Here is a 48,904-nt window from a genome sequence, read left to right as displayed (position 1 = left end):
GAAGGCGGGGACGAGGCCGTGGCCGATATCGGCGGCGATGCGCGACAGCGCCGCGAAGCGGACGCCGTTGTCCGGCCAGTCGACGCCGTCGGCCGTGACGTAAGGGTTGCCCGGCCGCGCGTAGAGATGCGGCACGTCGAGCACGAACAGATCGAGCCCGTCGCGCGAGCCGGCGAGCAGGCGGCCCGGGCCGCCGAAATAGTCTGGCCAGCGCCGGATTTCCTCCGCGCCCGTGAGAATCCGCATCACGTCGGGATAGCCCGGCATCAGCGTGCGCATCTCGACGCCATGCGACTTCAGCGCGAGCGGCAGTGCGCCGGCGACATCCGCGAGGCCGCCGGTCTTGACGATGGGATAGACTTCAGAGGCGACCGCAAGGACGCGAACAGGCGTCATGTATTGAGCCTGTCGATCATCGGCTGGGTGATGAGCGAGATGCCCTGCTCGGTGGTGCGAAAGCGCTTGGCGTCGAACTCCGGATCTTCGCCGACGACGAGACCTTCGGGGATCTCGACGCCGCGGTCGATCACGACGTTCTTCAGCCGCGCGCCGCGGCCGACATTCACGTAGGGCATGATCACGGCGTTCTCGACATTGGCGTAGGAATTGACGCGCACGCCGGTAAACAGCAGCGAGCGGCGCAGCGACGCGCCGGAGATGATGCAGCCGCCGGAGACCAGCGAACTCACGGCCTGGCCGCGCCGGCTCTCCTCGTCGTGCACGAACTTGGCGGGCGGCGTGATCTCCGCATAGGACCAGATCGGCCAGGAGCGATCGAACAGATCGAGCTCCGGCACCACGTCAGTGAGGTCGATATTGGCGGCCCAATAGGCATCGACCGTGCCGGCATCGCGCCAGTAGGAGCGGTGGTCGTTGCCGGAACGGACGCAGGAGCTGGAGAACTGATGCGCGATCGCGCGGCCGTTCTTCACGATGTAGGGGATGATGTCCTTGCCGAAATCGTGGTTCGAGTTCGGATCCTCGGCGTCGCGCTTGAGCTCGTCGAACAGGAACTTGGCGTTGAAGACATAGATGCCCATGCTGGCGAGCGAGACGTCCGGCTTGCCCGGCATCGGTGGCGGATCGGCGGGCTTCTCGAGGAACGACTTGATCCAGCCATCCTCGTCGATGTGCATGATGCCGAACCCGGAGGATTCCGCGCGCGGCATTTCGAGGCAGCCGACCGTGACGTCGGCGCCGCTCTCGACATGCTGGCGCAGCATCACCTCGTAATCCATCTTGTAGATGTGGTCGCCGGCCAGCACCACGATGAAGCGGGCATTGTGCGACTCGATGATGTCGATGTTCTGGTAGACCGCGTCGGCCGTGCCGACATACCACATGTTCTCGGAGACGCGCTGGCTTGCCGGGAGGATGTCAAAGCTCTCGTTGCGCTCGGGACGGAAGAAATTCCAGCCCATCTGCAAGTGCCGGATCAGGCTGTGTGCCTTGTACTGGGTCGCGACCGCGATGCGGCGGATGCCGGAGTTGACGGCGTTCGACAGGGTGAAATCGATGATGCGCGACTTGCCGCCAAAATAGACCGCCGGCTTGGCGCGCCGGTCGGTCAGTTCCAGCAGCCGGCTTCCCCGTCCGCCGGCCAAGACGAATGCCAGCGCCTGACGGGCGAGCGGCTCATTTCCGACGGCATTCATGTCATCCTCCCACTGACGTCTGGCGCGGGCCGAGGCCTTTTGTCGCGAGGAGCCTGTCGGCCCGGCGCCATTGGAACCGATAGTAACGGCACGAATAGTAAATCGAAAAGGTGGTTGTTGGTTGCGACCGTGCGGGAAGCTTAATGCTTTCGGCTTTAGCGACAGACCTTTGCCGTCGCAGCGGTGTCATATCCGCGCGGAAATAGACGTGTCGATCGAGGCTCGGAAAGACGCGGCGTCTGCGGCGAGGCTTGATCACGATTGAGGCAGGAGCAGGTCTCTTGTGCGCTGCACGCGAAATCGAGGCTTTGACTCAGCGCAAAGATACCCGATCATCGCGCGCGATCCTTTTCCAAGCGAAACGTCAAACAGGGAGTTACGACGATGAGTATCTGGAAAACGGCAATTGCCGGCTCGCTGGCGGTCACGGTGATCGCCGGTCAGGTGGAGCAGGCGTCGGCGGCGCCGATGCCGACCAATGTCGGAGCCATGAAGGCCGCGGCAGGCAATGACACCACGCAGGTGCATTGGCGTGGCGGCTGGGGCGGCGGTTGGGGATGGGGCCTGGGCGGCCTCGCGGCCGGCGCCATCATCGGCGGCGCCATCGCCGCCAGCACCGCACCTTACGGCTACTATGGTGGCGGTCCCTATTACGGCGGCTACGGATATCCGGGCCCCTATTACGGCTATGGTCCGGCCTACTATGGCTACGCGCCCACGTATGGCTATTACGGCGGCTACCGCCGCTATTATCGTCCATACTATTATGGCTACCACCGGCCGATGCGGTTCTATCATCGCGCGTATTGGTGATTAAACGCGCCGGCAAAGGCACCCGGATCAAGCGGGGTGCCTGCCGAGCGGAAACGCTCCGATGCCTATACTGGCCGCGGACCGCTGAAAGCAGGTGGTCCGAGCGGCGGGCGCTTGCTCCGACTTATGATCCGGTGCATGGCTGTGGGCACGTAGGCCCAAGAAAATCCCGATGCAGATCGCGACAGTGATCGCGATGTCGATGCACCATTCGAGGGGGCCCGAGCTCATGGTAACGCGACCGCGGTGATGATGTCGGCTTCGGGCAGGCCGGGGCCGCCTGAGGCGAGATACAGCGCGATGAGGAAAATACGGCTGAGGATGGCGACGCTCAGCAGGACCTTGATATCGTATTGGCGAATGACAAGAGCAAAAGGTGCAATCGCCGGGCGTTTTGAAATGCTCATGGCCAACTCCTTGCCAAAATTCGGGCGTCGAGTGCCTGCTGACCGAAATTGACAGCGTGATGAGAGGTTGTCCGACACCTTCCTGAAATGACGATGCGCGATGCTAGTGCCGGCGCCAGGCGCAAGTCTTAAGCGTGTCCTTACATTTGGCTGAGCTTTCCCTTAAGATTGGGGAGCATCCGGAGGTTGGAGCCGTGCGTACTGACGCGCTTGCCTTTGGGGAATTTCGGCTCGATCGGGCCAACGCGCTGTTGTGGCGAGGCCGGGACCGGATCGCGCTGGCGCCGAAGCCGTTCGAGGTTCTCTGCTGTCTGGCCGGCCGCCCCGGTGAGCTCGTCACCAAGGAAGAGCTGCTCGACACGGTCTGGACCGATCTGCATGTCAGCGAATCCAGCCTTGCCGTGGCCATGAACGCGCTGCGTTCGGCGCTCGGCGATGACAGGCAGTCTCCCAACTACATCGAGACGGTCACGCGGCGCGGCTATCGCTTCATTGCGGCGGTCACCACCACCGACCTCGCTCCGATCGAACAGGCGGTCGAGGAAGAGCCATCCGCCGCCGAGCAGATCGTCGATCGGCGGCGGCAATGGCGAGTGGGACGCGCTGCCGCGCTCGAGACGCTGGACAAGGCGCTGCAGCTTGCTCGGACCGGACAGCGTCAGGTCGTCTTCATCACCGGCGAGGCCGGAATCGGCAAGACAACCCTCGTCCAGATGACGCTCGACAGGATCGAGCGGCAGGGGCTGAGCGTCCTGCATTGCAACTGCAACGAGCTGTTCGGCACGCACGAGGCCTTCCTGCCGATCATCGAAGCGCTGAACGAGCGTTGCCGTGGGACCGAAGGCGCTTCGCTTCTTGGCTCCATACGCGCGCACGCGCCGACCTGGCTCGCGCAAATGCCCGGATTCCTGGGCGAAGCAGACCGCACCGCATTCCAGCATGAAGTCTTCGGCGCGACGCGCGAGCGCATGCTGCGTGAATTCGCCGATCTCATGGAAAGTCTTGCCGTCGGCCGACCATGGGTGATCGTGCTCGAAGACATGCATTGGAGCGACTTTGCCACCGTCGACGTCCTCTCGCGGCTCGCGCGGCGGGACCGCAAGGCTGCGATCCTTGTCCTGGCGACCTATCGGCCGATGGAAGTCGCCGTCGGCGGACATCCCGTCCGCGCCGTTCATCAGGATTTGCGGATCCATGGCCATGCCATCGAGCTCGCGCTCGATCGGCTGTCCGGCGTCGACGTCGAGCGCTATCTTGCTCTGCGCTTCGGCTCCGCCGATTTTGCCCGGGGGCTGGTCGAGCGCATTTTTGCCCGAACCGGCGGCCAGCCGTTGTTCGTGACATCTCTCGTCGATCATCTCGTGGCGCAGGGTGCGCTCGTCGAGGACGACGCCGGCTGGCGGCTGGTCCGCGAGGAAGCGGCCTCGCATGACAGCGTGCCGCGCGATCTGGAAGGCATGATCACGCAGCAGATCGATCACCTCTCCGCCGACGAGCGCAGCCTGCTCGAGGTTGCAAGCGCGGCGGGTGCGGAGTTTTCCGCGCTCCAGGTTGCCGGCGTGCTGGACCGTCCGGTGCTGGAAGTCGAGCAGATGTGCGAGGACCTCGCACGGACCGGCCGCATCATCGTTGTCGATGGCCTGACCGAGTGGCCGAACGGAGAGGTCTCCGGACGCTATGCGTTCCAGCACGCGCTTTATCAGGAGGCGTTGTATCAGCGGCTAGCGCCGGCGCGCCGCACCAGGACCCATGCGAGCCTCGGGGCGGGCCTCGAACGGGCTTACGGGCCTCGGGCTCCGGAGATTGCCGCGGTGCTCGCGCGTCACTTCGAGCTGGGGCGAGACTTCCCGAAGGCGATGCTCTATCTGGGCACGGCCGCCGAAGGCTCGGCGCGGCGGTTCAGCACGCGCGAAGCAGCGAACTATTTGTCCCGGGCCTTGGAGCTCGTGCCGAATCTGCCGCCCGAATTTCAGGTGGCAACGCGTCTGAAGCTGCTGCTCCAGCGCGCCTGGGCCTGGCGGGCCGGCGGAGATTTCCTCAATTCGCTCCAGGATCTCGGCGCAGTGGTCGCGCATGCGGCCGAGAACGGGCTGGTGCGTGAAGAGGTGAACGCGCTGGTCGACCTCAGCAGGTTCTGCCTTTACGTCGATCGGCGCCAGAGCCTGCCGTTCGCCGAGCAGGCTCTGGCGAAGAGTCGTGCGATTGATGACGCCGCGTTCGGCGCACTGGTTCAGGGCAACGTCGCCAATCTGAAACTGATGCTGCGCGGCTGGGACCGCGAGAACGCCGAACTCTCCGAGCGGGCATCAAGGCTGATCACGGACTCGCAGGATTTCAGCATGAGGCTGCGGCGCTGCTCGATGGAGATGGTGCTGGAGTATTTGCGCGCAAACTACCCGGCCTGCTGCGCTGCGACGAGCAGAGGAAAACAGCTCGCCCGGCAAGTCGGCGACGTCTATCTGTTCGCGCTCTACGAGTCGGTCGAGGCTTTTGCGCAGATCTATTCCGGCGAGTGGGGGCGAGCGCATAGCAGCGTTGTCGCCGCACTGGCCATCTCGGAGCGGAACGCAAATCCGCAGGCCATCGCACTGTGCCAGCTCACCATCGGTTGGCTGTATTCCGAGGCCGAGGAATACGGCAGCGCGGCGCGACGAGGCGAAGAAGCGCTCGGCCCGATGACCGAGGCAAATCCGTTCACCTTCTTCGTCGGCAGGAACCTGCTTGCGCGCGCCTATGTCAGGATGCGCAACCTGGCCCTGGCGCGACAGCACCTCGACGCTCTGGAGAGGCGAATGGAGGTCGACCGCGTGCCGATGGAGTCGCTGGTCATGCCCCACTATCTCCTGACCTGGTGCGACTACTGGATTGCGGTCGGCGATCTCGATCGCGCCGAGGGTGCAGCCGGTCGTTTTCATAAGGTGACGAGCGCTGCGCCCGACAAGCCGTTTCTCGTGCTGAGTTACGATGTGATGGCAAGAATTGCGCTGCTGAAGCACGATGCGCAGTCGGCAGGCGACCATCTGTCGGCGGCCATTTCGGTCATCCGCCATGCGGGGCTGCCGCAGGCTGCATGGCGCGTCTACCGTACGGCCGCGGCACTTTACGAAAGCCTGGGACACGCGCAGAAGGCGGCCAAGTGGCAAGGTCGATCCCGCCGGGTGATCGCGTCGCTGGCGCAGTCGCTCGATCCCGGTGATCCCTTGCGGTTGGCATCCCTCTTCGACGCAGACCGCAATGCCGAAGGCGAAATTGCCGGCCTGACGTGATCGGGCTCAATCCGGCAGGTCCGCGATCTCTCGCGGCTCTTTGGGCGGTGGGAACTTGTCCTTGTTCTGTTGCTGCCGGAGCGTCCGGGACATGCGGTAGGCATCCCTGCGCACCCGCATGATCGAGCCGAGCGGCCGATGCGCCGCTAGGGATCGCCAGGGATCGAACGACAGCACCTCGTTGGCATAGTCGCGACGTGCGGGACTGTCGGCGGCCTGGCGCGGAAGGGTGATCTTGCCCAAGGCTTGCGGCGGCGAGACGTCCTCGGGCCAGTCGATCGAAGCATCCTCGATCGGCGTGCGCTTCAGGTCGGTGCAGAGCTGGGCCTGCAGTTCATACTCCGCCGAATTGTCCTTGAAGTAGGCAACGACGGATTTGAGCACGACATCGTCGCCATCATGGCAGGGCTGACCGGTGAGCCTGCGGAGCGCCTCCGACATCGGCACCGCGCGAAGCCGTGCGACATAATCACCAAAGCGCAGCGCGCCCTCGGTGTGGAAGGTCTCTCCAAGAATGTTGTTGCCGGGATCGCCGATCGCCCGCAGCAGGATCGGGATGTGAATGCCCGTCGAGTCCGACAGCGCGACAAGATTGCGCGCGACGAACCCTCCGAATCTGAACACGAAATCCGGCATGCCCACGTTGCGCTCGGCATTGCGCTGTGCGCTCCAATAGGCCATGGCATCCGCGAAATAGCTCTTGTGATTGACCAGCAGCAGATCCTGGTTCGTCGAGGCATCGTCGTCGGTCGCCTTCGGGCCCGTCACGCCCAAGACCTTGATGGCGAATCCCCGTGGCGAGCGAACGCGATCGCTCTTGTCGAACGCGGTGGAGAGGCGGACGATGATCGGATAGACGCCGGCCTTTTCGAACAGGCCCTGGCGCAGATGGTCCGGCAGACCGTCGTAGACGGTCAATTCGCCCCGGAGAAAGCCGACGCCCTTGGCGTGCTGCTGGCGCGTTCCGTGCCCCTTGTCTCGGTCGCAGGTGAATTCGCTGGTTCGCTTGATCGAGGCGATGATCTCTGCGACCGCTTTCGTCTCCTCCGGCCGGACTTGTTCGACGGATGGTTCATAACGCAGATATTGAGTGGCTGACATGGCGCTGATCTCCAGCCCTAAGGTCGCCTTCCCCTGCGAGCGTCGGCGGCCGCAGGGCAAGTTCCATTGTAAGCCCGTAACTGCGGCATGGGCAACCAGAGAGCGAACCCGGCTGTCCGGCCGCGCCGCGGGTGAGGCATCGCGTTACCGCCGAAATGACGGGCGCGATGCTAGTGCGGCGGCGCGACAAAAGTCCTTATGGCAACCTTATGTTGTCATGATCATTTTCTTAATGCCGGCGGGCGGATGCGGGCCGTTAGAGCGACAGCCACACGAGCAGACTCATGCAGGCGAGATGCGCGAGCACGATCGCGGCGAGATGAAGCGGGCCGGCCTTGGGACGAAGCCTGCGCATCCCGCCGCGTCCTTCTCTAGTTCGAGCCAGCGACTGCGGCAGTGAAGCTGCGGTCGACGGCTTTACTGACGTCGAGCCGCTTCGGCAGGATGCCGTAGCGCGTCGAGCGGTCGGACGCCTCCTGGATTTCCTTGACCACATTCTCATCGATCACGATCGGGCTGGTGCGCTGTGCGGTGTAGGCGGACAGCAGCACGTCCTCCGGCAGCTTGGTCAGCTCGGCCGTGCTCTTGGCATACTCGCCGAGGTGATCGAGCGACCACAGCCGCGCCTTGTTCAGCCGCTGCACGAGGTCCTGCACGGCGGCACGCTTGGTGGCGATGGCATCGTCGGAAGCCACGATGAAGGTGATGGTCGGCGTCAGGCCATCGCCGTCGGCGATCACGCACGCCTTGTCCTTCAGCGTCGCGAACGACACGTAGGGCTCCCACACCGCCCACGCATCGATCGAGCCGGCCACCAGCGCGATCTTGGCGTCGACCGGGCCGAGCGGTGCGAAGGTCGCATCCTCGAGCTTGATCTGGGCCTTCTCCAGCGTCGCGTCGATCAGGAACTGGCCCCAGCCGCCGCGCGTGCCGGCGAGACGCTTGCCCCGGAGATCGGCGACCGATTTGATCGGCGAATCCCGGCGCACGAGGATGGCCTGCGTCTTCGCATCCGAGCGCGTGCCGCCGATCGCCTTGATTGGCGCGCCAGCCGCATAGACCGAGAGGAAGGAGAGATCGCCGGTGTAGCCGACGTCGAGCGCGCCGGCGTTGAGCGCTTCGAGGATCGGTGCGGCCGCGGGGAATTCCGACCACTCGATCTTGTACGGCAGATCCTTGGCGTAGCCGGAGATGTCGAGCAGTGAGCGGTTGCCGCCCTTCTGGTCGCCGACGCGCAGCACGACGGTCTCGGCGGCGAGTGATGCCGCGGCTGTCGACAGCGTGATGGCAGCCGCGAGCAGCGATGCTGCAAGCCGGCGAATGATGGGATGGTCGTGGGAGGAAGAGTTGATACTCATGTCTTCTGTCTGTTGCCTTGCTCACGACGCGTGAGCGAGCGATGCGTCGAGACGATCAAGTCTATGATCGCGCCACGCGCAGTCAATGAAATGGCCGACCGTATTGCAGGCAACGCAGGCAAGGACGTTTCAACGAACCGACGCTTTCGAGAAGGCGCCATGCGCACAGACGAAGATGCGCAAGAATGATGTAGACCAGGGAGAAACGACGCTGCATTGAGCGACAATGCTCCAGCGAAAATCGTTTCATCGCGCGTGTGCGTGCCGATGGACAGAATGACTTCGCCTCGCACGACATTCGAAATTCCATTTCATTGACGATGTGCCGAACGCGCCGCATGATTTGCGCATCGCATCAACGCGGCGCGTGATCGCCGAGGATAAGATTTTTCTTTCAACGCAGCTCCGCACGGAACATGCGCAACGCCAGACGTTGCGCAAACGGCAGAGCCGTGCCAGCGCAGGAGCCAAAGACCGATGAAGAACGACAACGAACGCGGCGGATCGAGCCTCGACCGGCGCCATCTGCTGCAGGCCGGGCTAGCGGCGGCTTTCGTCGCGCCGCTCGGGGCCCTCGGTGCGCAGGCCTTCGCGCCCCGCGCGGTCGCGCCGGGTGTCGATTTCTCGGAGTTTCCACTGTGCCGGACGGCATCCGATGGAGCCGCGCTCACAGGCGCGCCGCGCAAGCTGAAGCTGTCGTGGAACGCCGGAGCCGTCTGCCTCGCGCCGCTGCCCGTCGCCATCGAGCACGGCTTCTTCCAGAAGCAGAATCTCGACGTCGAGCTCGTCAACTATTCCGGCTCGACCGATCAGCTGCTCGAAGCGATCGCGACCGGCAAGAGTGATGCCGGTCTCGGCATGGCGCTGCGCTGGCTGAAGCCGCTGGAGCAGGGCTTTGACGTCAAGATCGCTGCCGGCACCCATGGCGGTTGCATGCGCGTGCTGACGCGCACCGATTCCGGCGTCGGCAAGCTCGCCGATCTCAAGGGCAAGATCGTCGCGGTCGGCGATCTCGCCGGTCCTGATAAGAACTTCTTCTCGATCCAGCTCGCAAAGCTCGGAATCGATCCGGTCAAGGAGGTCGATTGGCGCGCCTATCCCGGCAACCTTCTCAACGTCGCCGTCGAGAAGGGCGAGGTGCAGGCCTTCTTGTCATCCGATCCGCTCGCCTATCTCTGGCTCAAGGACAGCCAGTACAAGGAGGTCGCCTCCAATCTCGACGGCGAATACCGCGACAAGAGCTGCTGCATCGTGGGCCTGCGCGGCAGCCTGGTTCGCGAGGAGCCGCAAGTTGCGCGCGCCATCACCCAGGCGCTGCTCGATGCCGCGATGTTCACCTCGCAGAATCCGACCGTGGCGGCGAAGTCGTTCCAGCCTTACGCGCCGAAAGCGGCGACGCTCGCCGATATCGAAGGCATGGTGCGCTACCACACCCACCATCATCATCCGGTCGGCGAGGTGCTGAAGCGCGAGCTGAAGGCCTATGCCGACGACCTGAAGAGCGTCCAGGTTTTCAAACAGAGCACCGACACGGCCAAGTTCGCGGAGCGCATCTATGTCGACGTATTCGCTGTCTGACGGCCTCGCTTCTGGCGCGCCACGCCTCACGCGCGCACCGCTGCTCGCCGGCTGGCTGAAGGAATCCGGCGCGGGCGTCGCCGCCAGCGCCATCTGGATCGCCTTCGGCCTGTCCTGCCTGTGGTGGGAGGACGTCGGCGACTGGTCGCGGACGCGTTCGCTCGGCATTGCCGCCTTCATCATTGCCGCGGTCGCCCTGTTCGGAACGGTCGGCGCCGATTACCTCGGCTCGGCCGGTCGAGGCTTGCGCCAGCGCGCGCCCTGGCTCGTCGCGCTCGGCGCCTTCCTGACGCTGTGGGAGGTTGCGACTGCAAAATTCGCCTGGTTGCCGCTGCCGTTCTTCCCGCCGCCGCAGGCGATCATCGAGGTCTACACCGACGATCTGCCAAAGCTGCTCGACAGCGTGTTTGCGTCGGTGAGGCTTCAGCTCGGGGGCTATCTGATCGGCGCCGCCGTCGGCTTCCTGACCGGCGTCTCGATCGGCTGGTCGCGTGCGGTCGGCTATTGGGTGCATCCGGTGCTGCGCTTCATCGGACCGCTGCCGGCGACCGCCTGGCTGCCGATCGCGTTCTTCACGTTCCCATCGAGCTGGAGCGCCTCGACCTTCCTGATCGCGCTCGCGACCGGCTTCCCGGTTACGGTGTTGACCTGGTCAGGTGTCGCGAGCGTCAGCAATGCCTATTACGACGTCGCGCGCACGCTGGGTGCAAAGTCGTCCTTTCTGGTGTTGAAGGTCGCGATCCCCGCGGCGTTGCCGCACGTCTTCGTCGGGCTGTTCATGGGGCTCGGCTCGTCCTTCGCCGTGCTCGTCGTCGCCGAGATGATCGGCGTGAAGGCCGGCCTCGGCTGGTACCTGCAATGGGCGCAGGGCTGGGCTGCCTACGCCAACATGTATGCGGCGCTGATCGTGATGTCGCTGCTCTGCTCCGGCGCCATCACGCTGCTGTTCGCGATCCGCGACCGCCTCTTGGTCTGGCAGAAGGGGACCGTCAAATGGTAGCCGCAGCTCTCGCCGAAGCCATCACCCATCCGGCCGCCGGCGCCGCGCTCGATATCGAGCAGGTCAGCCATGCCTTCGACATCGACGGCGCCGAGCTCCCTGTGCTCAGCGACGTCAGCATCTCGGTCGAGCCGGGCGAGTTCGTCGCGCTGCTCGGCCCATCCGGTTGCGGAAAGTCGACACTGCTCCGCCTCGTCGCGGGCCTCGACAGGCCGAAGGCGGGAACGTTGCGCGAGGACGAAAGACGCATCAGAAGTCCGCATCCCTCGCGCGTCGTCGTGTTCCAGGACCCGACGCTGTTTCCCTGGCGCTCGGTGTGGGACAACGTCGCGCTCGGTCTGGAAGCCCAGGGCATTCTGAAGAGCCAGCGTCACCGCGTCGATGACGCGCTCGATCTCGTCGGCCTTGCGGCGTTCCGCAACGCCTATCCGCACCAGCTCTCGGGCGGCATGGCGCAGCGCGTCGCGCTCGCCCGTGCGCTGGTCAACGATCCCAGAATCCTCATCCTCGACGAGCCGCTCGGCAAGCTCGACTCGCTCACGCGGATCACCATGCAGTCCGAGATCGTTGCGCTGTGGCAGCGCAAGGGCTTTACCACGCTGCTGGTGACGCATGACGCCGAGGAGGCGTTGGTGCTCGCCAATCGCGTCTTCGTCTTCAGCGAACGGCCCGCGCGCGTCAAAGCCGACATCCGCGTCGACCGTCCCTATCCACGCCATCGTGGCGACCCCTATCTTGCGGATCTGCGCCGCCAGATCCTTGGCCTGTTGGGGCTCGACGCCACATGGTGAATTCCGCGGCCAGGGGCCGGACGGCCCAGAGCGAACCCGACTTTGTCGCGCGCGCCGAGGCTCTCGCCGAGGGCTTTGCTGCACGCGCGGCCAAGCACGACCGCGAGGCCAGCTTCCCCTTCGAGAATTTTCGTGAGCTTTCCGAGGCCGGCTTGTTGTCGCTGACGGTGCCGGCGTCCCACGGCGGGGCCGGGGCCGGCGCAAAATACGCCGCGCGCGTCCTCGGCATCATCGGCAAGGCCGACGCGTCGACCGCGCTCGTGCTGTCGATGCACTACATCAATCATCTGGTGATGGCGCGAGGTGCGAATTGGCCGGCGTGGCTGTCGCGCAAGCTCGCGCGCGAAGCCGTCGAGGGGATTTCCCTCATCAATGCGCTGCGGGTCGAGCCGGAGCTCGGCTCGCCAGCGCGCGGCGGCCTGCCGGCCACGATCGCGCGGCGCACCGAAACCGGCTGGCGCCTGACCGGCCACAAGATCTATTCGACCGGTGCGCCGATCCTGGAATGGTATCTGGTCTGGGCGCGGACCGACGAGGCGGAGCCGCGCGTCGGCCAGTTCCTGGTGCCCGCAGGGCTGCCGGGCACGCGCATCGTCGAGACCTGGGATCACCATGGCCTGCGCGCCAGCGGCAGCCACGACGTCGTCTTCGACGATGTCGTGATCCCCCTCGATTCCGAGATTGACGTCCGCAAACCATCGGATTGGCGCGGGCCAGATGTCGCGCAGGCGACTGTTCACACCGTCTTCGTGGCCGCGATCTATGACGGCGTCGCACGTGCCGCGCGCGACTGGCTTGTGACCTTCCTGAAGCATCGTGTCCCCGCCAGCCTCGGCGCGCCGCTCGCAACCTTGCCGCGCGCGCAGGAAATCCTGGGCGCCATCGAGGCACGGCTTGCCGTCAATGCGCGGCTGATCTCCTCCTTCGCCGGCGATTTCGACGATGGCGCCGCGCTCTCCGCCGGCGAGTCCAACGTGATCAAGCTGACCGTGACCAACAACGCCGTCGCGGTGGTCGAGGACGCGCTGTCGCTCACTGGCAATCACGGCCTCAGCCGCGCCAACCCGCTGGAGCGGCACTATCGCGACGTCCTGTGCGGGCGCGTGCACACGCCGCAGGACGATTCCACGCGCCTCGCGCTCGGCCGCGCCGCGCTTGCACTCTAGGACTCAACAAGGAGACGATCATGTCGATCGAGTTCATCGGTTACATCAGCAACAACAATTCGTCGGAGACCATCGTCCGCGAGGGCCCGGTCCTCGATCCGACGCATATCGAGACGGTGGCGAAGGCACATGAGAATGCCGGCTTCGACCGTGCGCTGCTTGCGTTCCATTCGACCACGCCGGACAGTCTCCAGGTCGCCCAGCACGTTCTTAACGTCACCGATCGCCTGAATGTGCTGATCGCGCAGCGCCCCGGCTTCACCGCGCCGACGCTGCTGGCGCGGCAGTTTGCCGTGCTCGACCAGTTCTCCCGCGGCCGTGTCGCGCTGCACGTCATCACCGGCGGCAACGCCACCGAGCTCCGGCAGGACGGCAATACGCTCGACGACAAGGACGCGCGCTATGCTCGCACCTCCGAATTCCTCGATATCGTCCGGCAAGAATGGACCAGCGACAAGCCGTTCACCTACAAGGGCAAGTACTACCAGGTGGAGAACGCCTTCTCGCAGGTGAAGCCGTATCGAGCCGAGGGCATCAGGATCTATTTCGGCGGCGCCTCGGAGGCGGCCATCGACGTTGCCGGCAGGCACGCCGATACCTTCGCGCTGTGGGGCGAATCCTACGCCCAAGTGCGCGATGTCACCTCGCGCGTCCATAACGCAGCGGTCAGGCAGAGGCGGCCGACGCCGCGCTTCAGCCTCTCGGTGCGGCCGATCATTGCGCCGACTGAGAAGCAGGCCTGGGAGAAGGCGGAAGAAATCCTGGCGCGCGCCACCGCGCTTCAGGACAAGACCGGCTATCGCAAGCCGGCCGACGGGCATGCCACCGCCGGTGCGCGGCGCCTGCTCGCGCTTGCCGACCAGGGCAGCCGCATCGACAAGCGGCTCTGGACCGAGATCGCAAAGCTCACCGGCGCCAACAGCAACACCACGGCGCTGGTCGGCACGCCCGAGCAGGTGGCCGAAGTCTTCGGCGACTATTTTGACCTCGGCATCACCCATTTCCTGATCCGCGGCTTCGATCCATTGATCGATGCCATCGAATATGGCCGCGAGCTGATCCCGCTGACGCGCAAGCTGATCGTTGAACGTCAGGTCGCCCGCGGCGAGGCCGCGGAATGATCCGCCTCATGCTGGCCGGCGCGCTGCTGTTCGGTTCGCTTGAACTGGCGGCCGCGCAACCCACCTTGCGCGTCGGCGACCAGAAGGGCAATTCGCAAGCCGTGATGGAAGCAGCCGGCGTCCTCAAGGACGTCCCCTACAAGATCGAATGGAAGGAGTTTCCGGCCGCAGCACCGCTGCTCGAAGCGCTGAGCGCCGGCGCGATCGAGACCGGCCTCGTCGGCGATGCACCCTTCACCTTCGCCGCCGCCTCCGGCGCGCCGGTGAAGGCGATTGCCGCGATCCGTCAGACGCGCGAGGGGCTCGCGATCCTCGTGCCTGAGAATTCGCCGATCAGGACATTCGACGATTTGCGCGGCAAGAAGATCGCAACCGGTCGCGGCTCGATCGGCCATCAGCTCATCCTCGCGGCATTGGAAAAGAACGGCTGGAGCGGAAGCGACGTGCAGATCGCGTTCCTCGCACCGTCCGATGCCAAGATCGCCTACACGCAAGGTTCGGTCGATGCATGGTCGACTTGGGAGCCCTATGTCAGCCAGGAGGAGGTGCTGTTCAGGTCGCGCCGCATCGTCACCTCGGAGGGTCTGACGCCGGGCCTGAGCTTTCAGGTGGCGCGACCCGACGCGATCCGCGACAAGCGCGCGGAGCTGACCGACTTCATCCGGCGTCTGACCGCGGCGCGGGCGTGGTCGCTGAACAATGTGAACGGTTATGCGGAGACCTGGGGCAGGCTGATGAACATCCCGACCGCCGTGCCGCAAAATTGGCTCTCGCGCGCAAGGATCCGGATCGCCCCGATCGACGATGGCGTGGTAGCGGACGAGCAGGCGACCATTGATCTGTACTTCCGCTGGGGTTTGATCAAACAGAAGCTTGATGCGGCGGAGATCGTCGATCGCTCGTTCGCGGATGCGATCGCAAAGGCAGGATTGTAGCCGCTAGGCATACTCTCGTGTCTCCAACGCGGAGCAGCGCTGCATCCGGGGCACGAGACCTCACAAACACTCAAGCATTCGTGAGGCATGAACGAGGTTTCCCTCTCGGCTGCAATTTTTGAAACATTCCTTCTTCAATCTGGAGCTCGGCGAGAGCCCTATTGCTATTTGCACCGCCTCCCTTGCAGCGCGCTATGGCCCGTCAAAGATCAAACAGACGTCCTCATCGGGAGACCGGCCATGGGCCTGCAAGAAACAAAAATCGAATCGCTTCCCTTCGTCAACGCCGAACTCAACTATCTCGCGCCGACAGCGGCCAAGCCGCGCACTTACGCGTTCGATCCGCCGCCGCGCGAGCCGAAGAGCACGGCGTTGCCCGAGCCGCACCAGGTCCCGATCTTCGATGCACGGCTGATCGCGCAAAACATCTCGCTCGACCGCGAGGGGTTTGCCCTGGTGCGCCACCCGACGCGCGTGAGGGACTTCTACAACGATGAAGAGGTGAGGGCGGTCTACTATCCCGCCGTGGAGGCCTTCCTGCGTGCGACGCTGAAGGCAGACCGCGTCGTGATCTTCGATCACACCGTGCGCAAGCGTGTCGATGGCGCTGCCGACATCCGCGGCGCCGGGCCGCGGCAGCCCGCGACCCGCGTCCATGTCGACCAGACCATCCTCTCGGGCGCCAACCGCGTGCGCGAACATCTGCCTGACGAGGCCGACGAGTTGCTCAAGGGCCGAGTGCAGGTGATAAATCTGTGGCGGCCGATCCGCGGTCCCTTGCGCGATTCGCCGCTGGCGATGGCTGACGGCACGACAGTGGAGCCCGGTGATCTCGTCGCTTCCGATCTGATCTATCCCAACCGCCGCGGCGAAACCTATTCGGTGAAATACAATCCGAACCATCGCTGGTTCTATTTCCCGGAGATGACGCCGGACGAGGCGTTGCTGCTGAAGTGCTACGATTCCGCGACCGATGGCCGCCCCCGCTTCGGGCCACACACCGCCTTCGTCGATCCGACCACGCCGCTTGATGCGCCGCCGCGCGAAAGCATCGAGCTGCGCACACTCGTCTTCCACAAACAGTAACAATGTGTGATGGCACTGCCGGACCGAGCCCGGCAGTGTTTTTGGAACTTCAAGGAACAAGTCCACGTTTGCAGCCGCAGGCAGGCCAACCCGGGAGCGGTGCCGTGCGAGCGCTGACGACGCTATTCTTTTGTCTTGTTACGTTTTCTCTGGCTCACGCCGAAAGTGGACTTGCCTCATACTACGGATACGGAAAGGCCGCCAGGAATGGCGAACTGACCTGCGCGCATCGGACGCGTGCCTTCGGCAGTGTGCTCAAGGTGTCTTATGGCGGCCGCTCGATCCAGTGCCGCGTCAATGATCGCGGTCCCTTCATCCGCGGCCGCATCGTCGATCTCTCCGTCCCCGCCGCCCGCGCACTCGGCATGATGAGCGCCGGCGTGGTGCGCGTCTCGGTGGAATAGCGAGCGGCGAGGTCTTCCGCTCCAGGATTCGCGGCTATTTTGGCGTGTCGTAAAGCGGCACGCCCTTGTCGACGATGTGCGTGGATAGATAGACGATCGGCTTGTCGCCGACGACCTTGAATGCGCCGTGAGGAACGTCACGACGGTTGATGCCGGTCGTCCCGGTCGGGAACGGCACCTGCTTGCCGTCCGGAAGCTCGATCGTTCCGCCTGACACGACGTAGAACGACTCCTCACCATGATGAACGTGAAGGGCCGAGGAGTCGCCGGGCTTGATCTCATTGATGCTGGTGATGACCTCCATGTTCGTGCCCGAGAGGTCGGCCCGCTTCAGCTCCTTTCGGAAGGGAGAGTCCTGCGCGCTCGCCGCGCTGATCAGGACCCCCGCAATCAAGACGCCGAGACACCACTTCATGGAAACCTCCCTTTCCCCAATAGCGACAGTCGAACTAGACTAGTGGCGAGGGTCGCAGTCAGGCAAGGCCTGGGGCGAGGGCAAAACAACCGGCAAGCGGAGGAGCTCGCGATGGCGAGGATCAGGGTGGGGCTCGTGGGCTGCGGCTTCGTGTCGGAGCTGCACATGTATGCGTTCCGGCGGGTCTACGGCGTTGACGTCGAGGTCGCGGCGGTGGCGGCACGTGGCGATCATATCGTCGAATTCGCCCGGCGCCACCAGATCCCGCGCTTCTATCGCAGCTTCGTCGAGCTGATTGCGGATCGCGAGCTCGACGTCATCGACATCTGCACGCCGCCGAGCCTCCACGCCGAGATGATCGTCGCGGCCATGCAGGCCGGCAAGCACGTCATCTGTGAGAAGCCGTTCGCTGGCTATTTCGGCCGCGAGGGCGACAAGCAGCCGATCGGCAGACACGTGCCGAAGGGCCTGATGTACGAGCGCGTGCTGGAGGAGATGGACAAGACCCGGGCCGCGATCGAGCGCACCGGAAAGCTGTTCATGTATGCCGAGGACTGGATCTACGCGCCCGCGGTGACCAAGATCGCGGAGATTATCAAAGCAACCAGGGACAAGATCCTGTTCATGAAGGGCGAGGAGAGCCATTCTGGCTCGCATGCCGCCCACGCTGCGGAATGGGCCATGACCGGCGGCGGCTCGCTGATCCGCATGGGCTGCCATCCGCTTTCGGCTGTGCTTTATTTGAAGCAGGTCGAGGCCAAGGCGCGTAGCGAGACCATCCGCGTCGCCAGCGTCTCCGGCGATGTCGGCAACGTCACCGCCGGCCTCAAGCCCGAGGAGCGCACCTACATCAAGGCCAATCCAGTCGACGTCGAGGACTGGGGCACGCTCACCGCCACCTTCTCCGACGGCACCAAGGCCACCGTGTTCTCCGGCGACATGATCATGGGGGGCGTACGCAATTTGATCGAGACCTACACCTCCGGCGGTTCGCTGTTCGCCAACATCACGCCGAACACGCATCTGATGAGCTACCAGACCAGCGAGGAAAAGCTCGCCAGCGTCTACATCACCGAAAAGGTCGACCGCAAAACCGGCTGGCAATACGTCTGCCTCGAGGAGGAATGGACGCGCGGCTATCTCCAGGAGATCCAGGACTTCATGGAATGCGCCGCCACGGGCCGGCAGCCGCTGTCGGACCTGGCGCTGGCGTATGAGACGATCAAGGTGAACTACGCGGGATATTGGGCAGCGGAAGAGGGAAGGCGCGTGGTGCTGTAGTGAGCCGGCTGTGCCAGCCGCGCGCATGGTTGAGCAGTGAGGCGCGCAAACAAAGAAAGCCCCCGAGAGGGGACCCACAATCGGAATCCTTTGGGGGCTATTTTCGGCGAAGATCGTATTGAGAGTGTACGAGGTTTCTATCTGCAGACCTGCCCTGGTTCTTCCTCCCCGGTTGCTTGATCTGTTGTTATCCCGCTCTCAGTCGTCACAGCACCAGCTCAGTCAATTGCCCTGATAATTGCAGGACACGCACATATGACCAGCGTTATCTAAGTTCCTCTTAGCATCGTAGCCAGAGTCGTGCAGATTCTGCCTGTAAAGTGCCGAAGCAGGTCGGTCGTCAATGCCGCCGCCTGCTGGAATGCCAACAGCCATCACAGCCGATCGGTGTTTCTGATGGAGTGATGAACCATGACGCTGATCATTACCAGCATTAGCTGATACAACACCAACAGCTAAGATAGCTGTAATAAGAAGTGCGGTCTTCATGATACACCTCTCAGATGTAAGGCAACGTAGTTGTTGCCAAAGCAAGGCTACTGCTTCTGTCTCCCGGTTCGTTGTGAACCAACTCACATCGTCGCATCGTTAAAATGTCGAGAGGTTTACTCGCGGAGAGAACCCCTCATCCGTCTCGCCGCTGCGTGATAGCCGATGCGTAGTATCGGCGTTTCTAAGGACGCGGCCGAAGGCCGCTTATTGCTTGCTTGGCGGCGCGCCAGCGCCGTGAGCTGCCGTCGCCTACCAAGCTCCGATAGCCATTAAAACAAAAATGGTCGCGCACGAGATGCAGGCGATCGATGCAGTATAGAATTCTGGCGTGTTCAATGTTGCCTCCTGAACTGTTGCCGCTTTTCTTGATGGCTGCTGCGGCGAGGAGAGGCCCCCCCCCCCNNCCCCTGCTTTTTGGCGCGCTTCAACTCAGCGCGCCGTCACGCACTTCGTGCTGCGTGTCTGCCGTGTCAAAGCTGCTCGGATCAGCAGGATCGCAATCCGCTTGCAAGAGTTCAGGTCGTTTGCTCGTGAGCAGAAGCTGTTTCCGCATTTCAGTGAGGCGAGCGCGGCAATATTCGCGATAGAGCAGCTCGAATATGGCGGGCATGGTCACCCCCATCGTTGACTATCACTATTATGAATATTCCCAATACGTGCCCGGCTGGATGGCTCCCCGATGTGAGCCCATTCGTAGGCCGCGCCAGTTGTGCGACAAGGAGCAGGTCCAATGACCTAAAGTGTACTGTAGCAAGCTCCTGTTTCAGCATAACTTCGTCGAACAACTTGAGCGCGCTGCCGCGAGGCCAAAATTCCAACTACAGCGCGAAAAGAATTACTACTAGATGCAAGCATCGCCGGCTGCAACGCCGCACGAGATGAGGGCGGATGGGCTCGACTCGTCACCGTTCCCGGCGGAAGGTTGCAGCGCCAGCGCGGCGGGCGGTGTCGTCACCTGATTGGCTGGCTGCGTGAACGTTGCCAATCCTTCTCCCCCACAAGGGGAGAAGGGCACTGTCACCGTGATGCGTCGCGTCCTACGCGCCGTAGGTCGACCCCTTCGGCAGCGGGAAGACCGGGTCTTGTGTGCGAATGTTCGTCGGCCACACCACCGAGATGTGCTCGCCGGCGTTCTGCATCACCACCGGCGTCGAGCGTTCGTTCTGGCCGGAGAGTGGCGTTCCCGGCGGGAAGAACTTCACGCCGTAGCCCTGGATGGTGCCGCCGGCAGGGATGTCGACGTCGAGTGCCGCCTTCCGAATAGCCTCGGGCTCGAAGCTGCCGTATTTCTCCTTGGCGACAGGCAGCACGTTGTTGAGCAGCACCCAGGTCTGGTTGAAGCCCATCGAGCAGTGCGGCGGCACGTCGGTGGCGCCGGTCTTGGCCTGGTAGCGGCTGACCATAGTCTTGATCAGATCGCCCATGCCCGGCGCGAGCTTCGACGGATCGAGCAGTTGCGCCGGCACTGGATCGATGTTGCAGAAATTGTCGATATCGGCGCCGAAGGTGGCGCGCAGTTTGTCGAGCTGGCTGTAGCCGGCGCCGGCGCCGAACAGCATCTTGAAACGTAGGCCGCTCTCGCGCGCCTGGCGCAGGAACAGCGTGATGTCCGGATTGTATCCGGCATGCGAGATTACGTCGGCCTTGGCACGCTTGATCTTGGTCACGAGCACCGACAGGTCGGGGGCGGAGGCGGAGTAGCCCTCGCGCAGCACCACCTGGATGCCGGCCTGCTTGGCATAGGCCTCGTCGGCCGCGGCGACGCCGACGCCGTAGGGGCCATCCTCGTGGATCAGCGCGACCTTGACGTCCTTCGGGTCCATGCCGAGCTTGCCTCGCGCGTGCTCGGCGAGGAAGCTCGCGAACGCCTGGCCGTACTGATCCGAGTGAATCTGCGCGCGAAAGACGTATTGCAGGTTCTTGTCCTTGAACACGGCGGTCGAAACGGCCGTCGTGATCCAGAGGATCTTCTTCTGCTGCTCGACCTTGGCCGCGAGCGGTACCGCATGCGAGCTCGCATAGACGCCGTTGAGGATGTCGATCTTTTCCTGGCTGATCAGGCGCTCGGCCTCGTTGATCGCAACGTCGGGCTTGCTCTGGGAATCCGCGGCGACCGGAGCAACCTTGTACTTGCCGCCGATGCCGCCCTTCTCGTTGATGAGGTCGATGGCGATCTGTGCGCCGACTGAGGACGCGACCGAGCCGCCTGCGGCGAACGGTCCGGTGAGATCGTAGATCAGGCCGATGCGCAATGTCTCGGCTTGTGCCTGGGCGCGCGTCCAATCGAGGCTGAGTGCGGCGGCGGCAGCCGCCGAGGTCTTCAGCAGCGTCCTGCGTGAAGTCGGCATCCTATCCTCCCTCTGAACCGTCGTATGATCGGTTGTTATTTTTTTGCGAAGTATTCAGAGCGGGAACTGGAAAGTCAACATCGCCCAAGGTCGATACGGGTCGGCCGTGCCGCAGGACGCAATTGCGAAAGACCAAGAAAAAGCCCACCGCTCCGCAAGGAGCGATGGGCGCGACGTCGGCGGGTAGGGGTTACTGCGACAGCTTCACGAAGTTCGGAAACTTGAGTTTGCCTTCCGCGATCTTCTCGGGCCAGACCACGACCTGCTTGCTGTCCTGCCACTGGAACACGAGACCGGTCACCGCGCTGGGGCCGGACTTGATGCCGTGGGTGAACTCGTCGTCCTTGCCGTAGAACTGGATGCGGCCGATCGTGCCCTCATAATCGGTCTTCTCCAACTCGGCGACCATCTTGTCGGGATCAGTCGAGCCCGCGCGCTTGATCGCTTCGGTGATGAAGTAGACCTCGTCATAGGAGGTGTAGCCGGTATAGGCCGGCGGCGTGCCGAACTTGGCCTTGAAGGCTGCCGCAAACGGTTTTGTCTTGGAGGTTACGGCAACATCGGGTGTTGCCACGGCGAGCGACGGCACGCCGTCGGCGGCACCGTTCGTGTCCTTCCAGAAGGTCGGGCTCAGCGCCTGCGCGCTGATGCCGAACATCGGGATCGGCACCTGCTGGTTCTTCCACTGCACCGTGGGCTGCACGCCGACATGGGAGATGCCGGTCACGATCACGTCCGGCTTCTTGCTCTCCATATTATTGAAGATCGGCGTGAAGTCGGTCGTATCGGGCGAGAAGCGCACGTGCTCGACGACCTTCAGTCCGGCCTTGGGCAGGCAGGCCTCGTAGCCGACGTCGAGCGGTTTGGTCCAGGCCGCGTCCTCGCTCATGATCGCGACAGTCTTGAACTTGAGCTTGTCGACCAGAAGATCCTTGGCCGCGTCGCAGACGAGCTGCGCCTGCGCCGCCGACGTCAGATAGCCGTGGAAAGTGTACTTGTTCTTCTCATAGTCGTTGTGAATCGCCTTGGTGATCTCGTTCGAGGCGGCGCCGGGGGTGATCAGTGGCATCTTCAACCGGGCCGCCCAGGGCTCGAGCGCCAGCACGACTTCGCTGATGTAGCTCGCGATCACGGCGGAGACCTTGTCCTCGCTCACTGCGCGCTGGAAGGCGCGCACGGAATCCGCCGACGAGCTCTTGTTGTCGTAAGTGACGATCTCGATCTTGCGGCCGAGCACGCCGCCCTTGGCGTTGATTTCGTCGGCTGCGATCTGCGCGCCGCCTGGGGTAGCCGCACCCGCGATCGACTGCACCTCGGCGATGACGCCGATCTTGATCGGATCGTTCGACTGCGCGTAGGCCGGCGCGGCGAGGCACAGCGCCAGCGCGGAGGCGAGAAGGAGGCTACGGCTCATTGTCGTCGATGATCGCATGGTCGTTTCCCTTTCTATTGTTCTGTCGTCGTTATGAACTGCCTCAGAGATATCCGGCGCCGGCCTCAGCGGCGAAGCGGCCGGGATCGCCTTCCCAGACGATCCGCGCATGCTCGAGCACGTAGACGCGGTCGGCATGCGGAAGCGCGAACGTCACGTTCTGCTCGCCGAGCAGCACCGTGATTGATGTGGTCTGCTGCAGCTTCTCCAGCGCCTTGGACAATTGCTCGAGGATGACGGGGGCGAGGCCGAGCGTCGGCTCGTCCAGGATCAGGATCTGCGGCTGCATCATCAGCGCGCGTCCGATCGCCAGCATCTGCTGCTCGCCCCCGGACAGCGTCTGCGCCAGTTGACCCTGGCGTTCCTTGAGGATCGGGAACAGCTCGAACAGCCAGGCGAGCTGCGCTCTGCGCGCCTCGTCGGTGAGATGCTGGCCGCCGAGATCGAGGTTCTCGCGCACCGTCATTTCGCCGAACAGCTCGCGCGATTCCGGGCATTGCACGAGACCGCCGCGGGCGATCTTCGCGGGGCTCGTGCCACGCAGCTTCTCGCCGCCGCGCAGGATCTCGCCGCTATAGGGCAGGAAGCCTGAGATGGTGTTGAACAGCGTGGTTTTGCCGGCGCCGTTGAGGCCGACGATCGAGACGAACTCGCCCTCGTGGACATGGATCGAGACGTTCTCGAGCGCCTGCGCCTTGCCGTAATGAACACTGACGTTCTCGACCTGGAGCAGCGGCACCTTGTCCTTGAAGCTGGTCTCGGGCCGCGCATGGGTCTCGATCGCGCCGCCGAGATAGACCCGCCGCACGGTCTCGTTCTTCATCACCTCGTCGGCCTTGCCGGTGACGATCTCCTCGCCGAGATACATCGCGAGCACACGGTCGACGAGGGCCGCGACGCTCTTGACATTGTGGTCGACCAGCATCACCGCGCGCCCTTCATCGCGGAAACTGCGGATCAGGTCGGAGAACACGTCGACCTCGGCACGGGTCAGCCCGGCGAAGGGCTCGTCGACCAGGACCACCTTCGGGTCGCGCGCGATTGCCTTGGCCAGCTCGAGCCGACGCAGATCGGCAAAGGGCAGCGTCGGCGGGCGGCGGTTCATCACCGCGCCCAGTCCGACGCGATCGGCGATCCACTTGGCGCGATCGACCAGCGCCTTGTCCGGGAAGAGCATGAACAGGCTGTCCGGCAGGAGCGCGACCATGATGTTCTCCAGCACAGTCTGCCGGTTCAGTGGCCGCGAGTGCTGGAACACCATGCCGAAGCCTTTTCGCGCGATCTTGTGCGCGGGGAGGCCTGCAACGTTCTCGCCTTCGAAGATCACTTCGCCGGCGGTCGGGCGCTCGATGCCCATAACGCTCTTCATCGCGGTCGACTTGCCCGAGCCGTTCGGCCCGATCAGGCCAAAGATCTCGCCGCTATTGACCTCGAAGCCGAGGTTCTTCACTGCGGTCAGGCCGCCGAAGCGCTTTGTGAGGCCGCGGACTTCGAGAACGGGTCTGTTTGCGATCATATCCATCACGAGCGTGCCTCGCGCGAGAGGGCCGCTCCGAGGAAGCCGCCGGGGAAGAACAGCACGACGAGGAGGGCGACCGCCGAGACGATGAAGGTCGCAAGTTCGCCCGTCGGCCGCAAGAATTCGCCGGCGACGATCAGGAAGATCGCGCCCAGCGCCGCGCCGAGTACGGTGCGCCGGCCGCCGAGCACGGCCGAGACGATGACGTTGACGCCGACCGCGACGTCGACGACGGTGCCGACCGAGGCGGTGCCGAAGTAGAACACCAAGAGTGCACCGGACAGGCCGGAGAAGAACGCGCTGACGATGAAGGCGGCGAGCTTGTGCTTGACGATGTTGAAGCCGAGCGCGCCGGCCTGTACCGGATCCTGGCCGCTCGCCTGCAGCACGAGCCCGATCGGCGATTGCGACAGGCCGTAGAGGATTGCCGCCGAGATCGTCATGAAGCCGAGCGCGATCCAGTAGTTGGCGCCGGCGTTGATGGTGATGACGTCGGGGATGGTCAGGCCGATTTCGCCACCGGTGAGATCGGCGAACACCACGATGAAGTTCTGCAGCATCAGGACCGCAACCAGCGTGGTCAGGCCGAAATAGGGCCCGCGGACCCGGAGCGCTGGCAGCGCCAGCACGAGGCCAGCGATGACGGAGGCGAGGGCGCCGAGCAGGATGCAGAGATAGACCGACCAGCCGAACTGGTTGTTCAGGATGCCGGCGGTGTAGGCGCCGACGCCGATCAGGAAGGTCGGCCCGAAATTGACCTCGCCGGCGAAGCCGAACAAGAGGTCCCAGGCCATCGCGAACACGCCGAAATAGAACGCGACCGTGAGAAGTCCGAGCACGTAGCCGGAGACGTAGAGCGGCAGCGTCGCCGCAATCACGACCAGGGCAAGCGAAACGAAGAACAGGCGTGAGGTGAAAAATCCCGACATCTCAGCGCCTCCCCAGAAGGCCCTGGGGCCGGATGTACATCACGACGACGAGCAGCAAGAGCGCCGGAATGGTGCGATAGGCCGGCGAGACCAGATAGGCCGTGATGGTTTCGAGATAGCCGACCACGAAGGCCGCGATCAGCGAGCCGGAGACGCTGCCGAGGCCGCCGAGTACGACGATCGAGAAAGCGCTCGCCGTCAGCGGGCCGACGCTGTAGGAGCTGACGCCCAGGAACATCCCGAGCAGCACGCCGGCGATGCCGGCGAGCACGCCGTAGATCGCCCAGACCACGATGAAGATGTTGGTGAGTTCGAGCCCGAGCAGAGTGACGCCGCGCGGATTCATCGACGCCGCCAGCACCGCCTTGCCGGTGCGGGTGCGGTTCACCAGCAGCCACAGCAGCGCGATGACGAGGCAGCACACGATCGCGGTGAAAATCTCGTTCTTCGGCGTGCGAACGCCGAGGATATCGACGACGCCCTCGACGATCGGCAGCACGGTCTTGGCGTTGTTGGTGAAGAAATAGGCAATCAGCTCCTGGATCATGATGCCCCACAAGAGCGTGCCGGTGAGGACGAAGATCTCTTTCTCCTCATTCGGGATGCGGCGCGAATCCTGGATCGGCTTCACCACCGCGAAGTAGGTGGCAAACGCCGTGATCAGGGCGACCGCGACCCCGATCAGCGCGCCGGCATAGGTGCCGACATTCAGGATGCTGGCGGCGGCCCAGGCCGCCACCGCTGCCGCCACCATGATGGCACCGTGGGAGAGGTTGAGGACGCCGGAGACGCCGAAGATCAGCGTAAAGCCGGTGGCACCGAGAGCGTAGAGGGCGCTGATGGCAAAGCCATCGATCAGAATCTGGAATGCTCGCATCTATGATTGGCCGGGTGGCAGTCTGGCTGCCGCTTTGAGGGAAGGTGCTGCGAGGAGCCGCATGTGGAAGCTCCCGGGAGATGGTCCCGGGAGCTGTTTCCGACTAGTTCGTTGTGAGCTTGACGAAGCTCGGGAACTTAATCTCGGTCTTGGCTACCTCTTTCGGCCAGACCGCGATCTGCTTGCCGTCCTGCCATTGCAGCATCAATCCGGTGATCAGGCCCTTGCCGTATTTGATCGAGTGGGTGAACGGATCGTCCTTGCCGTAGAACTGGACGCGGCCGATCGTGCCTTCCCAGTCGGTCTTCTCGAGCGCCGCGACCAGCTTGTCGGCATCCGTCGAGCCGGCGCGCTTGGCCGCGTCGGCGATGTAATAGACCTCGTCATAGGCGGTGTAGCCGGCATAGGACGGATAGTTGCCGAACTTCTTCTTGAAGTTCTCCGCGAACGGCACCGACTTCGGCGTCACTGCGACGCCCGGTCCGGAGACGCCCTGGTAGAGCACGCCCTCGGCCGCCTGGTTGGTGTCCTTGCCAAAGGTCTCGTTGGTCGCCTGCGACGAGATGCCGAACATCGGGATCGGCACTTGCTGGTTCTTCCACTGCACGGTCGGCTGGACGCCGACATGCGAGATGCCGGTGATGATCACGTCGGGCTTGGAGCCTTCGATCTTGTTGAAGATCGGCGTGAAGTCGGTGGTATCGGGCGAGAAGCGGATGTGGTCGAGCACCTTCAGCCCGACTTTGGGCAGGCACTCCTCGTAGCCGACGTCGAGCGGCTTGGTCCAGGCCGCGTCCTCGCTCATGATCACCGCCGACTTCATGTGCATCTTGTCGACGAGCAATTCCTTGGCGGCGTCGCAGACCGAGAGCGCCAGCGCAGCCGAGGTCAGATAGCCGTGAAAGGTGTACTTGTTCTTCTCGTAATCGGCGTGAACGCTCTTGCTGATCTCGTTGGAGGCGGCACCGGGCGTGACGAAAGGCGTCTTCAACCGCGAGGCCCAGGGCTCCAGCGCCAGCACCACTTCGCTGATGTAGCTTGCGATAACCGCGTTAACCTTGTCCTCGTTCACCGCGCGCTGAAACGCGCGCACCGAATCCGCCGAGGAGGAATGGTTGTCGTAGGAGATGATCTCGATCTTGCGTCCGTCGACGCCGCCGCTCGCGTTGATCTCGTCGGCTGCAAGCTGCGCTGCCTGCGGGATCGATGCGCCGGCGATCGCCTGCGCCTCTGCGATCACGCCGATCCTGATCGGGTCTGCCGCAAGGGCCGCGCCCGATGCGGTCACCAGTACACCGAGCGAGGCCGCGCCGAGGACCATTCGCAATGCACCAGAGAGTATGGTTTTCATGTTGTTCTCTCCCTTTAATAAGCCTCTTATGAGCTATTGGGGCGCGACTATAACGGCGATGGCATTCTCGGCAAGTGAAACTGCATTCAGGATTGTGAGAGCCGGACTAAAGTCTAGAATTGCGCAAACAGCAGGCGTTGCAGTTGCAAGCCCTGTTTCGCGATCAGGCATGCAGATTTCGTCGATCGCCATGCCGTGCGCGCCCGGCCTTGCGATCGTCGGCGTCGAGCCGAGCCGCTCGCGATGCGAGCAGCCATCGGTCATCGCCCGCCGCGGGCGTCGATGCGACCGCGAGCGAGCCGCGTTGACAATGGTAACGCCGCGCCGCGCGGGAAGGTCCTAAGCATGGCCCAGCTGGTTCAATGCCGCCTCGTCAACGAGCCTTTCGCCGATCCCGGCCTGCTCGTCGACTTCAGGTTCGGACGCCGCGCGATGCTGTTCGACATCGGCGATCTCGCTGGCCTGTCCAATCGCGAGCTGCTCCGCATCAGCGACGTCTTCGTCAGCCATCGGCACATGGATCATTTCGCCGGCTTCGACCAGTTGCTCCGGGGCCGGCATCATCAGCCCGGCCGTTTGCGCGTGACGGGGCCGCCGGGTCTCATTGCCGGCGTCGCCGGCAAGCTCGCGGCCTATAGCTGGAATCTGCTCGATGCGACGTCACCCGACTTCATGATCGAAGCGGCCGAGTTCTGCGATGGCCGGCTCGGCGACTGGACCGGCTTCGCGGCGCGAGGGCAGTTCCGCGCCCAGAAGAGCGAGGAGGCATCGCTAGCGCCCGGGCTGATGTTTAGGGATGGTGATCTCTCCATCGAGGCGGTTACGCTCGATCACGGCATGCCCTGCCTCGGGTTTGCACTGCAGGAGAGCCGCGGAGTCAATGTCTGGAGCGTTGGCCTGGCGCAGCTTGGCCTCGAGGTTGGACCATGGCTCAACGCGGCCAAGCGCGCGGTCCGCAGCGACGCGGACGACGACATGCTGATCACCGTTGGCGATGGTCGCACCGTCCGGCTCGGCGAGCTCAGGCGGCACGCACTCAAGGTCGCGCCGGGACAGCGCGTTGCCTACGTGACGGACGTTGCCTTCACCCCTGACAACGCAGAGCGCATTGTCGCGCTTGCGCGCGGCGCCGATCATCTCTTCATCGAGGCAGCCTTTGCCGGCGACGATGTCGAGATCGCCAGGGCCCGCCATCATTTGACGGCGATGCAGGCAGGCGAGCTCGCCCGCGCCGCGGGCGTGAAGCAGATGACGACGTTCCACTATTCGCCGCGCTATCTCGAAACACCCGACCGGCTGCGGACCGAGGCGGAGGCTGCGTTTTCCGGCGCGGCCTAGCGTGCCCTCAGCAGCGACGGATCGAGCGGCCGCATCCGGCTGGGATCGAACGGCGACAGGTCGATGTCACCTGCTGCACCCTCCGCGATCAGCTGCGCCAGCGCTTCCCCGGTCGCGGGCGCATTGAGAATGCCCCAGACATTGTGTCCGGTCGCAACGTAGAGGCCTTCGCTTTGCGGCACCTTGCCGATCAGCGGCAGGCCGTCCTGCGTGACCGGACGGAAGCAGGCCTGCCGCGCGATGATCCTATCGGCGCGAAACGCGGGCGATAGGCGCTCGGAGATCGCCTGCAGGCGGTCGATGGCGTCCTGGTCCGGCGTCACGGCGGCGGGATCCAGCGGCAGCGGCGCGACGTCGGAGAAGGCGGTGATGTGCGTGCTGCCGTCCGCACGCGGGAAAACCTCGATCGAGGCCGCGTCGCCGTTCTCTTCAGACTCCAGGAACAAGGCATCCGCCGGGACATCCGTGCCGGTGTCGTAGACGATGCTGGGACTGCGCTGTCCGTAGACGGCGGGCAGGCTCATCCATTGTGCGGCGAGCAGCGACCACGGCCCCATCGCGATAACCACGGCGTCGGCCTCAAGTGTGCGGCCATCAATCTCGACGCCGCGTGCGGTGCCGCTTGCATCGCGCATGACGCCGGTGACGCGTCCGGTGCGGAGTTCGGCGCCTTGCGCGAGCGCTGCGTTCATCATGGCGGAGGTGAACTTGCGGGGATGTACGATCGCGGTCGTCTCCGTCGTGGCGAGGCGGTGGGCGATGACGATGCCATTGGAGAGCCAGCCGAGCGCGGCCGGCGTATCGCGGCGTGCATCGGCGTCGGACACGACGAAGCCGCTATAGGCGCTCATGCGGCGATAGCTCCAATCGCCCGCGATCTCGTCCGCCAGCCGTGCATGTAGCGCAAAGCTGCGCCGCGCCAGCGCGTCGAGCGACGTGCCGGCGCACCAGTCGAGCGCGAGGAAGCCGCCGGCCTTGCCGGAAGCGGCGGCCGCCACCTCGGTCCGTTCGACGACGGTGACGTCGATGCCGCGGCGGCGCAGGAAATAGGCGGTGCAGCCGCCGATCACGCCACCGCCGCAGATGACAACGCGCATTGTCTTTCCAGTGATGACCTTCTCGCTTCGAGAGGACTATCCAAACAATTCGGCGCCGGCGGGGCACGACGGCGCCGTATCGTGTTCCGCTTCCCGCCGCTTCAGCCCGGCCCCGCGCCCTGCGTCGCGGTGTAGACGGCGTAGAGCGACTGGCTCGCGGCCATGAACAGGCGGTTGCGCTTGGGTCCGCCGAAGCAGAGATTGCCGCACACTTCGGGCAGGCGGATACGGCCGAGCAGCTTGCCCTCCGGCGACCACACCGTCACGCCGTTATAGCCGACCGCGCGGCCGGCATTGCTGGAGGCCCAGACATTGCCGTTGACGTCGCAGCGCACGCCGTCCGGTCCGCACTTCACGCCGTCGATCACGCAATCGGAAAACCGCTTCTGGTTCGACAGCTTGTTGTCGCTGCCGACGTCGAACACGAAGATCTCGCCCTTGCCGCCGGCGCCGGTGTCGCCCGGACCCTTGCCGGTCGAGATGACGTAGAGCTTTTTGAAGTCGGGTGAGAAGCAGAGCCCGTTGGGATCGGGCACCTGGTCCTCGCTGACTACGAGATCGACGCGGCCGGAGGGATCGATGCGATAGCAATTGGTCGGCAGCTCGCGCTTGCCCGGCACGAAGCCGGCCGGCTGACCGATCCGCGGATTGAGCTTGCCGCCAGAATTGCTCGGGCCGCCCGGGCCATCAGGCTCGCCTTCATAGAGCTGGCCGCCATAGGGCGGATCGGTGAACCAGTAGCTGCCGTCGGGATGCGCGACGACGTCGTTCGGCGAGTTCAGCTTCTTGCCGTTGTAGGAATCGGCGAGCACGGTGGCGGTGCCGTCGTGCTCGTAGCGCGTGACGCGGCGCGTGAGATGCTCGCAGGAGAGCTGGCGGCCCTGGAAGTCGAAGGAGTTGCCGTTGGAATTGTTGGATGGGCTGCGGAAGACGCTGACGCGGCCGTCGTCCTCGCTCCAGCGCATCTGCCGGTTGTTGGGAATGTCGCTCCAGAGCAGATAGCGCCCCTGCGCGCTCCATGCCGGGCCTTCGGCCCAGAGCAGGCCGGTAAAGAGCCGCTTGATCGCGGTGTTGGGCTGCGCGAGGTCGTTGAAGGACGGATCGACCGCGATGATGTCGGGGTCCCAGAAATAGGTGGTTGGCGCGCCGCTCGGGCTGAAATCGCGCGGCGGGGTGGTGATCGTGGTCGGCGGCGCAGCCGGGCCGGTCTGGGCCAGTGCGGAGGCTGCTCCGGCCACGCTGGCCGCGGCGCCGAGCGCGAGCCCCTGGACAAGCGTTCGTCGTGAAAGCGCAGCATCTTGGTCACGCTGCTGATGGCATGTCATCGCGTCCTCCCGGTCAGGTTCACTGGCCGGTTGATCCGGCCGTGCAGGTGTGGAGGTTAATGCGCTCCGCAGCCGGTTGCGAGAGGCGGATTCCCATCCTCTGGGTGAAATCGGGTCGCAATCCCGTCACGTTCTTATGCGTCCTGATTTGCCGTTACCGCATGCTTGTGCGTGCGTTGCGTCGTCATCGAGGCTCGAAAATGTTCCGCGCACGCAAGCAAAAATTTCCCCTGTTCCAAAGGCAGGCGCGAGCTCACATGAACCCATGTCAAGCCTTGACCTCGCGCGCGATGCTGGCAGAACTTCGCCTGGGGTCTAGAGCCGGAGCTCATTGTGCAAGGCGTCGTCATACTGATCATATTGCTCGGGCTCGCTTACGCGGCCGGCTATTTCACGCGCGACTTCAAGTCCCGCAAACGGCGTGAGGAAGCGCGCCGCTGGCGCGACTACACGCAGCCGGACTGGCTGCAAGCCGCCGCCCCCGCCAACACCAACGAAGCCGCGCCTCAGCCGGTCGGCGAGCTCGGCCAGATGCTGAATCGCTGGGAGAGCAGGGCCCGCGCCCGCCGCACGGGATAGTGTCTCAGCTCGTCATTCCCCATTGCGCAGGTGCGCAATGGGGCTCGCGCCAAGTGGCGCGCCCCGGAAGCCGGGACGCTACGCACCAGCATTTCGCCAATCTCTGGTCGGGGTACGGTCCTGGCCGTTACAATGACGAGACACCAACCGGCGATCTCATTGTCCCACTAGGTCAGTTCCCCTGACCATCTTTTGGCGTTGCAGTTGCTCCTATTTCTCGTCTAGAAACGACGCATCGAGCCACCCGGCAACGAACCGTCAACGGTTTTGGCTGAGGATTTCTGGGCTCAAAAGGGTCTGGCAATGCTGATTCGCGGCCAAATCGATGGGATTTCGGGGGAGGTGGCTCTGGCCGCCGCCACGATCCCGGCCGCGCTGCTGCCCACCCTCCTTATTGACGGGCTTCTTCTTACCTGCCCCTGAGGGCCGGCTGGGCGCCACGCGCCTGGGCACTCAGGGGTTGTACGAGATCACCGGACACCTCAAGCGCCCAGAACCTGAACGGCCTGAACGGCGCGAAAGCTCAAAAGGAAATTTGATAATGGCCCCCGTAAATAAGTCCGAGAAGGACCGCGTCATCATTTTCGATACCACTCTGCGCGACGGCGAGCAGTGCCCCGGCGCCACCATGACCTTCGAGGAGAAGCTCGAAGTTGCCGAGCTCCTGGATGATATGGGCGTCGACGTCATCGAAGCCGGCTTCCCGATCACGTCCGAAGGCGACTTCCAGGCGGTCAGCGAGATCGCCCGCCGCTCCAAGAATTCGGTGATTGCCGGCTTGTCGCGCGCGCATCCGGCTGACATCGATCGTTGCGCCGAGGCCGTGAAGTTCGCCAAGCGTGGCCGCGTCCACACCGTGATCGCGACCTCGCCGCTGCACATGCGGGTGAAGCTGAACAAGACCCCGGAGCAGGTGATCGAGACCTCGGTTGCGATGGTCGCGCGCGCCCGCAATCAGATCGACGACGTCGAATGGTCGGCCGAGGACGGCACCCGCAGCGAGATGGACTTCCTGTGCCGCATCGTCGAAGCCGTGATCAAGGCCGGCGCCACCACGGTGAACATCCCCGATACCGTCGGCTACACGGTGCCGGAGGAATACACCCACTTCATGAAGACGTTGATCGAGCGCGTACCGAACTCGGACAAGGCGATCTTCTCGGTCCACTGTCATAACGACCTCGGCATGGCCGTGGCGAATTCGCTGGCCGGCATCGTCGGTGGCGCGCGTCAGGTCGAGTGCACCATCAACGGTATCGGCGAGCGCGCCGGCAACGCCGCGCTCGAAGAGATCGTGATGGCGATCAACGTGCGCAACGACAAATTCCCGTACTGGAATAAGATCGACACCACGCAGCTGACCCGCGCCTCCAAGGTCGTGTCGGCGGCGACCTCGTTCCCGGTCCAGTACAACAAGGCCATCGTCGGCCGGAACGCCTTCGCGCATGAGAGCGGCATCCACCAGGACGGCGTGCTGAAGGATGCTTCGACCTACGAGATCATGCGGCCCGAAATGGTCGGCCTGAAGCAATCCTCGCTGGTGCTCGGCAAGCACTCCGGCCGCCACGCCTTCGTGCACAAGCTGGAAGAGATGGGCTACAAGCTCGGCCCCAACCAGCTGGAAGATGCATTCACACGGATGAAGGCGCTCGCCGACCGCAAGAAGGACATCTATGACGAGGACATCGAGGCGCTGGTCGACGAGGAGATGGCGGCCTCGCACGACCGCATCAAGCTGACCTCGCTGACCGTGATCGCCGGCACCCATGGCCCGCAGCGCGCGACCATGAAGCTGGACGTCGACGGCCAGATTAGAATCGAGGAGGCCGAGGGCAACGGTCCGGTGGATGCGGTGTTCAACTGCATCAAGCGTCTGGTGCCGCACGAGGCCAAGCTCGAGCTGTATCAGGTCCACGCCGTCACCGAAGGCACCGACGCGCAGGCCGAGGTCTCGGTGCGCCTGTCTCAAGACGGCCGTTCGATGACCGCGCGCGCGGCGGATCCGGATACGCTGGTGGCTTCGGCCAAGGCCTATCTCGGCGCGCTCAACAAGATCGTCATGAAGCGCCAGCGCGACACGGTGACGACTGCCGCGGCGAGCTGAGGCTTACTCGCCAGACCGATCGGCGGAAACGCGGTGCCTTCGGCGCCGCGTTTTTTGTTGGGAGCGGGGCGAAGACCACCCCTCGGATACCGCATTTTTGCAAGGAGACCCCTGCTAACAGGCAATGGCGCCTGTGCCTGCTTCCCTATAATGCTGCCTCCAAGTCTTCAATTTAAAGTCTCGGGGCCGGCGGTCCGTGCTCCCAAGGACGTGCGGGAGGAAGCATGCGAAAGTTCGTTTGGGCTGCGGCGTCGATCGTGGCACTGGCCTTTGCCGGGACGGCATGGGCGCAATCGCCGATCATCATCAAGTTCAGCCACGTCGTCGCCACCGACACGCCGAAGGGCAAGGCGGCCGAGAAGTTCAAGGAACTCGCCGAGAAATATACCGGCGGCAAGGTCAAGATCGAGGTCTATCCGAACTCGTCGCTCTACAAGGACAAGGAAGAGCTCGAGGCGCTCCAGCTCGGCAGCGTGCAGATGCTGGCGCCGTCCAACTCGAAATTCGGACCGCTAGGCATCCGCGAGTTCGAGGTGTTCGATCTGCCCTACATCCTCCCCGACCTGAAGACGCTGCGGAAGGTGACGGAAGGGCCGCTCGGCGCGAGGCTGCTCAAGCTGCTCGAGCCCAAGGGCATCACCGGCCTTGCCTATTGGGACAACGGCTTCAAGGAGATGAGCGCCAACAAGAAGCTGGTCGCACCTGGCGACTATCAGGGCGTGAAATTCCGCATCCAGTCCTCGCGCGTGCTCCAGGCGCAGTTCAAGGCGCTCGGTTCGCTGCCGCAGGTGATGGCGTTCTCCGAAGTCTACCAGGCGCTGCAGACCGGCGTGGTCGACGGCCAGGAGAACACCTGGTCGAACATCTACACCCAGAAGATGCACGAGGTGCAGAAGTACATCACCGAGACCAACCACGGCTACATCGGCTACGTCGTGATCGTGAACAAGAAGTTCTGGGACGATCTGCCGGCCGACATCCGCGACCAGCTTTCGAAGGCGATGAAGGAAGCGACCGACTTCAACAACGCGCAGTCGCAGAAGGAGAATGACGACGCGCTCGCCGAGATCAAGAAGAGCGGCAAGAGCGAGATCATCAAACTCACGCCGGAGCAGGACGAGGCGATGCGCAAGGCGATGGAGCCGGTCTACAAGGACGCCGCAAGCCGCGTCGGGCAGTCGCTGATCGACGAGTTCCAGAAGGAAGCGAAGAGCACGACGAACTAGTGTGAATGAGTCGTGAAGGAAGGGGCTTCCGCGCTGACCGCGCGGAAGCCCCTTCGTATTGTTGCAAATGATTTCTGAGTGCGAGTGCGAATTAAATTGCAATGAGAGCGCCTTCCCTGTCCAAGTTGTAAGTTGCGCACGGGCCGGGTGGCGCTCATTTTCATGGACATCCTTCCAGAGGAGGTTCTCATGAGGAAGTTTACCATCGCCGCCATCGCCGTGCTCAGCATCGCCGGCTCGGGCGCGGTCTATGCCCAGTATCATCGTCCGTGGATGTTCGAGCACATGGGCCACATGCGCATGAACCCGGAAGATCGCGCTGCCTTCGTCGACGCGCGCATCGCCGCCGTCCATGCCGGGCTGAAGCTGAACGCCGACCAGGAGAAGCTGTGGCCGCCGGTCGAGGCCGCCGTGCGGGAGTTCGCCAAGCTACGCATCGACCGGGCCAACGCCCGAATGAATGCCGGCCCGGGCGATGCCGACAAGCCGGATGATCCGGTTGCCCGCCTGCGCCAGCGCGCCGAGGACATGGCCGCGACCTCCGCGGCGCTGAAGAAGATCGCCGATGCCGCCGATCCGCTCTACAAGACGCTGGATGAGGGCCAGAAGCGGCGTCTCGCCGTGCTGACCCGGCACCGGGGCCCGTTCGGCGGCGGTGGCGAGGAGGGCTGGCACCACCGCTTCATGGAACGCGGCATGGAACGCGGCATGGACCGCTTCCATGACGGCGACCGGGACGGCGGGCCGGACCGCGACCGGGAGGGCCGCCTTTGAGCGGGCCGGGATTCCCCTGGGATTAGCCCTCGCGAAGCCGCTGGATTCCAGCGGCTTTTCGCATTTTTGGGCTTGTGGACGAACCCTTGGAAAACCTTCGCCACATCGCTTGCCATCCCCGAACTGCTTTGCTAAACGACCGGCCTCGCAAGGCTTTGACCGCCTTTCGGGCGCATAGCTCAGTTGGTAGAGCAGCTGACTCTTAATCAGCGGGTCCCAGGTTCGAGCCCTGGTGCGCCCACCAAACATTTCAACGACTTAGCAACGGCGCAAAGTTGTCATTCTGACAACTCGTCACCTGCTCATTCTGACAAATTCCCCCTTTCCGTTCTCGATTTCAGTCTCTTGCGTCCTGCAATCTGACGTTGTGTCTCGGTGTCCTTGGCATAGCGAAGTAGAGCCGCGGTGCTCTTGTGAGCGCCCAATGCGCGCATCTGTGCGTCGGTCAGACCGGAGTCCGCACCGTCAGTGTGTCCGCCATGCCGAAAGCTTGTGAAGGTGAGATCGTCAGGCAAGCCGGCGGCTTGGCATATGCGGCGCACCTCGGCCTGAACGTAGCGCATCGGATTGCGCCCGCCGGTCATCCACGGAAGGTGGACCTTCTTCCGCCGATCCGGATTGTCGCGCATCACAATCAGCGTCCCAGTTCGCTTCACGACTTCAAGGCGCGTCATCATCTCCGGCCAGAGAGCCGTCCCATCCACGTCAAAGAGCGGGATGGCAACCTTCTCGGTTTTGCGGTTCTTGTGGTGCCAGGCGAGAACATGATCAGGCCGGTCGGCGGGTCGATAGTCAGACCAGGCGAAGCGACCGAAAATATCTTCCTCACGGACCAGCCAATAGAACGCGATCATGGCAGCAGCGCCAAGCGATGGACTACCATCCGCGTCAGCAGCAGCGACGAATTGATTCAGTTCGGCGAGTGTTGCCGACCTGTTTTGCCTCGGCTGATATTCAATCTCGAGGCCCTTGAACGGATTGGAAGCGGGCACCACGCTGGGGTGGATGCGATGCGCCACGTCCCACGCGCGCTTGCACACCGTCATAGAGAGTAGGGCGCTCCGGTGCCGCGTCCTCCCGTTCGCGCCGACCTTCAGTTTCTCATAGAGGCGATCGACTGCACCGGCGCTGATGCTTTTGACGTGTAGAGATCCAAAGCGGCGGCCGTCCTTCAACATGTACCGCGCAACGTCGTTTAGCGCGCGATCATAGCTTGCGCGGGTACGGGGCGGCCGCTTGGTGAACTTGTTGCTCGATCGGTACGCTGCGACCAGCCAATCGAACGAACCACCAGTGCGCGGGGCTTTGCCACGTCAGGCGATCGATGATTACTTGCGGGTGACCGGCAGAAAGTCAGGCGAATACCTGTTCATTGGCCGGCGGCGGACTGAACACATGACGACCCGCCAGTATGCCCGCCTCCTATCACACTGGATCGCTGACATCGGACTGGACCCGCACCTGTTCGGGACGCATTCCCTTCGCCGGACCAAGGCAACCTTGATTTACCGGCGAACCGGCAACCTGCGAGCCGTGCAGCTCCTCCTGGGGCACACCAAGATCGAGAGTACGGTCCGATATCTTGGCATCGAGGTCGACGATGCCCTCGCGATAGCAGAACAAGTTGACGTTTGAACTCGGGGGCAGAGCAGACGCGCTCTGCTTTGCCCTCACAGACGGCTCCGGGCCAAAACAGGAAGTCGGTGCGTTCTATTCCATCACTTCGTCGTCACGGGCAAGGAGTGATGCCGGAACCCAAATCCGAGCGTTTTTGCTGTCTTCATATTGATCACGAGTTGAAGCTTGGTGACCTGCTTTAGCGGGTACGTCTTGAGGCTTTTCGCCGTTCAACACGCGGCCAAGATATTCCCCCACTTGTCGGAAGGCGTCGGGGTAGTCTGTTCCGAAGCTCACCAAAACGCCATCAACGCAAATTCGCGGCGCGGATATACAGTGGGTATCGGGTATTGAGCTGTCAGATCGACAATCGCCCTTCGACTTCTAAGCATGAGGTTGTCGGCCGAAACAAACAATGCGTATGCCCGTCCGCTACTTCGCCGCGGAGTTGTTCAAGAGCAAACTTTGATACTTCCTGCGAATGCTTGTCCGGTGGTCGCGGACCGTGCCTGGCTGGATGTTCATGCTCTCGGCTATAGCATCAAGGTCCATATTCATGACCAAGCCTTCCAGCACAGTGCGCTCTGCCGGCGTCAGCTTAGCGACAAGAGCGGCCAGCGTATCCCTCGTTTCGACGCGGACCGCAGGGTTCTGCCGGGTGTCCTCAACCGCAAGGGCCGGCGGCGCATCAACTGTCGTGTGAGCGGAAATCACCCTTTTTTGACGAAGCTCCAGCCGAGCTTCATCTGTAATCTGGTTCTGCAGAATGCGTTGGACATAGCCACCCATTTCGCTATCTGTTTTGCCCGAGAGCAATTGGCAGTTCTCCCAGATCTTGAGCATGACCTGCTGGGTAATGTCGTCCGCGCTAACACGTCCGAAGGTCAAGCCGTTGCGCAGCTCACGCTCGGCATTTCGTTTGACAACGTCTCTCAGCGGGCCGGCGGCGGCGTTCATACAATACGCTCTCACATCCGAAGCAGAGATGCGATAGCGCGGGTTAAACATTGCCGGGTCAATCGGCACTAGCGGCACCAGCCGCTCGCCAAATCCTGCTGCTCGCGGGCCCGCGAGGAACTCCGAAGTCGCAGGCCGGGCTTCCAGCACCCGTTGCGCAGAAGTGCTGCGCGGCAGAGGCGCCAAGCTGAAAACGCCAGTGACAAGGGCAACGAAGATCAGAAAAGTGCGGCTGTTCATGGTGCGTCGTCCGATGAATGGGGGCGCAGTATTTCTACTGCGCCCAGTTTCAACTGCTTACTTTTTGAAGTCGATGGAACGGCCATGGATGATCTGGAGCTTGCCGCCATCGGTCGCTTCGGTCTGGCCTTCGACTTGGACGCGGTCCGGGGAGATCGTGCCGTTCGAGTTGTGGATCAACTCGGTCTTGCCGATGCGGATGCCGACGCCGCCGCGGGTGCTGATCTCGAACGCGCTCGCCGGCGAAGCCACCGCCGTCGTGATGATGAGGACCGCTGCGAAAACATGTTTCATGGAAGTCGTCCTTGTATCTTACGAAGTCAGGACCGCCCTGCTTCTAACCCCCATAACGGCAGTCGCTGAAAATTTTCGGGGGGCGGAGATCGAATTTTTCTTCAAGCAAAAACAAAGAGTTGACCGAAACTTCCCGGCCGTTCATCGGCCCACCCGGCTGTTAGTATTGAAGCCAAGCTTACAGAGGATGGTCACCCTCAGCATCCCGTTCGCAGCGATCCGCGATTATTCTGCATCGGAAGGCGAGTCGGGACGGGCGCAAGACATCGAAGCGCGTAAACGCCCGCCTACTGGTCAGCAATGGGTCAAAAGCGCCGGTTCGAGCCTCGGCCGATGACTTCCGGTCTGCCCCCGACTTCGGACATGTCGCTGCGCCGCGCAAACTGTCGCGAAGGGCCAGAAGCGGTCATTCGAAATTTTTCTTGAGTCAGTCTCTGAGGGCCGTCTTGCGACACCCGGCGAAGCGAAGCACCTCGGCGATGGTAGCGGGAAAGGCCGTGCAGCTTTGCAATGGGGGCTGCCGCACGGCCTGGGAGCGGTGATCAGAAGATCTTAGCCGCGCTCTGCAGCGTGATCCAGACCCCCCATGCTAGCGGGATGCCGACAAAAGCCCAGAACAGTGCGGCCTTCGCGTCGAGTCCGCCAAGCCCGATTCCAAACGAGCCGGCGGGTCCCGATGCGCTCGCGCTTGCGGCGGCCGCCTGCATTCTCGCGACTTCCGTCTCGCGCATGTGCCACTTCGGGTCGACCGGCTTGATCAGGTAGTTGCAGATCAAACCTGCGACCAACATCGCGCACAGAATATACATCGTGGTGTTGTAGAGCTGGTCGGGCTTGACGCCGGCCGCGAGCTGGAATTCGCGGATATAGTTCACCACGACCGGGCCAATAATTCCCGCTGTCGACCATGCCGTCAGCAAACGGCCGTGGATTGCTCCGACGTACTGGGTACCGAACATGTCGGCAAGATACGCCGGAACGGTCGCAAATCCACCGCCATACATCGACAGGATGATGCCGAAGCCGAGGACGAACAGCAGCTTCGAACCCATCGCCGCGAACGTCGGAGCGAGCGCGTAGAGAACAATACCCAGGATGAAGAACGTGTAATAGGTGTTCTTGCGGCCGATCTTGTCGGACAAGGACGCCCAGAAGAAGCGGCCGCCGATGTTGAACAGCGACAGCAGACCGGTGAAGCCGGCCGCGATACCCGCGATCGTCGCTTTCTGGGCGGCTGTCAGTTGATTGAAGCCGACATCCGGCAACCCGATCAGTTTGCCCGCGAAGATTTCCTGGAGCATCGGCGACGCCATGCCGATCACGCCAATACCCGCCGAAACGTTTAGGCAGAGCACCCACCAGATCAGCCAGAACTGGGGAGTCTTGTGCGCGTCCTTGAGGTGCACGTTATACTGCGAGATCATCGAGTTGGTTTTGGCCGGCGTTGTCCATCCCTCCGGACGCCAGCCCGCCGGCGGCAAGCGATAGCGAAAGGCTCCGACCAACATGAACACGAAATAGATGACGCCCATCGCAACGAAAGTCTCCCAGACACCGGCCGAGGTCGGCGTCTTGAAATAGTTCATCAGAAGGTTCGCAAGGGGCGCGCCGATCATTGCGCCGCCACCGAAGCCCATGATGGCCATGCCGGTCGCCATGCCGCGGCGATCGGGAAACCATTTCACGAGCGTCGACACCGGCGAGATGTAGCCGATGCCGAGACCAATACCGCCGATGACGCCCGAGCCCAGCCACAACAGCCAAAGCTGATGCACGTAGACGCCGATCGCCCCAAGAAAGAGGCCGCCGCACCAGCACAAGGCGGAGACGAACCCGGCCTTACGCGGTCCAACCCGCTCCAACCAGCCACCCCACACCGCTGCGGCAATGCCGAGTAGCACGAAGAACAGCGTGTACATCCAGCCGAGGCTCGCAACCCTCCAGTCACAGGTTGTCGTGAACAATTCCTGGACGAGGGTCATGTCGGGACAGGTCTTCGGTGCCGTCAGTCCAAGCGCGCGCGACAGCGGCAGCCAGAACACACTGAAGCCGTAAGCCATGCCGATGCAAAGATGAAGACACAGCGCCGCCGGCGGGACCAGCCAGCGATTGAAGCCCGCTCGCGCAATCGTGCGTTCCTTGTCGAGAATGCCACCTCCGGCGCGAGGTATGGCTCCAACACTACTGATCGTCGTCATCGAAATTGTTCCCCTGTAGATTCCAAGTTCCGGGCGGGTTTGCCGCCCACGATCCCTGCATTCAATTCGCGGCGCGAACTTGATTGCAGTCGGCACGTTCTCGAGATGCGCAGGATCGTCAAGCGCATTCGACAGCCCCGCAACGGATGTGTCCGGACGTGCAGGCTGCAGACGCCGGGTCTAGCGGGCGCCGCGAGGCACGACAGAACTCCGCAATTGCTTGCGGAGAAATCGATCGGCACTAAGATTCGATGTGTGTCGATACGATGGAGAATTTCTTTGCAGCGGCCTGTGGCGTCAGCGTCAGCCAGTTCATGCTCGCCGCCGAACTGATCGCGCGGTTCACAATGGAATATGCTAAAGCTATCGATTTGCCTCTGTGAGGCGGAGCATCGGACGGGCTGCAGCTTCGTCCGATGCTCCGATACTCATTCAAGCTCGAGCGATCGGTATCGACCGTTTTCGTCAATCGTCGTTCCCCAGATCTTGTGCGACGCCTGGTGTTCCGCACGGCCGAAATTGAGGGAAGTGCCGAGACCCAGATCGAGATTGTGCGTATTCTCAAGAACGTCGACCAGGCTTTCGGTATCGAGCTGCGGGCCCGTTCGTTTGAGTGCCTGGATCAGGACGTTGGCGGCAATGTATCCTTCAAGCGACACGTAGTCCGGCGACTCGCCTGGAAAATATTTGGCGAGCGCGTTTTTGTATTCGAGGACAGCGCTTGAATAGCCGCCAACCGCTGGAACCACTTGCGTCACGATGACGCCGCTGGCAAAGCGCGGCCCAAGCAGCATCAGTTCGTCGGCAAGTGCGGTGCTGCCCACGAACGAGACGTTGGTGTAAACCATTCCAGGAAAGACATCTCGCGTCTTCTCGATGAACTTGGCGGCGGCCCGGTAGGTTGCAACCATGACCACAGCCTTGATCACGCCCTTCTGCGCCTTTAGCTGATTGACCGCGTCGTCGACGTCCACCGTATTCCGCTTGTAGTTGAGCCGAAGAATGGAGGCGTCGTTCAGGCCGAGCGAACGAAACGCCTTTGAGACGCCCGCAAATCCGGCGTCGCCATAGGCGTCCTGCTGAGCGAATACGGCGATTTGTCGGGGCTGCAGCCGACGCAGCTTCGTCAAATAGCGGACGGCAGCGTCGGTCTCCTCCGCATAGCCCGCGCGATAGTTGAACACATAACGATCGGGAGGATCGTTGCGTATGACATTCGCTCCCGTGAACGCGCCGAAGAACAATGTCCGCCGCTCGAGCGCGTAGGGGACTGCGACGGCCGCGGTTGGCGTTCCAACATTTCCTATATAGCCGAAGACCTGATCCTTCTCGTAGAGCTGCTTCATGGCTTCGAGAGTGCGCGTCGGCTCGTAACCGTCGTCCGCCGAGGTCAGCCGGAGCATCCGGCCCTCCACGCCGCCGGCGTCGTTGACCTGATTGAAGGCGGTATCGATCCCGAGCTTCATCTGCCGTCCGAGTTCCTTCGCTGGACCGGAAAGCGGTCCCACGATCCCGAACCGGATTTCGTTTGCGGTCACGCCGCGCGAGGTGGAAGCGAGAGCCGCTCGCGGCAGGGGCGCCGTTGGCGCCGTCGCGGCAGCGGCTGGCGTCGGCCCGATCGCGCTGATCAGCGATGGCGACTTTCCGGGAAGCGACTGTTCGAGATCGGCAAGCTGGCGTTCCGCCGTTCTGCAATTGGTCCGACCTGCCGTCAGAGCATTGCGGCCATCTACGACATAGCGATCGAGCAGCCGCGAAAGCTCGTCGCGCTCGGCCTCGTTGGACGCATTTGCCCTGATCACCGTCTGGAACTTGTCGACGATGGACTGAATCCGGGGGCGCGCGACGTCCGGGCAGGCCAGCGCCGAACCAACGATCGGTCCGATGCGGCCCGCCAGGTCGCGCACGATGTTCAAATTATCGCTAGGCGCGGCGCCCGCGGCGGTCGCGAACAGAGCGCCAAGTGCAGCCGCTACCGAACGCAAACGCGAGCTCCGTACGGCCGTGATGTTGGATCCGATATCGGGCATCGTCGGGGCCTCCGTATATGCCATTTCAATCATTGAGCTGTCTCGGCGGAACGGTTTTTTGCCGCCATTGCATGAATTGCTGGAGCAGCTCCTGGGACTGCTCGGGCGTGACGGCCTGACCCGCGCTCTGCTGTGGCCGCGCGTCTTTCACCGACTGCACGGCCGCTGCAAAGGACGCTGCAATGCTCGACTCCTGGGAGGTCTGAACCCTCGATACAATGAACAGCGCCGCGACCGCCGAAACGCCAATCGCCGCAGCCCCGAACAACACCTTGCGCCGATTCCGACCGCGCCTCGGCGTCGGAGGCACGTCCATGACCTCAGGCTCGAGCGGCCGACGCAGCGATTGGTAGACCGCATTCTCAAGCGCGATGTCGACTGAAGTGGGCCGCTCGGCGTGCGCGCTGTCCGGTCCGGAGAGCAGTTCGTCAAGAGTGGATACCGGCGACCTTGGCATTTCGCGCAATCGGCGGGGTGCATAGTAAAGTGGATCGTGAGGGGTCGTTCGGCCTTGTTCACTCAGGGCACTCATACGCTACTCCTGTGATGCTCTGCTCTTGTGGATTGGTGCTCTCGCTGCGCTGGCAAAAGTTGAAGGCAAAGAGGGCGGCGCACGGAAATTTCCGGCGTCTCAATCGAACCGCAACCATCGATCGGGAGAATCTGAATCAAGACGTCGGATGCCGATCCGACATCGCGGGATGCCATACGCATCTGACCGCGACCAAAAGTTCCAAACTTCACCGCCCCACCGATCCCCGTCGCCTCAATTTCGACATCCATTCGCTTGCTCAGCGCATGGATATTCCGCGCAAATGCCGCGGAACTCACTCGGGTGTGATGGAGTTAGGGCGCGACATTATTAAGTTCGAATCGAGGCGGAACCGAGTTGAGATTTCGTCGGCTGTGGTGGTTCTTCGGACTTTTGGGGACATACTAGTATCGGGCTCCGAAATCCCGGTTCCACTCCCCACCCGTGATCCAATGGGCGTGGGGCAGACTGATCCCATATGATCGCCGGAGAAGCTTGGATTTGTCGAACGTAGGATTTATTCGAGGCAATATTTCGAAAGATGTTATTGAATCGCGAGTGAAAGAGGTTGCTCGGCTAAGTCTGCTTCCACGGCTGAAGGGTGCGCGGGCGGCGTCCAGCTCGCCACTTGATGTCCGCTAATGGGATGGTCCGGCCGTGCTCCGGCCCTGCCAGCACGAGAAGCTGGCAAGGGGCGCTCAAGACAAGGAGCACGCCATGTCTCAGAAACTCAACGCGGCGATCGCCGTGATCGGCATCGATATCGGCAAAAACTCGTTCCACATCGTGGGTCATGATCACCGCGGTGCCATCGTGCTGCGGCAGAAGTGGTCACGCGGCCAGGTGGCAACGCGGCTCGCCAACCTGCCGCCGTGCTTGATCGGTATGGAGGCCTGCGTCGGCGCCCATCATCTCAGCCGCAAACTCCAAATGCTTGGCCACGACGCCCGCCTGATGCCGGCGAAATACGTGCGCCCGTATTCGAAGGGACAGAAGAATGACTTCCGAGATGCGGAAGCCATCGCCGAGGCTGTCCAACGTCCGACCATGAAGTTCGTCGCGACCAAGTCCGCCGATCAGCTCGACCTTCAGGCCCTGCACCGCGTCCGCGATCGATTGGTCGGTCAGCGTACCGGCGTCATCAATCAGATCCGTGCGTTCCTGCTGGAGCGGGGCATCGCCGTGCGGCAAGGCCTGCATGCCCTGCGGTTCGAGTTGCCGGGTATCTTGGCAACACGCACCGATGTGCTCTCGCCTCGCATGTTGCGCATCATCGAGGGGCTGGCGGAAGACTGGCGGCGGCTGGATCAGCGTATCGAGGATCTATCCAGCGAGATCGAAACACTCGCTCGTCAAGATGAGGCCTGCCAGCGACTGATGACGGTGCCTGGCATTGGCCCGATCATCTCGAGCGCAATGGTGGCCGCGATCGGCGCTGGAGACGTGTTCTCGAAAGGCCGCGACTTCGGCGCCTGGCTTGGACTTGTGCCAAAGCAGATCTCGACCGGCGACCGCACGATCCTCGGCAGTATATCAAGGCGCGGCAATCGCTACCTGCGCGCGCTGTTCGTGCAAGCCGCATGGGTTGTGCTGGTCAAGGTCAGGTGTTGGGAGCGCTATGGCCTCAGCTCGTGGATCGAAGCCGCCAAGAAGCGATTGCACCACAACGTGCTGGCGATCGCGCTCGCCAACAAGCTCGCCCGGATCGCCTGGGCGGTCCTCAATAAGGGACGCGCCTTCGCGTGCGTCAAGACGGTAGAGACGGTGTCCTGACCTGCGTGATCCTCGCGCCGTGCGCGGCGCCGTCAAGGCGCGGCCTGGCAGCAGCAGAGCAAGACGTCAGGACAGCACGACGGCCGGCCTTGACGGCCCCTTGCGCGCGGCGCGTCTGCGCGCGCAGGCCGGGACGAAGGAACGACCGCCAGGCACGAACAAAGGAACAGCGCGACGTGAGGAGCTATCGATGACGTAACAACACCCTTACCCGCCGAGGTCTGCGAGAGGATGAGACGACGATGGAGAATCGGTCTTCCCGGCGCATGCGAACACTGGTGACCCAAATGGCCCGGTCGAGGCCTGTCCGCTAATCAGATCACATGCGCGCTGATATCCATGATGGCCCGGAGCACTGCGCTCCAAGCAGAGGCCGGATACATTGATGCAAGACCGCATCTACTGGACGTCGAAATCTTCTTGCACCGCACGGCCGGACCATACACTTGGGTCACCAGCAGTAATGCTCTAACCGATCAGAAGATTTCCGCTCTGCCCTCAGAAGCCGACATCACTTTTATCGCCCCAGATTAGACGACGTGATGCTCGACGCGCGTCCGCGCCTCACGGCCTAAATCCCTCGATTTGCCGGTCGCTAATCAGCACGGCGCGATCGTGGAATTCGTGCACGAATATACACGTCAAGAAGCGCTGGAAGGCCAGCATCATTAAATGAAAAACCCCGGGGTGATGCCCCGGGGTCTCTCTTATTGTGGCCAACCGAATGTGGCTCCGGTCTCGAACTGGCATGACAGGGTCGACCATGCGGTGCCGTTCACCAGAGACTGGAAGCGATGATTTCTGTAATCGGCTTCACAAGAATGTGGCACATCTCTTGCTGCAATTTTGTCGCTGGGCAACGAGGATGACGACGAGAGGCACGTCCCGGCGCGTGGCAGCCCCTTAATTGTCACTTTCCCCAGGGATGGTGCTCGAGGTCGCGAGATCGAACCAGTTCGGTGGCGATCTCGTGCTTGCTCTGTTCCGCTTCTGCGAGACGGGGCAGGCTGCGCGGCATTGATGTCGGCGGCTTGCGTCCCAGCATCACTTAAATTCGCTGCGTCGTCGGCGTGAGAGATCGCGGCTCAAGCCGCGGCGTTGACGAACGCGACCTCACAAGGATTAGCCACCTTCGACCCTTGGGCCTTCGGGCGCACAAAAAGGACGAGCCATGGACGAAACCCTCATTTACGACGTCGGCGCCCACAAGGGCGAGGATACCGAATTCTATTTGAGAAAGGGATTTCGCGTTGTCGCCATAGAGGCGATGCCGGAATTCTGCAATTCCATCGCCAACCGGTTCTCGGAACACGTCAAGTCCGGCGCCCTGTCGGTGGTCAATGTTGCAGTTTCGAACTCGCCTGGGAACGTCAGTTTTTATGCTGACGATCGTGTTTCGGAGTGGGGAACAACCAATCCGGATTGGTCCGAAAGAAACAGGAGATTTGGCGCAGGTACGGGGCGGACGTTGACGGTACCCGCTGCGAAACTGGCGGACATTTTGAAGCAGCACGGTGTCCCGCGATACTGCAAAATCGACATTGAAGGCAATGACCTCGAAGCGCTGGCCTCTCTGGAGGGACTTTCCGAGCTGCCAAAATTCGTATCCATTGAATCTGACAAGACGAGCTGGGAAAAGCTTATTGAAGAGTTCGAGACATTCGAAAAGCTGGGATACCGCAAATACAGAATAATGGATCAGTCACTTGTCTCCATGCAGACATGCCCAACGATTCCGAAAGAAGGAAAGTTTGTCGATTGGCGGTTCAAGAACGGAAGCAGCGGCCTTTTCGGAGATGAGTTGCCCGGAACATGGGTAAGCGCGCTTGAAGCCATCGAACTCTACAAGAGCATTTTTCGTGGATATGCGATCAATGGAGATCTTGGATTGTTCGGTGGCGGCGCAAAAAGCATGTTCAACATGGTCGGCAAGATTCAAGAGAAGGTTTTTCGTCTCAAGGGCTCTAAACGATACTTGAATCCGGCGACGCAGTTCCCGCCGCCCGGTTGGTACGATACCCATGCGGCCAGAGAGTGATTGAGATGTAGCTGCCGTTCTACGGCGTGAGCGCTCCTGATGTCCCGCTCATCCCTCAACAGCGGCACAAAAGATGGGGTAATCGGCTGGCCCAGCTTGTGGATAGCTGAATATTTAAGGTGCTGCGCTTCAGGCTGATGGTGAAAACGAGGTCCGTGGTGACGGCCTCAAGCATCAGGAGAAGCGCAGCATGGACCATTTTGCCGGACTGGACGTATCGGTCAAGGAGACGAGTGTCTGCATTTTGGATGATACGGGCAAGATCTTGAAGGAAGTGAAGGTGGCGAGTGAGCCCCAAGCGCTTCTGAAGGTTCTGGGGAATCCCGCCTACCGCTTCAAGCGGATCGGACTGGAAGCCGGGCCGTTATCGCAATGGCTGTTCAGCGCTCTCGCCGAAGCCGAGTTACCAGTGATCTGTGTGGAGACTCGGCACATGCAGGCGGTGCTGAAGGCGCAGATCAACAAGACCGACCGCAATGACGCGCGCGGCATCGCTCAGATGATGCGGGTGGGAGTGTATCGCCCGGTGCATGTGAAGACGCTACGCAGCCAGAAACTGCGTATGCTGCTAACCCATCGCAAGCTATTGCAGTCGAAGGCCATCGCCATCGAGAACGATCTGCGAGGGACTTTGCGTAACTTCGGCCTCAAGGTGGGCATAGTCGGAATGGTGAGGTTCGAGGCCCGCATCCAGGAGCTTGTCGAGACTATTCCCGACTTGGCGATCCTGGTGGAACCGCTGCTCGTCGTGCGGCGGGCGCTACGCGAACAGATCATCATCCTGCACCGCCGCTTGCTGGCCATCGTGCGCGACGACGAGGTGTGCCGGCGCCTGATGACGACCCCCGGTGTCGGCCCGGTGGTGGCGCTGACCTATCGCGCGACCGTCGATGTGCCAGCCCGATTCCGAAAATCCAAGTCGGTCGGGGCAGTGTTTGGGCTGACGAGCTCCAGATATCAATCAGGCGAGATCGATTGGAGCGGCAGGATATCGCGCTGCGGGGATGAGATGATGCGGGTGATGCTCTACGAAGCAGCGCAGAGCATGTTGCATTCGAAGAAATGGTCCTGGCTCAAGGCCTGGGCCATGCAGATCGCCAGGCGTCGCGGAATGAAGAAGGCGATCGTGGCCCTGGCCCGTCGGCTGGCCGTCATCATGCACCGCATATGGGTCGATGGCACCGAGTTCCGGTGGACCCGGGAGCCAACCGCGACAGCAGCATGAAAACCGTTCAGGATCAAAGCCGATAGGAGGAAACTCGAGATCCACCCAGCAGTGGAAAGATGTCCCTCGCGGGACGATGGATGAGGTGAGTTCGCATGTCCGCTTGAACCTGTCGTTCAAACTAACGACAAGGCCGCGCAAAAGATTGTTCTACTTCGTCCTCGAATCCCATGATGGAAGGGCCCTGGTGCCGATTCCGAAGAGAAGCGCGAGCCCGTGAGCGACATCGACA

General features: G+C 62.8%; 43 protein-coding genes, 1 tRNA gene and 1 pseudogene. 23 read left to right on the top strand and 22 right to left on the bottom strand.

Annotated features, from left to right (window positions below; translation table 11 throughout):
- Both AXW67_RS43915 and glgC read right to left on the bottom strand, forming a co-directional pair.
- Positions 1-396, bottom strand: a 396-nt coding sequence (locus AXW67_RS43915; RefSeq protein ID WP_245315513.1) for a glycogen/starch synthase, incomplete at its 3' end; no start/stop codon positions are given.
- Positions 393-1,655 carry a glucose-1-phosphate adenylyltransferase gene (gene glgC / locus AXW67_RS10780; protein WP_063677879.1) on the bottom strand — a complete coding sequence of 421 codons (1,263 nt, stop codon included), beginning with the start codon at positions 1,653-1,655 and terminating at the stop codon, positions 393-395. The genes glgC and AXW67_RS43915, both read right to left, overlap by 4 nt.
- Positions 1,656-2,039: 384 nt before the next feature.
- Between glgC and AXW67_RS10775 the strand changes: the two genes are divergently transcribed.
- The gene (locus AXW67_RS10775) at positions 2,040-2,468 is read left to right on the top strand and encodes a hypothetical protein (RefSeq protein WP_063677878.1); all 429 of its coding nucleotides are present in this window, start codon (positions 2,040-2,042) and stop codon (positions 2,466-2,468) included.
- Between the two features lie 227 nt (positions 2,469-2,695).
- On the opposite strand, the gene AXW67_RS10765 is transcribed toward AXW67_RS10775, so the two are convergent.
- Complete coding sequence (locus AXW67_RS10765) at positions 2,696-2,875, bottom strand: hypothetical protein (RefSeq protein WP_027551291.1); 180 nt, start codon at positions 2,873-2,875, stop codon at positions 2,696-2,698.
- 194 nt (positions 2,876-3,069) lie between these two features.
- Here AXW67_RS10765 and AXW67_RS10760 point away from each other — a divergent pair, with 194 nt between their 5' ends.
- A complete protein-coding gene (locus AXW67_RS10760; protein ID WP_063677876.1) occupies positions 3,070-6,141 on the top strand; it encodes an ATP-binding protein in 3,072 nt (1,023 codons plus the stop codon).
- 6 nt (positions 6,142-6,147) lie between these two features.
- Here AXW67_RS10760 and AXW67_RS10755 read toward each other — a convergent pair whose 3' ends face one another.
- Together AXW67_RS10755 and AXW67_RS10750 are read right to left on the bottom strand one after the other, a co-directional pair.
- Positions 6,148-7,242 carry a catalase family protein gene (locus AXW67_RS10755; RefSeq protein WP_027551289.1) on the bottom strand — a complete coding sequence of 365 codons (1,095 nt, stop codon included), beginning with the start codon at positions 7,240-7,242 and terminating at the stop codon, positions 6,148-6,150.
- A gap of 371 nt (positions 7,243-7,613) precedes the next feature.
- Positions 7,614-8,600 carry an ABC transporter substrate-binding protein gene (locus AXW67_RS10750; protein WP_063677875.1) on the bottom strand — a complete coding sequence of 329 codons (987 nt, stop codon included), beginning with the start codon at positions 8,598-8,600 and terminating at the stop codon, positions 7,614-7,616.
- Positions 8,601-9,077: 477 nt separating this feature from the next.
- On the opposite strand from AXW67_RS10750, the gene AXW67_RS10745 reads away from it, so the two are divergent.
- From AXW67_RS10745 to AXW67_RS10710, 8 genes are all read left to right on the top strand, one after another.
- On the top strand, positions 9,078-10,178 hold the full coding sequence (locus AXW67_RS10745) for an ABC transporter substrate-binding protein (protein ID WP_063677874.1): 1,101 nt from the start codon (positions 9,078-9,080) through the stop codon (positions 10,176-10,178).
- The gene (locus AXW67_RS10740; RefSeq protein ID WP_063677873.1) at positions 10,156-11,178 is read left to right on the top strand and encodes an ABC transporter permease; all 1,023 of its coding nucleotides are present in this window, start codon (positions 10,156-10,158) and stop codon (positions 11,176-11,178) included. Before AXW67_RS10745 ends, AXW67_RS10740 begins: the two co-directional genes overlap by 23 nt.
- A complete protein-coding gene (locus AXW67_RS10735) occupies positions 11,172-11,969 on the top strand; it encodes an ABC transporter ATP-binding protein (protein ID WP_063677872.1) in 798 nt (265 codons plus the stop codon). Before AXW67_RS10740 ends, AXW67_RS10735 begins: the two co-directional genes overlap by 7 nt.
- Positions 11,963-13,135: an acyl-CoA dehydrogenase family protein gene (locus AXW67_RS10730; RefSeq protein ID WP_063677871.1), complete on the top strand. Its 1,173-nt coding sequence runs from the start codon at positions 11,963-11,965 to the stop codon at positions 13,133-13,135. Before AXW67_RS10735 ends, AXW67_RS10730 begins: the two co-directional genes overlap by 7 nt.
- Before the next feature lie 20 nt (positions 13,136-13,155).
- The gene (locus AXW67_RS10725) at positions 13,156-14,256 is read left to right on the top strand and encodes an LLM class flavin-dependent oxidoreductase (protein WP_027551283.1); all 1,101 of its coding nucleotides are present in this window, start codon (positions 13,156-13,158) and stop codon (positions 14,254-14,256) included.
- Positions 14,253-15,191, top strand: a complete 939-nt coding sequence (locus tag AXW67_RS10720; RefSeq protein WP_063677870.1) for an ABC transporter substrate-binding protein — start codon at positions 14,253-14,255, stop codon at positions 15,189-15,191. Before AXW67_RS10725 ends, AXW67_RS10720 begins: the two co-directional genes overlap by 4 nt.
- A 240-nt stretch (positions 15,192-15,431) precedes the next feature.
- Positions 15,432-16,277: a CmcJ/NvfI family oxidoreductase gene (locus tag AXW67_RS10715; RefSeq protein ID WP_063677869.1), complete on the top strand. Its 846-nt coding sequence runs from the start codon at positions 15,432-15,434 to the stop codon at positions 16,275-16,277.
- Positions 16,278-16,381: 104 nt separating this feature from the next.
- On the top strand, positions 16,382-16,681 hold the full coding sequence (locus AXW67_RS10710) for a septal ring lytic transglycosylase RlpA family protein (RefSeq protein WP_027551280.1): 300 nt from the start codon (positions 16,382-16,384) through the stop codon (positions 16,679-16,681).
- Between the two features lie 34 nt (positions 16,682-16,715).
- Here AXW67_RS10710 and AXW67_RS10705 read toward each other — a convergent pair whose 3' ends face one another.
- Positions 16,716-17,096 (bottom strand): cupin domain-containing protein, encoded by a 381-nt coding sequence (locus AXW67_RS10705; protein WP_063677868.1) that lies wholly within the window; start codon positions 17,094-17,096, stop codon positions 16,716-16,718.
- Positions 17,097-17,207: 111 nt separating this feature from the next.
- Between AXW67_RS10705 and AXW67_RS10700 the strand changes: the two genes are divergently transcribed.
- A complete protein-coding gene (locus AXW67_RS10700) occupies positions 17,208-18,377 on the top strand; it encodes a Gfo/Idh/MocA family protein (RefSeq protein ID WP_063677867.1) in 1,170 nt (389 codons plus the stop codon).
- 222 nt (positions 18,378-18,599) lie between these two features.
- On the opposite strand, the gene AXW67_RS41765 is transcribed toward AXW67_RS10700, so the two are convergent.
- On the bottom strand, positions 18,600-18,866 hold the full coding sequence (locus AXW67_RS41765) for a hypothetical protein (protein WP_145927533.1): 267 nt from the start codon (positions 18,864-18,866) through the stop codon (positions 18,600-18,602).
- Positions 18,867-19,273: 407 nt separating this feature from the next.
- Between AXW67_RS41765 and AXW67_RS43470 the strand changes: the two genes are divergently transcribed.
- Positions 19,274-19,497: hypothetical protein (locus tag AXW67_RS43470; protein WP_210183972.1), on the top strand; the 224-nt coding region annotated here is incomplete at its 5' end.
- 409 nt (positions 19,498-19,906) lie between these two features.
- Here the strand turns inward: AXW67_RS43470 and AXW67_RS10690 are convergent.
- The 6 genes from AXW67_RS10690 to AXW67_RS10665 form a co-directional block, all read right to left on the bottom strand.
- Positions 19,907-21,217, bottom strand: coding sequence for an ABC transporter substrate-binding protein (locus AXW67_RS10690; RefSeq protein ID WP_063677865.1), 1,311 nt, complete (start codon positions 21,215-21,217; stop codon positions 19,907-19,909).
- A gap of 190 nt (positions 21,218-21,407) precedes the next feature.
- Positions 21,408-22,649: an ABC transporter substrate-binding protein gene (locus AXW67_RS10685; protein ID WP_063677864.1), complete on the bottom strand. Its 1,242-nt coding sequence runs from the start codon at positions 22,647-22,649 to the stop codon at positions 21,408-21,410.
- Positions 22,650-22,692: 43 nt separating this feature from the next.
- Entirely contained in the window at positions 22,693-24,171 is a 1,479-nt protein-coding gene (locus AXW67_RS10680; RefSeq protein WP_027551274.1) for an ATP-binding cassette domain-containing protein, read from the bottom strand.
- On the bottom strand, positions 24,171-25,097 hold the full coding sequence (locus AXW67_RS10675; protein ID WP_027551273.1) for a branched-chain amino acid ABC transporter permease: 927 nt from the start codon (positions 25,095-25,097) through the stop codon (positions 24,171-24,173). The genes AXW67_RS10680 and AXW67_RS10675 overlap by 1 nt, the downstream gene beginning before the upstream one ends.
- Position 25,098: 1 nt before the next feature.
- Positions 25,099-25,974 carry a branched-chain amino acid ABC transporter permease gene (locus AXW67_RS10670; RefSeq protein ID WP_027551272.1) on the bottom strand — a complete coding sequence of 292 codons (876 nt, stop codon included), beginning with the start codon at positions 25,972-25,974 and terminating at the stop codon, positions 25,099-25,101.
- Between the two features lie 103 nt (positions 25,975-26,077).
- The gene (locus tag AXW67_RS10665) at positions 26,078-27,325 is read right to left on the bottom strand and encodes an ABC transporter substrate-binding protein (RefSeq protein ID WP_027551271.1); all 1,248 of its coding nucleotides are present in this window, start codon (positions 27,323-27,325) and stop codon (positions 26,078-26,080) included.
- Positions 27,326-27,670: 345 nt separating this feature from the next.
- Between AXW67_RS10665 and AXW67_RS10660 the strand changes: the two genes are divergently transcribed.
- On the top strand, positions 27,671-28,663 hold the full coding sequence (locus AXW67_RS10660; RefSeq protein ID WP_027551270.1) for a ribonuclease Z: 993 nt from the start codon (positions 27,671-27,673) through the stop codon (positions 28,661-28,663).
- Here the strand turns inward: AXW67_RS10660 and AXW67_RS10655 are convergent.
- Both AXW67_RS10655 and AXW67_RS10650 read right to left on the bottom strand, forming a co-directional pair.
- Positions 28,660-29,760, bottom strand: coding sequence for an NAD(P)/FAD-dependent oxidoreductase (locus AXW67_RS10655; RefSeq protein WP_063677863.1), 1,101 nt, complete (start codon positions 29,758-29,760; stop codon positions 28,660-28,662). The two genes, AXW67_RS10660 and AXW67_RS10655, sit on opposite strands and share 4 nt — an antisense overlap.
- Positions 29,761-29,861: 101 nt before the next feature.
- Entirely contained in the window at positions 29,862-31,085 is a 1,224-nt protein-coding gene (locus tag AXW67_RS10650) for an SMP-30/gluconolactonase/LRE family protein (RefSeq protein WP_027551268.1), read from the bottom strand.
- 333 nt (positions 31,086-31,418) lie between these two features.
- Here AXW67_RS10650 and AXW67_RS10645 point away from each other — a divergent pair, with 333 nt between their 5' ends.
- The 5 genes from AXW67_RS10645 (at position 31,419) to AXW67_RS10625 (ending at position 36,012) form a co-directional block, all read left to right on the top strand.
- Positions 31,419-31,664 (top strand): hypothetical protein, encoded by a 246-nt coding sequence (locus AXW67_RS10645; RefSeq protein ID WP_063677862.1) that lies wholly within the window; start codon positions 31,419-31,421, stop codon positions 31,662-31,664.
- A 541-nt stretch (positions 31,665-32,205) separates the two neighbouring features.
- Positions 32,206-33,768, top strand: a complete 1,563-nt coding sequence (locus tag AXW67_RS10640) for a 2-isopropylmalate synthase (RefSeq protein ID WP_063677861.1) — start codon at positions 32,206-32,208, stop codon at positions 33,766-33,768.
- Positions 33,769-33,992: 224 nt separating this feature from the next.
- Positions 33,993-34,994, top strand: coding sequence for a TRAP transporter substrate-binding protein (locus AXW67_RS10635; protein ID WP_063677860.1), 1,002 nt, complete (start codon positions 33,993-33,995; stop codon positions 34,992-34,994).
- 189 nt (positions 34,995-35,183) lie between these two features.
- Complete coding sequence (locus AXW67_RS10630) at positions 35,184-35,768, top strand: Spy/CpxP family protein refolding chaperone (protein ID WP_201723660.1); 585 nt, start codon at positions 35,184-35,186, stop codon at positions 35,766-35,768.
- A gap of 168 nt (positions 35,769-35,936) precedes the next feature.
- Positions 35,937-36,012 (top strand) — tRNA-Lys (locus tag AXW67_RS10625).
- A 58-nt stretch (positions 36,013-36,070) separates the two neighbouring features.
- Here the strand turns inward: AXW67_RS10625 and AXW67_RS10620 are convergent.
- A complete protein-coding gene (locus AXW67_RS10620) occupies positions 36,071-36,946 on the bottom strand; it encodes a site-specific integrase (RefSeq protein WP_145927530.1) in 876 nt (291 codons plus the stop codon).
- A gap of 127 nt (positions 36,947-37,073) precedes the next feature.
- On the opposite strand from AXW67_RS10620, the pseudogene AXW67_RS10615 reads away from it, so the two are divergent.
- Positions 37,074-37,403: pseudogene (locus tag AXW67_RS10615) on the top strand (tyrosine-type recombinase/integrase); the annotation flags it as partial.
- Between the two features lie 414 nt (positions 37,404-37,817).
- Here the strand turns inward: AXW67_RS10615 and AXW67_RS10610 are convergent.
- Together AXW67_RS10610 and AXW67_RS10605 are read right to left on the bottom strand one after the other, a co-directional pair.
- Positions 37,818-38,582, bottom strand: coding sequence for an RNA polymerase sigma factor (locus tag AXW67_RS10610; protein ID WP_063677856.1), 765 nt, complete (start codon positions 38,580-38,582; stop codon positions 37,818-37,820).
- A 57-nt stretch (positions 38,583-38,639) separates the two neighbouring features.
- The gene (locus tag AXW67_RS10605) at positions 38,640-38,876 is read right to left on the bottom strand and encodes a hypothetical protein (protein WP_063677855.1); all 237 of its coding nucleotides are present in this window, start codon (positions 38,874-38,876) and stop codon (positions 38,640-38,642) included.
- Here AXW67_RS10605 and AXW67_RS10600 point away from each other — a divergent pair.
- Positions 38,875-39,213 carry a hypothetical protein gene (locus AXW67_RS10600; RefSeq protein ID WP_063677854.1) on the top strand — a complete coding sequence of 113 codons (339 nt, stop codon included), beginning with the start codon at positions 38,875-38,877 and terminating at the stop codon, positions 39,211-39,213. The two genes, AXW67_RS10605 and AXW67_RS10600, sit on opposite strands and share 2 nt — an antisense overlap.
- Before the next feature lie 205 nt (positions 39,214-39,418).
- Here the strand turns inward: AXW67_RS10600 and AXW67_RS10595 are convergent, their stop codons facing one another.
- From AXW67_RS10595 to AXW67_RS10585, 3 genes are all read right to left on the bottom strand, one after another.
- Positions 39,419-41,074 carry an OFA family MFS transporter gene (locus AXW67_RS10595; RefSeq protein ID WP_063677853.1) on the bottom strand — a complete coding sequence of 552 codons (1,656 nt, stop codon included), beginning with the start codon at positions 41,072-41,074 and terminating at the stop codon, positions 39,419-39,421.
- A 428-nt stretch (positions 41,075-41,502) separates the two neighbouring features.
- Positions 41,503-43,104: an ABC transporter substrate-binding protein gene (locus tag AXW67_RS10590; RefSeq protein ID WP_245315511.1), complete on the bottom strand. Its 1,602-nt coding sequence runs from the start codon at positions 43,102-43,104 to the stop codon at positions 41,503-41,505.
- Positions 43,105-43,129: 25 nt separating this feature from the next.
- On the bottom strand, positions 43,130-43,636 hold the full coding sequence (locus tag AXW67_RS10585) for a hypothetical protein (RefSeq protein WP_082907855.1): 507 nt from the start codon (positions 43,634-43,636) through the stop codon (positions 43,130-43,132).
- Positions 43,637-44,353: 717 nt separating this feature from the next.
- Between AXW67_RS10585 and AXW67_RS10580 the strand changes: the two genes are divergently transcribed.
- Positions 44,354-45,409, top strand: a complete 1,056-nt coding sequence (locus AXW67_RS10580) for an IS110 family RNA-guided transposase (protein WP_063677851.1) — start codon at positions 44,354-44,356, stop codon at positions 45,407-45,409.
- Positions 45,410-46,319: 910 nt separating this feature from the next.
- On the opposite strand, the gene AXW67_RS44750 is transcribed toward AXW67_RS10580, so the two are convergent.
- On the bottom strand, positions 46,320-46,454 hold the full coding sequence (locus tag AXW67_RS44750; protein ID WP_283806457.1) for a hypothetical protein: 135 nt from the start codon (positions 46,452-46,454) through the stop codon (positions 46,320-46,322).
- A gap of 126 nt (positions 46,455-46,580) precedes the next feature.
- On the opposite strand from AXW67_RS44750, the gene AXW67_RS10570 reads away from it, so the two are divergent.
- A complete protein-coding gene (locus AXW67_RS10570; RefSeq protein WP_063677849.1) occupies positions 46,581-47,447 on the top strand; it encodes an FkbM family methyltransferase in 867 nt (288 codons plus the stop codon).
- A 190-nt stretch (positions 47,448-47,637) separates the two neighbouring features.
- Positions 47,638-48,672, top strand: a complete 1,035-nt coding sequence (locus AXW67_RS10565) for an IS110 family RNA-guided transposase (protein ID WP_063676386.1) — start codon at positions 47,638-47,640, stop codon at positions 48,670-48,672.
- The last annotated feature ends 232 nt before the right edge of the window (positions 48,673-48,904 follow it).

Source organism: Bradyrhizobium neotropicale, from assembly GCF_001641695.1.
GTDB classification, from domain to species: Bacteria; Pseudomonadota; Alphaproteobacteria; order Rhizobiales; family Xanthobacteraceae; genus Bradyrhizobium; species Bradyrhizobium neotropicale.
The sequence above is the reverse complement of the archived record's forward strand: the minus strand, read 5'-3'. Positions and strand labels throughout refer to the sequence as shown.

What these genes read in the sequence shown, in the direction of transcription:
- AXW67_RS10585 (WP_082907855.1), bottom strand. Translation starts at nt 43,636, where the DNA reads ATGAGTGCCCTGAGTGAACAAGGCCGAACGACCCCTCACGATCCACTT.
- AXW67_RS10720 (WP_063677870.1), top strand. Translation starts at nt 14,253, where the DNA reads ATGATCCGCCTCATGCTGGCCGGCGCGCTGCTGTTCGGTTCGCTTGAA.
- AXW67_RS10680 (WP_027551274.1), bottom strand. Translation starts at nt 24,171, where the DNA reads ATGGATATGATCGCAAACAGACCCGTTCTCGAAGTCCGCGGCCTCACA.
- AXW67_RS10725 (WP_027551283.1), top strand. Translation starts at nt 13,156, where the DNA reads ATGTCGATCGAGTTCATCGGTTACATCAGCAACAACAATTCGTCGGAG.
- AXW67_RS10715 (WP_063677869.1), top strand. Translation starts at nt 15,432, where the DNA reads ATGGGCCTGCAAGAAACAAAAATCGAATCGCTTCCCTTCGTCAACGCC.
- AXW67_RS10755 (WP_027551289.1), bottom strand. Translation starts at nt 7,242, where the DNA reads ATGTCAGCCACTCAATATCTGCGTTATGAACCATCCGTCGAACAAGTC.
- AXW67_RS10735 (WP_063677872.1), top strand. Translation starts at nt 11,172, where the DNA reads ATGGTAGCCGCAGCTCTCGCCGAAGCCATCACCCATCCGGCCGCCGGC.
- AXW67_RS10590 (WP_245315511.1), bottom strand. Translation starts at nt 43,104, where the DNA reads ATGCCCGATATCGGATCCAACATCACGGCCGTACGGAGCTCGCGTTTG.
- AXW67_RS10740 (WP_063677873.1), top strand. Translation starts at nt 10,156, where the DNA reads ATGTCGACGTATTCGCTGTCTGACGGCCTCGCTTCTGGCGCGCCACGC.
- AXW67_RS10605 (WP_063677855.1), bottom strand. Translation starts at nt 38,876, where the DNA reads ATGAAACATGTTTTCGCAGCGGTCCTCATCATCACGACGGCGGTGGCT.
- glgC (WP_063677879.1), bottom strand. Translation starts at nt 1,655, where the DNA reads ATGAATGCCGTCGGAAATGAGCCGCTCGCCCGTCAGGCGCTGGCATTC.
- AXW67_RS10580 (WP_063677851.1), top strand. Translation starts at nt 44,354, where the DNA reads ATGTCTCAGAAACTCAACGCGGCGATCGCCGTGATCGGCATCGATATC.
- AXW67_RS10700 (WP_063677867.1), top strand. Translation starts at nt 17,208, where the DNA reads ATGGCGAGGATCAGGGTGGGGCTCGTGGGCTGCGGCTTCGTGTCGGAG.
- AXW67_RS10665 (WP_027551271.1), bottom strand. Translation starts at nt 27,325, where the DNA reads ATGAAAACCATACTCTCTGGTGCATTGCGAATGGTCCTCGGCGCGGCC.
- AXW67_RS10765 (WP_027551291.1), bottom strand. Translation starts at nt 2,875, where the DNA reads ATGAGCATTTCAAAACGCCCGGCGATTGCACCTTTTGCTCTTGTCATT.
- AXW67_RS10655 (WP_063677863.1), bottom strand. Translation starts at nt 29,760, where the DNA reads ATGCGCGTTGTCATCTGCGGCGGTGGCGTGATCGGCGGCTGCACCGCC.
- AXW67_RS10690 (WP_063677865.1), bottom strand. Translation starts at nt 21,217, where the DNA reads ATGCCGACTTCACGCAGGACGCTGCTGAAGACCTCGGCGGCTGCCGCC.
- AXW67_RS10565 (WP_063676386.1), top strand. Translation starts at nt 47,638, where the DNA reads ATGGACCATTTTGCCGGACTGGACGTATCGGTCAAGGAGACGAGTGTC.
- AXW67_RS10705 (WP_063677868.1), bottom strand. Translation starts at nt 17,096, where the DNA reads ATGAAGTGGTGTCTCGGCGTCTTGATTGCGGGGGTCCTGATCAGCGCG.
- AXW67_RS10600 (WP_063677854.1), top strand. Translation starts at nt 38,875, where the DNA reads ATGGAAGTCGTCCTTGTATCTTACGAAGTCAGGACCGCCCTGCTTCTA.
- AXW67_RS10745 (WP_063677874.1), top strand. Translation starts at nt 9,078, where the DNA reads ATGAAGAACGACAACGAACGCGGCGGATCGAGCCTCGACCGGCGCCAT.
- AXW67_RS44750 (WP_283806457.1), bottom strand. Translation starts at nt 46,454, where the DNA reads ATGCTGGGACGCAAGCCGCCGACATCAATGCCGCGCAGCCTGCCCCGT.
- AXW67_RS10775 (WP_063677878.1), top strand. Translation starts at nt 2,040, where the DNA reads ATGAGTATCTGGAAAACGGCAATTGCCGGCTCGCTGGCGGTCACGGTG.
- AXW67_RS10570 (WP_063677849.1), top strand. Translation starts at nt 46,581, where the DNA reads ATGGACGAAACCCTCATTTACGACGTCGGCGCCCACAAGGGCGAGGAT.
- AXW67_RS10595 (WP_063677853.1), bottom strand. Translation starts at nt 41,074, where the DNA reads ATGACGACGATCAGTAGTGTTGGAGCCATACCTCGCGCCGGAGGTGGC.
- AXW67_RS10620 (WP_145927530.1), bottom strand. Translation starts at nt 36,946, where the DNA reads ATGTTGAAGGACGGCCGCCGCTTTGGATCTCTACACGTCAAAAGCATC.
- AXW67_RS10610 (WP_063677856.1), bottom strand. Translation starts at nt 38,582, where the DNA reads ATGAACAGCCGCACTTTTCTGATCTTCGTTGCCCTTGTCACTGGCGTT.
- AXW67_RS10635 (WP_063677860.1), top strand. Translation starts at nt 33,993, where the DNA reads ATGCGAAAGTTCGTTTGGGCTGCGGCGTCGATCGTGGCACTGGCCTTT.
- AXW67_RS10730 (WP_063677871.1), top strand. Translation starts at nt 11,963, where the DNA reads ATGGTGAATTCCGCGGCCAGGGGCCGGACGGCCCAGAGCGAACCCGAC.
- AXW67_RS10640 (WP_063677861.1), top strand. Translation starts at nt 32,206, where the DNA reads ATGGCCCCCGTAAATAAGTCCGAGAAGGACCGCGTCATCATTTTCGAT.
- AXW67_RS10685 (WP_063677864.1), bottom strand. Translation starts at nt 22,649, where the DNA reads ATGCGATCATCGACGACAATGAGCCGTAGCCTCCTTCTCGCCTCCGCG.
- AXW67_RS10660 (WP_027551270.1), top strand. Translation starts at nt 27,671, where the DNA reads ATGGCCCAGCTGGTTCAATGCCGCCTCGTCAACGAGCCTTTCGCCGAT.
- AXW67_RS10630 (WP_201723660.1), top strand. Translation starts at nt 35,184, where the DNA reads ATGAGGAAGTTTACCATCGCCGCCATCGCCGTGCTCAGCATCGCCGGC.
- AXW67_RS10670 (WP_027551272.1), bottom strand. Translation starts at nt 25,974, where the DNA reads ATGCGAGCATTCCAGATTCTGATCGATGGCTTTGCCATCAGCGCCCTC.
- AXW67_RS10675 (WP_027551273.1), bottom strand. Translation starts at nt 25,097, where the DNA reads ATGTCGGGATTTTTCACCTCACGCCTGTTCTTCGTTTCGCTTGCCCTG.
- AXW67_RS10750 (WP_063677875.1), bottom strand. Translation starts at nt 8,600, where the DNA reads ATGAGTATCAACTCTTCCTCCCACGACCATCCCATCATTCGCCGGCTT.
- AXW67_RS41765 (WP_145927533.1), bottom strand. Translation starts at nt 18,866, where the DNA reads ATGAAGACCGCACTTCTTATTACAGCTATCTTAGCTGTTGGTGTTGTA.
- AXW67_RS10650 (WP_027551268.1), bottom strand. Translation starts at nt 31,085, where the DNA reads ATGACATGCCATCAGCAGCGTGACCAAGATGCTGCGCTTTCACGACGA.